Source organism: Maribacter aquivivus (genome assembly GCF_900142175.1).
GTDB classification, from domain to species: domain Bacteria; phylum Bacteroidota; class Bacteroidia; order Flavobacteriales; family Flavobacteriaceae; genus Maribacter; species Maribacter aquivivus.
In genome coordinates, this window is sequence record NZ_FQZX01000001.1 from 1,614,798 (window position 1) to 1,672,468 (window position 57,671).

At 34.6% G+C, this 57,671-nt stretch carries 46 protein-coding genes and 2 tRNA genes (2 of these 48 cut by a window edge); 23 read left to right on the top strand and 25 right to left on the bottom strand.

Annotation, left to right across the window (positions count from 1 at the left end; all coding sequences use genetic code 11):
* Positions 1-758, bottom strand: partial view of a NifU family protein gene (locus tag BUC31_RS06755; protein WP_073242418.1) — the 5' portion only. The gene continues 154 nt to the left of window position 1, outside the view; the window shows 758 of its 912 coding nt (coding positions 1-758); its start codon is at positions 756-758; its stop codon lies beyond the left edge, outside the window.
* Between the two features lie 123 nt (positions 759-881).
* Between BUC31_RS06755 and BUC31_RS06760 the strand changes: the two genes are divergently transcribed.
* Entirely contained in the window at positions 882-1,904 is a 1,023-nt protein-coding gene (locus tag BUC31_RS06760; protein WP_073242420.1) for a PorP/SprF family type IX secretion system membrane protein, read from the top strand.
* A 37-nt stretch (positions 1,905-1,941) separates the two neighbouring features.
* Here the strand turns inward: BUC31_RS06760 and BUC31_RS06765 are convergent, their stop codons facing one another.
* Entirely contained in the window at positions 1,942-3,117 is a 1,176-nt protein-coding gene (locus BUC31_RS06765) for a VWA domain-containing protein (RefSeq protein WP_073242422.1), read from the bottom strand.
* 202 nt (positions 3,118-3,319) lie between these two features.
* On the opposite strand from BUC31_RS06765, the gene BUC31_RS06770 reads away from it, so the two are divergent.
* The 7 genes from BUC31_RS06770 to BUC31_RS06800 all read left to right on the top strand — a co-directional run bounded on the left by BUC31_RS06770 (position 3,320) and on the right by BUC31_RS06800 (position 14,893).
* On the top strand, positions 3,320-5,524 hold the full coding sequence (locus BUC31_RS06770) for a histidine kinase (RefSeq protein ID WP_073242424.1): 2,205 nt from the start codon (positions 3,320-3,322) through the stop codon (positions 5,522-5,524).
* Positions 5,521-6,252, top strand: coding sequence for a LytR/AlgR family response regulator transcription factor (locus tag BUC31_RS06775; protein WP_073242426.1), 732 nt, complete (start codon positions 5,521-5,523; stop codon positions 6,250-6,252). Before BUC31_RS06770 ends, BUC31_RS06775 begins: the two co-directional genes overlap by 4 nt.
* A 10-nt stretch (positions 6,253-6,262) precedes the next feature.
* The gene (locus BUC31_RS06780) at positions 6,263-6,772 is read left to right on the top strand and encodes a gamma carbonic anhydrase family protein (RefSeq protein ID WP_073242428.1); all 510 of its coding nucleotides are present in this window, start codon (positions 6,263-6,265) and stop codon (positions 6,770-6,772) included.
* A 76-nt stretch (positions 6,773-6,848) separates the two neighbouring features.
* On the top strand, positions 6,849-7,736 hold the full coding sequence (gene fabD, locus BUC31_RS06785) for an ACP S-malonyltransferase (RefSeq protein ID WP_073242430.1): 888 nt from the start codon (positions 6,849-6,851) through the stop codon (positions 7,734-7,736).
* Positions 7,737-7,842: 106 nt separating this feature from the next.
* The gene (locus BUC31_RS06790) at positions 7,843-11,982 is read left to right on the top strand and encodes a Calx-beta domain-containing protein (protein WP_073242432.1); all 4,140 of its coding nucleotides are present in this window, start codon (positions 7,843-7,845) and stop codon (positions 11,980-11,982) included.
* 8 nt (positions 11,983-11,990) lie between these two features.
* On the top strand, positions 11,991-12,971 hold the full coding sequence (locus BUC31_RS06795) for a PorP/SprF family type IX secretion system membrane protein (protein WP_073242434.1): 981 nt from the start codon (positions 11,991-11,993) through the stop codon (positions 12,969-12,971).
* Positions 12,972-12,982: 11 nt separating this feature from the next.
* Positions 12,983-14,893, top strand: coding sequence for an OmpA family protein (locus BUC31_RS06800; RefSeq protein ID WP_073242436.1), 1,911 nt, complete (start codon positions 12,983-12,985; stop codon positions 14,891-14,893).
* An 18-nt stretch (positions 14,894-14,911) separates the two neighbouring features.
* On the opposite strand, the gene BUC31_RS06805 is transcribed toward BUC31_RS06800, so the two are convergent.
* The 5 genes from BUC31_RS06805 to mutS form a co-directional block, all read right to left on the bottom strand.
* On the bottom strand, positions 14,912-16,165 hold the full coding sequence (locus tag BUC31_RS06805; protein ID WP_073242438.1) for an NRAMP family divalent metal transporter: 1,254 nt from the start codon (positions 16,163-16,165) through the stop codon (positions 14,912-14,914).
* A gap of 62 nt (positions 16,166-16,227) precedes the next feature.
* Positions 16,228-16,863 carry a SanA/YdcF family protein gene (locus tag BUC31_RS06810; RefSeq protein ID WP_073242440.1) on the bottom strand — a complete coding sequence of 212 codons (636 nt, stop codon included), beginning with the start codon at positions 16,861-16,863 and terminating at the stop codon, positions 16,228-16,230.
* A gap of 104 nt (positions 16,864-16,967) precedes the next feature.
* Positions 16,968-17,051, bottom strand: a tRNA-Leu gene (locus BUC31_RS06815).
* 43 nt (positions 17,052-17,094) lie between these two features.
* Positions 17,095-17,166 (bottom strand) — tRNA-Gly (locus BUC31_RS06820).
* Positions 17,167-17,263: 97 nt separating this feature from the next.
* Complete coding sequence (gene mutS, locus BUC31_RS06825) at positions 17,264-19,846, bottom strand: DNA mismatch repair protein MutS (RefSeq protein ID WP_073243798.1); 2,583 nt, start codon at positions 19,844-19,846, stop codon at positions 17,264-17,266.
* A gap of 165 nt (positions 19,847-20,011) precedes the next feature.
* Here mutS and BUC31_RS06830 point away from each other — a divergent pair, with 165 nt between their 5' ends.
* On the top strand, positions 20,012-20,542 hold the full coding sequence (locus BUC31_RS06830) for an RNA methyltransferase (RefSeq protein ID WP_073242442.1): 531 nt from the start codon (positions 20,012-20,014) through the stop codon (positions 20,540-20,542).
* Between the two features lie 118 nt (positions 20,543-20,660).
* Here the strand turns inward: BUC31_RS06830 and folK are convergent, their stop codons facing one another.
* The gene (gene folK / locus BUC31_RS06835) at positions 20,661-21,803 is read right to left on the bottom strand and encodes a 2-amino-4-hydroxy-6-hydroxymethyldihydropteridine diphosphokinase (RefSeq protein ID WP_073242444.1); all 1,143 of its coding nucleotides are present in this window, start codon (positions 21,801-21,803) and stop codon (positions 20,661-20,663) included.
* 71 nt (positions 21,804-21,874) lie between these two features.
* Here folK and sppA point away from each other — a divergent pair, with 71 nt between their 5' ends.
* From sppA to BUC31_RS06850, 3 genes are read left to right on the top strand one after another with little or no spacing between them, the layout of a single operon-like run.
* On the top strand, positions 21,875-23,635 hold the full coding sequence (gene sppA / locus BUC31_RS06840; protein WP_073242446.1) for a signal peptide peptidase SppA: 1,761 nt from the start codon (positions 21,875-21,877) through the stop codon (positions 23,633-23,635).
* A gap of 3 nt (positions 23,636-23,638) precedes the next feature.
* Positions 23,639-24,355, top strand: coding sequence for a queuosine precursor transporter (locus tag BUC31_RS06845; RefSeq protein WP_073242448.1), 717 nt, complete (start codon positions 23,639-23,641; stop codon positions 24,353-24,355).
* 32 nt (positions 24,356-24,387) lie between these two features.
* A complete protein-coding gene (locus tag BUC31_RS06850; RefSeq protein WP_073242450.1) occupies positions 24,388-27,126 on the top strand; it encodes an AsmA-like C-terminal region-containing protein in 2,739 nt (912 codons plus the stop codon).
* Here the strand turns inward: BUC31_RS06850 and BUC31_RS06855 are convergent.
* The gene (locus BUC31_RS06855; protein WP_073242452.1) at positions 27,119-27,913 is read right to left on the bottom strand and encodes a DUF2797 domain-containing protein; all 795 of its coding nucleotides are present in this window, start codon (positions 27,911-27,913) and stop codon (positions 27,119-27,121) included. The genes BUC31_RS06850 and BUC31_RS06855 overlap by 8 nt on opposite strands.
* A 78-nt stretch (positions 27,914-27,991) precedes the next feature.
* Between BUC31_RS06855 and BUC31_RS06860 the strand changes: the two genes are divergently transcribed.
* Both BUC31_RS06860 and BUC31_RS06865 read left to right on the top strand, forming a co-directional pair.
* Positions 27,992-29,506 carry a GH3 auxin-responsive promoter family protein gene (locus BUC31_RS06860; RefSeq protein ID WP_073242454.1) on the top strand — a complete coding sequence of 505 codons (1,515 nt, stop codon included), beginning with the start codon at positions 27,992-27,994 and terminating at the stop codon, positions 29,504-29,506.
* A 255-nt stretch (positions 29,507-29,761) separates the two neighbouring features.
* The gene (locus BUC31_RS06865) at positions 29,762-30,319 is read left to right on the top strand and encodes a hypothetical protein (RefSeq protein WP_073242456.1); all 558 of its coding nucleotides are present in this window, start codon (positions 29,762-29,764) and stop codon (positions 30,317-30,319) included.
* A gap of 79 nt (positions 30,320-30,398) precedes the next feature.
* Here BUC31_RS06865 and clpX read toward each other — a convergent pair whose 3' ends face one another.
* The 6 genes from clpX to BUC31_RS06895 all read right to left on the bottom strand — a co-directional run bounded on the left by clpX (position 30,399) and on the right by BUC31_RS06895 (position 35,777).
* On the bottom strand, positions 30,399-31,634 hold the full coding sequence (gene clpX, locus BUC31_RS06870) for an ATP-dependent Clp protease ATP-binding subunit ClpX (protein WP_073242458.1): 1,236 nt from the start codon (positions 31,632-31,634) through the stop codon (positions 30,399-30,401).
* An 87-nt stretch (positions 31,635-31,721) separates the two neighbouring features.
* Entirely contained in the window at positions 31,722-32,402 is a 681-nt protein-coding gene (gene clpP, locus BUC31_RS06875) for an ATP-dependent Clp endopeptidase proteolytic subunit ClpP (protein WP_073242460.1), read from the bottom strand.
* A gap of 88 nt (positions 32,403-32,490) precedes the next feature.
* Complete coding sequence (gene tig / locus BUC31_RS06880; RefSeq protein ID WP_073242462.1) at positions 32,491-33,813, bottom strand: trigger factor; 1,323 nt, start codon at positions 33,811-33,813, stop codon at positions 32,491-32,493.
* 100 nt (positions 33,814-33,913) lie between these two features.
* Complete coding sequence (locus tag BUC31_RS06885) at positions 33,914-34,261, bottom strand: phage holin family protein (protein WP_073242464.1); 348 nt, start codon at positions 34,259-34,261, stop codon at positions 33,914-33,916.
* Positions 34,262-34,290: 29 nt separating this feature from the next.
* Positions 34,291-35,067: an alpha/beta fold hydrolase gene (locus BUC31_RS06890; protein WP_073242466.1), complete on the bottom strand. Its 777-nt coding sequence runs from the start codon at positions 35,065-35,067 to the stop codon at positions 34,291-34,293.
* Entirely contained in the window at positions 35,064-35,777 is a 714-nt protein-coding gene (locus tag BUC31_RS06895) for a pyridoxine 5'-phosphate synthase (protein ID WP_073242467.1), read from the bottom strand. The genes BUC31_RS06890 and BUC31_RS06895 overlap by 4 nt, the downstream gene beginning before the upstream one ends.
* Before the next feature lie 91 nt (positions 35,778-35,868).
* Between BUC31_RS06895 and BUC31_RS06900 the strand changes: the two genes are divergently transcribed.
* The 7 genes from BUC31_RS06900 (at position 35,869) to BUC31_RS06930 (ending at position 43,065) form a co-directional block, all read left to right on the top strand.
* Positions 35,869-36,525, top strand: a complete 657-nt coding sequence (locus BUC31_RS06900; protein ID WP_073242469.1) for a CBS domain-containing protein — start codon at positions 35,869-35,871, stop codon at positions 36,523-36,525.
* A gap of 1 nt (position 36,526) precedes the next feature.
* On the top strand, positions 36,527-37,408 hold the full coding sequence (locus BUC31_RS06905) for an NAD kinase (RefSeq protein WP_073243800.1): 882 nt from the start codon (positions 36,527-36,529) through the stop codon (positions 37,406-37,408).
* Between the two features lie 113 nt (positions 37,409-37,521).
* Positions 37,522-38,208: a type IX secretion system protein PorG gene (porG, locus tag BUC31_RS06910; RefSeq protein ID WP_073242471.1), complete on the top strand. Its 687-nt coding sequence runs from the start codon at positions 37,522-37,524 to the stop codon at positions 38,206-38,208.
* Between the two features lie 8 nt (positions 38,209-38,216).
* Positions 38,217-38,957 carry an isoprenyl transferase gene (locus tag BUC31_RS06915; RefSeq protein ID WP_073242473.1) on the top strand — a complete coding sequence of 247 codons (741 nt, stop codon included), beginning with the start codon at positions 38,217-38,219 and terminating at the stop codon, positions 38,955-38,957.
* A 4-nt stretch (positions 38,958-38,961) separates the two neighbouring features.
* Positions 38,962-41,565, top strand: a complete 2,604-nt coding sequence (locus BUC31_RS06920; protein ID WP_073242475.1) for a BamA/OMP85 family outer membrane protein — start codon at positions 38,962-38,964, stop codon at positions 41,563-41,565.
* Between the two features lie 103 nt (positions 41,566-41,668).
* Complete coding sequence (locus tag BUC31_RS06925; RefSeq protein ID WP_073242478.1) at positions 41,669-42,502, top strand: OmpH/Skp family outer membrane protein; 834 nt, start codon at positions 41,669-41,671, stop codon at positions 42,500-42,502.
* 53 nt (positions 42,503-42,555) lie between these two features.
* Complete coding sequence (locus tag BUC31_RS06930) at positions 42,556-43,065, top strand: OmpH/Skp family outer membrane protein (protein ID WP_073242480.1); 510 nt, start codon at positions 42,556-42,558, stop codon at positions 43,063-43,065.
* A 49-nt stretch (positions 43,066-43,114) separates the two neighbouring features.
* Here BUC31_RS06930 and BUC31_RS06935 read toward each other — a convergent pair whose 3' ends face one another.
* The 4 genes from BUC31_RS06935 to gcvP form a co-directional block, all read right to left on the bottom strand.
* The gene (locus BUC31_RS06935; protein ID WP_073242482.1) at positions 43,115-43,969 is read right to left on the bottom strand and encodes a glycosyltransferase family 2 protein; all 855 of its coding nucleotides are present in this window, start codon (positions 43,967-43,969) and stop codon (positions 43,115-43,117) included.
* Positions 43,970-43,984: 15 nt separating this feature from the next.
* Positions 43,985-44,506, bottom strand: coding sequence for a class I SAM-dependent methyltransferase (locus BUC31_RS06940; RefSeq protein WP_073242483.1), 522 nt, complete (start codon positions 44,504-44,506; stop codon positions 43,985-43,987).
* 2 nt (positions 44,507-44,508) lie between these two features.
* Positions 44,509-45,567, bottom strand: coding sequence for a 3-oxoacyl-ACP synthase III family protein (locus BUC31_RS06945; protein ID WP_073242485.1), 1,059 nt, complete (start codon positions 45,565-45,567; stop codon positions 44,509-44,511).
* Between the two features lie 163 nt (positions 45,568-45,730).
* Positions 45,731-48,583: an aminomethyl-transferring glycine dehydrogenase gene (gene gcvP, locus BUC31_RS06950; RefSeq protein ID WP_073242487.1), complete on the bottom strand. Its 2,853-nt coding sequence runs from the start codon at positions 48,581-48,583 to the stop codon at positions 45,731-45,733.
* 129 nt (positions 48,584-48,712) lie between these two features.
* Between gcvP and BUC31_RS06955 the strand changes: the two genes are divergently transcribed.
* Complete coding sequence (locus tag BUC31_RS06955; protein ID WP_073242489.1) at positions 48,713-49,546, top strand: UbiA prenyltransferase family protein; 834 nt, start codon at positions 48,713-48,715, stop codon at positions 49,544-49,546.
* On the opposite strand, the gene BUC31_RS06960 is transcribed toward BUC31_RS06955, so the two are convergent.
* On the bottom strand, positions 49,533-49,763 hold the full coding sequence (locus BUC31_RS06960) for a hypothetical protein (RefSeq protein ID WP_317614946.1): 231 nt from the start codon (positions 49,761-49,763) through the stop codon (positions 49,533-49,535). The two genes, BUC31_RS06955 and BUC31_RS06960, sit on opposite strands and share 14 nt — an antisense overlap.
* 2 nt (positions 49,764-49,765) lie before the next feature.
* Positions 49,766-50,320, bottom strand: coding sequence for a sigma-70 family RNA polymerase sigma factor (locus BUC31_RS06965; RefSeq protein ID WP_073242491.1), 555 nt, complete (start codon positions 50,318-50,320; stop codon positions 49,766-49,768).
* Positions 50,321-50,392: 72 nt separating this feature from the next.
* Between BUC31_RS06965 and BUC31_RS06970 the strand changes: the two genes are divergently transcribed.
* Entirely contained in the window at positions 50,393-50,743 is a 351-nt protein-coding gene (locus BUC31_RS06970; RefSeq protein ID WP_073242493.1) for a rhodanese-like domain-containing protein, read from the top strand.
* 26 nt (positions 50,744-50,769) lie between these two features.
* On the opposite strand, the gene BUC31_RS06975 is transcribed toward BUC31_RS06970, so the two are convergent.
* The 4 genes from BUC31_RS06975 to purE form a co-directional block, all read right to left on the bottom strand.
* Positions 50,770-51,168, bottom strand: coding sequence for a response regulator (locus BUC31_RS06975; protein WP_073242495.1), 399 nt, complete (start codon positions 51,166-51,168; stop codon positions 50,770-50,772).
* Between the two features lie 5 nt (positions 51,169-51,173).
* Positions 51,174-54,956, bottom strand: a complete 3,783-nt coding sequence (locus BUC31_RS06980; protein WP_073242499.1) for a PAS domain-containing protein — start codon at positions 54,954-54,956, stop codon at positions 51,174-51,176.
* A gap of 463 nt (positions 54,957-55,419) precedes the next feature.
* Complete coding sequence (locus tag BUC31_RS06985) at positions 55,420-57,441, bottom strand: M3 family metallopeptidase (protein WP_073242500.1); 2,022 nt, start codon at positions 57,439-57,441, stop codon at positions 55,420-55,422.
* A gap of 160 nt (positions 57,442-57,601) precedes the next feature.
* A protein-coding gene (gene purE / locus BUC31_RS06990; RefSeq protein ID WP_073242502.1) for a 5-(carboxyamino)imidazole ribonucleotide mutase crosses the window boundary here: on the bottom strand, positions 57,602-57,671 show its end. The gene runs 419 nt beyond the window's last position; only the last 70 of its 489 coding nucleotides appear in the window; the start codon falls outside the window, past its right edge; the stop codon is at positions 57,602-57,604.

Below are 57,671 nucleotides of genomic sequence, written 5' to 3' on the forward strand. Positions count from 1 at the left end.
GATTGAAACATAATATTACCACCATCACTCGCTACAGCTGGTTTTACATATTCTTCTAAAATATCAACTATTTCTTGAGAAGTTTCATCAAGTTCTATCGTACTTTCTGCGGATACTGTTTCAGATACTTGCGCTTCTGCACCAATAGCTTTTGCATTGTCAGCAACAATTTCTTTGCCGTCAGCAATGAAATTTCTAATTACCTCGCGTAGTTCTATATTAATATCGTCCCATTCTGCAACTTCATACTTAGAAACAGAAACGTAGTTCTCGTCTATAAATACTTGTTTTACGAACGGAAATTGAAATAGCTCCATAGCCAATTTAGAATCTCTAGCTTCATCAATATTCTTAAACTCGAATGCTGATGCTACAATTTTCTTGCTAGCCACAAACTTCATGGTAGATGGGTTGGGTGTAACCTCTGCGTAAACAGTTACAGGAACTGGTTTGTCCATGTCTTCCTCAATAACTATTGGTTCCCCAGCATTCAAATACTCAACTAACTGTTGTGCAACTTCGTCTTTTACATCTTCCCACTGAACAATATCATAACGTTCTAGTCCAATGAAATCACCAGAAATGTATACTGTTTTTATAAATGGTAAATGGAATAATTGCTGAGCTAAAGGTGAGTTTTTAGCATCATCAATATTCTTGAATTCGTAATTTTTTCGTTGAACTAATATATGATTAGTTTCGAACTTTAATATATTTGGGTTATTGGTCTTAACGACCGTAATTGAATACTCTTTCATTTCTTAGTAATTTTATGCAAAAATACAAAGGAAATCTTAGTTTGCACCTACATAATAATGTTGAGGTTAACCCGTTATACACTTTATATTAGTGAAACTAAACCTTAGTTTTAAAGTCCCAAGATGAAATACCACTTACTTCTATTGTTTACCGTACTTATGATTGGATTGAAATCTAATGCACAAGAAGGTATTCCAGTATATTTTGATTATTTATCTGACAACTATTATTTAGTTTTTCCTTCAATGGCTGGTATTGGTGATGGTGGAAAAATTAGAGCTACTGCAAGAAAACAATGGTTCGATGTCGATGATGCACCAAGTTTACAAACGATAAATGCGCATTTTAGATTAGGTGATTCCCCAAGTGGTATTGGTGCAATCATATTTAATGATGCTAATGGTTACCATTCGCAAACAGGATTAAAATTAACATATGCTCACCATTTAAGAATGGGAGGAGATGATGTGAGGCAGTTGAATCAACTTTCTTTTGGATTAAGCGCTACCATTTTACAAAGTAGTTTAGATGAAACTGAATTTAGATCAGTAACTCCTGACCCAGCAGTGTCTGGTATTAAATTAAGTTCTTCTTACACTAATGTTGATATTGGTATTTCATATAACTATCAAGAATTCTATACGCATTTTGCAGTGACTAATGCATTAACGGGGAGTAAGAGAAATTTATATTATAGAGACAGGCAAGATAATCCTGAAGAGTTGGTTATTGATAATATTAGACGTTTTTTAGTTTCTACGGGTTATGTTTTTGGAAGAAGTGAATGGCAGTTTGAACCATCTATCTTATTTCAAATGACTGAATTTACTAAAGAGAAAAGTTTAGATATTAATGCTAAGGTATACAAGGATGTAGATTTTGGACGTATTTGGGGCGGACTTTCGTACAGAAGAAGTTTTGACGGAGCACAATTTCAAGATGGAGCTTCTTTTGGTGAACAACGTTTGCAGTTGGTTACTCCGATTGTTGGTGCTAACTTCAAAAATTTTATGGTCTCTTATAACTATTCTTATCAAATGGGAGATATCCGCTTTGATAATGGAGGGTTTCATCAAATTACCTTAGGGTATGATTTCGGTCAAAAAGAACGTAAGTACGATTGTTATTGCCCGGCAGCAAATTAAAAAGGTCTGCTCGTAATTGAGCAGACCTGGTATTTTATTATTCCCAACTGTAATCTTTAGTCTTAGCTTGCTTTTTAATTGCTTTAATCATAGCATTTTCAAGCTCTCCTGAATTATTTTCTTTTTGATGCTCAGATATATACGCTAATCGTTTCTTATTATATTCTTGTATCTCTTTTTGAATCTCTTCTCTTTCGTTCTTTTTGTTATCTACATACCTTTTTATCTCTTTTTCATTTTTGCCTTGTAGCTCCTTTGGTAACTCATCGTTCTCTACTGAACTTATTTCGAATTCGGCATCATCGTAGGCATCGACCAAATCCCATTTTTTATTATTATAAAGTCTAGAACTTTTGCTGACAGCTCTTTTAACGGCAACCGCTTCTTCCATCTCTAATGCATTACTGTCTTGTACTTCTTGTGCAATATATTTTGATTGACCCATCGACCCGTAAGAAACGTACGTGGTATTCAATCTTGAATTTAGTTTAATAATGATATCGTCATATGGGGTGTTGATATGTACAACTTTTTTATTGTGGTCAATAGCCATATATTCTCCACCTGTTAATGAAGCACCATTTTTCCAATCGGTATTTATTCCCAATTCATAATTTCCACAGAAGATGGTGTTTACCACTACATCTTTTTCATTGGCATTAGCTAATGCAGTTCTGTAATTATATCTACCTTGATTAAAAGGTTCGTTACCTGCAATAAAAATCATACGAAGTAAATCTGGATTCTTATTCCATGGTAATTGGTGTAAAGAGGTCTGTAGTACTTTGCCGCAATATTCTTCACCACCATTGGTAGTCAATGAAAATAGCTTTTCTGAAATTTCATCTAAATCACTACTAAAACCTAATACTTGTTGAATGTATCCTTCGTTTGCAGAAAGATTGTCGTTGCCATATTGGTATAATGCAATTTGTAAATTTGGTCTGGTATCATTACCACATTTCGCATAACTAAACTCATTAACAATATCCCAAAGTTGAGATTTGGCTTGGTTTATTAATCCGTCCATACTATTGCTAGTATCTAATAGCAAGGCTATTTGAACAATATTAGCTTCTTTTGGCTCTTCGGTTTCTATTGCATGTGCAATTAGTTCAATTGGTTTTTTCTTTTCGGTAATATTGCAGGCATAAACGGTAGATAGTGTTAGTAATGCTATGCCTATTGATCCTAGTTGTTTAATTGTTTTCATTGTTTTAGTTTTAAATTCAGAGCTAAACTAAAGGCAAAGTATTTCTCTGAATAACGATAATGAGCGAACAGTCCGTTTCACTTAGTAAAGTGGTTTGCAGAGTTTGTAAACCCATGAAATTATGGTTTAGTGTTGGGTGTTTTAAGTAATACGTATTTTTTAGTGCCACAATAATCAGCTAAGTTTACCGTAGTAATAGCAGATGAAAAATTATAGTATCTATATTGTATTATGTTTTCTTTTTGGATGGAGCACGCTTTATTCTCAAAGGCAAAATGATGCCCTAAAGTTTACATTAGAGGGTAGGGTAGAAGTTAGAAATACTGGGAAACCAATATCTGGTGTTTCTGTTTCTAATGACATGGGAGACTTTGTGATTACTAACGGTTTAGGGGAATTTGAAATTAGAACTCGAATTGGTGACCAACTTATAATAGAACATGATGATATTGAAACCCTACGGTATGATGTACAAAAGAATGACGATGTTTTAATCTTAGTTGAAGATTTTGAATCTTCACCAATTAGTAGTCGGTCAAAATCATTACCGGATATAGCTGTCAAACATCAGCAGTTATTAGATTCGGCAGAAGAGTATAAAGTTCAAGATATTGAAAGAAGTATTGATTTGGTAGCACAATCTATTTCAATTTTAGGTAAGCGAGGGCGAAAGAAAGAACTGGCAAGGTCGCTTTCTAAACTCGGTGAAATCTATCAATATCATAAACAATTAGATTTAGCTATTGATAATTATGAAGATGCTTTAGAAAATAATAAGACAATTTCAACTTCTTTGCTATTAGCTAAGGCATATAATTTAACGAACAGATTTGACGAAAGCTTAGCGTTATTAAATCCGTTATTAGAGATTAAGTCTATGCCGCCGAACCAAAGTGTAGTTCTTTATGAATTGTTAGGTGATGCTAAAAAAGGAAAAGGTAGAACACAAGAAGCTTTGGACTTGTATAATAGAGGGTTGTTGATTGCGGACAAGAATCAGATTACATCCAAAATGATCGATTTAAATTCTAAAATAGGCGATACTTATTCTCTAGGAAATCAGAATATGGAGGCTGAGGCTTATTATGATAGTTCGTTAGAACTTGCAACTCAGTCAGCACCCAAAAGAGCATTGCAAGAGAAAGAAAAGGTAGCGGATTTCTACAATACAAAAAATAGGTTCAACGAAGAGATTACTATGCGTAAAAGTAGTCTTCAAGAATTAAAAAAGCTTAATTCGCCCAACGCAGGAGTTAAGAAATTAGAATTAGGTGACACCATTACATCACAGCGTATTAATTATAAAATTGCGAATGCGTATATCTCTCAAGATAAGTACAACGAGGCTATTCCTTTTTTAGAGAAAAGTATTGTTGAAGCAGATTCAGATGATGATTTAGTGGTTCAGAAAGATGCTACTAGAAAATTGTCTGAAGTATACAAAGTAAAGGGAGATTTTACCAAGGCATTAGATACCTACCAAGCATATGTGGCTTTAGTAGATTCGTTATATGTACGTAAAGAACAAGAAATTTCTAGAGCTACTCGTTTTAATCGCGAAATTGCAAATGCAGAAAACCGACTTACAGGTTTAGAGCAAGAAAGAGAATTATCGCAAAGTAAATATGATCTTGCGCTTACAGAGCAGGAGCTGGTGAAAGAGAGTAATAAGCGGCAGGAATTGGTGATTTATTCGCTAATATTCGGACTCTTATTAACCTTACTGGCGGCTTTTTTCTTTTACCGAAGTAATCAACAACAAAAACTTGCAAATAATTTGTTGGCATTGAAATCGTTGAGGTCGCAAATGAATCCGCATTTTATTTTCAATGCACTTAATTCGGTAAATAATTTTATTTCAAAAAGTGATGAACGTAGTGCCAATAGGTATCTAAGTGATTTCTCAAAGTTGATGCGCTCCGTATTAGAAAATTCTGAAGAAGATTTTATTCCATTGGAAAAAGAACTGCAACAGTTAGAACTTTATATAAAACTAGAACACTCTAGATTCGAAGATAAATTTGATTATCAGATAGCTGTTGATGAGAATGTACAGGTTTCTAAATTTCAAATACCGCCAATGTTATTACAACCATATATAGAAAATGCTATTTGGCATGGATTAAGGTATAGAGAAGAAAAGGGTGAATTGTTGGTAACGGTCAAAGAGAATAGTGCTGATTCCATTATAATCTGTATTACTGACAATGGTATCGGAAGAAAGAAATCTGCAGAAATTAAAACTCAAAATCAGCGAAAACAAAAGTCCAAAGGAATGGGCATCATTAAAAAACGTGTGGCTATTTTAAACGATATGTATACAGACAAAGTAGATATTAAAATTTCAGATTTACAGTCAGATGGTTCAGGAACTAAAGTCCTATTCATTTTAAAAAGAGAAAAATGAGCTTAAACGCAATTTTAGTAGAAGATGAGGCAAATAGTAGAGAGATATTAAGAAATTATATTGCTAAATATTGCCCAAGTGTAAATTTGCTGGGAGAGGCTTCATCAATTAAAGAAGCCTTAGTCTTAATTAATGATAACGACTTAGATTTGGTATTTTTAGATGTAGAGATGCCTTTTGGTAATGCGTTCGATTTATTGGATCAATTACCAGACAGAACTTTTGAAACCGTTTTTGTTACTGCTTATGATCATTATGCAAAAGATGCTTTAAATAACCATGCTGCATATTATTTGACAAAGCCTATCAACATAGATGAGTTGGTAAATGCAGTTGAATATGTAGATGGTGTTAGAGAGAAAGAAGCCAGTTTAGAGGGGGAGGTTTTAAGTACAAAATCTAACGGAGTAGAGGGGAAGTTGACATTGCCGCAGCAAGACGGATTTCAAGTATTGAATATTGCCGAAATATTGTATTGCAAGGCAGATGATAATTATACCGAAATCTACTTGTTGAATAAGAAGATTTTGGTCAGTAAGACATTAAAATATTTTGAAGATGCTTTAACCGACTATCCGTTTGCACGAGTACATAAATCTTTTTTAGTAAATGTAAATGAGGTGGTGAAGTACAGAAAAGGTAAAGGTGGTAGTGTAGTTATGTCTAACGGTAAAGAAGTGATGGTTTCCGCATCAAAAAAGAAAGATTTTCTATCCTATTTTAATTAAACGAATTACAATGATAAAAGCAGTTAGGGGTAAAGAACCCGTTATAGGTGAAGATTGTTTTATTGCAGAAAATGCAACAATAGTTGGTGAAGTAAGTATGGGTAAGCAATGTAGTGTGTGGTTTAATGCTGTACTACGTGGCGATGTTCATTTTATTAAAATGGGTGATAAGGTTAATGTGCAAGATGGTGCCGTAATTCATTGTACGTATTTAAAGTCTCCTACCACAATTGGTAATAATGTTTCTATTGGGCATAATGCTCTTGTACATGGCTGTACCATACATGATAATGTGCTAATTGGTATGGGTAGTATTATTATGGATGATTGTGTAGTAGAAAGTAATAGTATTATTGCTGCCGGAGCTGTGCTAACTAAAGGTACCCACGTGCCATCTGGGAGTATTTTTGCGGGTATGCCGGCAAAGAAAATAAAAGATATTAGTCCCGAATTAAGTTCTGGAGAAATTAATAGAATTGCCGAAGCCTATACCATGTATTCAGGCTGGTTTAAGGAATAAAGGTTGACGCAAAAAGTCAATTACCTGTTGCAATCTATCTAAATTATGTACTTTTGACCCACCAAAACTAAAAGTTATGAACGCGTATGTTTTTCCTGGGCAAGGTGCTCAATTTGTTGGAATGGGTTTAGATCTATATGAAAAATACCCTATTGCAAAAGAGTTGTTTCTTAAAGCAAATGATATACTAGGCTTTGAGATTACTGAGGTAATGTTCAGAGGTAATGCCGAAGGATTGAAAGAAACCAAGGTAACTCAACCAGCCATATTTCTACATTCTGTTATTCTAAGTAAAGTAATGGGAGATTCATTTAAACCAGATATGGTTGCTGGTCATTCATTAGGAGAATTCTCTGCCTTAGTAGCGAATAATACCTTAAGTTTTGAAGACGGATTAAAATTAGTTTCGCAACGAGCCTTGGCAATGCAGAAGGCATGTGAACTTAAACCATCTACCATGGCAGCTGTTTTAGGATTGGAAGACGCTGTGGTAGAAAAAGTATGTGCAGAAATTTCAGGAATTGTTGTTGCGGCAAATTATAACTGTCCTGGTCAATTGGTAATTTCTGGTGAAATATCTGCAGTAGAGGAAGCTTGTGAAAAATTAAAAGAGGCAGGAGCAAGGCGTGCATTAATGTTGCCTGTAGGTGGTGCTTTTCACTCTCCGCTAATGGAGCCTGCTAGAGAAGAGTTAGCTGCGGCAATTGCTAATACTACATTTTCTGCTCCTAGTTGCCCAATATACCAGAATGTGCTTACCACTGCGGTGACTAGTGCAGATGAGATTAAAAAGAATTTAATGCTGCAATTGACTGCACCTGTTAAATGGACACAAAGTGTTCAGCAAATGGTGAAAGACGGTGCTACTATTTTTACTGAAATAGGTCCGGGTAAGGTATTACAAGGGCTAGTAAGAAAAATTGAACCTTCTGTTACTACGCAAGCCCCAGAGTTAACAGACTAACCATTGTTTCGTTAATATTACCATTTAACCTATAAATCCTTTTTTCAACTGTTTGTGAGGGGTTTACCTTGATTTTTTTGTAATATTGAGACCCTCATTTTTGGTTATGGATTTAGAACATCCTTCAGCCTTATTGTTGGGAATGATAAAGAATGCTATGAAAATAAGAGTATATAATAGTTTTTTGACTTCTAATAGTAGTAGGAGCTTAAAGAGATTCCTATTTGTTTTTGGATTCCTTTTTTTAGGTGCTTTTTCTCAAAGTGTTTCTGCGCAGTTGGTATCCATTGAGAATGATAGAGATGCTGATGAAGAAAATGAGGTGTCTGGTAGCTTTATAATAAGTGTTGACAATCCTGGGATTGGGGCTGGTAGTGTAACAGTTAAATATAATGTTTTAGTTACTAGTACGGCTACATCAGATGTCGATTATGTTGAATTAGATGGAGAAATTGATATTTCGTATAACGTTGTTGGAAATGGAAGTGAAATCATAGAAATTGAAGTCGACGATGATGATCTTGTTGAAGGTGAAGAAGTGATAATTATTCAATTGGTTGAAAGTATTGACTATAATGTAGATATTAATAATGATACCGCTACCGTAATTATCGAAGACAACGATACTGGTGAAGTCACATTAGGGGTCATTAGGGATGAAACTACTGAAGGCGCAACCACTAATGCTACTTATGGTCTGTTTAGAATTTTTATAGATGAGCCTAATAACACCGGAAGTCCTTTAACAGTTACCTATAATTTAATTGGAGGGACGGCTACAGAAGGTGATGATTATGTTATAGCGAGTACTGCGGTTATTGCAAATGGTGCATCATTTACAAATTTGTTAGTCAACCCGGAAGATGATGATTTGGTTGAAGTTGATGAAACAGTTGTTATGACAATTACGGCAATAGATAGCGATTCATATACAATTGGCACTCCTGACACTGAGACTGTTACCATCATAGATAACGATATTTTTGAAGCTTCTATTGAATCTACAACTGCGACAGCCAGAGAAAGTCCTTTAACTGTAGGTGTTTTTACCGTTGATGTAGATAAGATCAATGCGACCGGTGCACCTATTGAAATTGAATATGCGGTTAGTGGTACAGCAGATGAGGGAGATGATTTTACAACTCTTTCAGGGTCTGTTACCATTGAAGACGGTGAAAGTACGGGTACTATTACGCTTACACCAATTAATGATACCGATATTGAAAGTAATGAAACGGTAGTATTGACTTTGGTAAATGGTTCTGATTATACGGTTGGCGGTCCAGATAGTGCTACGGTGATAATCGTAAGTGACGATACCAATGTTGCACAAATTACTGCATCAGATGGTACGGCTGCCGAAAGTAATGGTGCTGTTTCTTCTGGAGAATTTACGGTTAGCTTAAGTGCTCCAAATGATACAGGAGGTCCGATTATAGTTAATTATGCAATAAGTGGTACAGCTGATAATGAAACAGATTTTGATGAAATAAATGAAAATGCCGTAACTATTTTAGATGGTGAGCAAGATGCTGTCATAGAAATTTTACCTGTAAATGATGTAGTTCAGGAAGGAACTGAAACCGTAATAATTACATTGGCTACTGGTACAGGTTATATATTAGGTTCTGGACCTACACGAACGGCAACCGTTCAAATAAACGATAACGATCAAGCCACATTAACAATTTCAGACGTATCATTAAATGAAGATGATGCAGCTGGTGAAATGGTTTTTAATGTAGAATTGGATTTGGAAGTTGTCGGTGGTACCACGGTAACTTATGCCTTTTCGGATGATACGGCTACAGAGGGTGAAGATTATACAGGAATTAGTGGTTCGCTAATTTTTGATGGTGATGCGGGTGAGATTCAAGAAATTACCGTACCCGTTACTAATGATGCTATTTTAGAAAATACGGAAACATTTACGGTTCAATTAGGGATACCTACTAATAATGTACAGCGTGCTAGCGGTGGCACGGCAACGGGAACAATTCAAGATGATGATAATTGTGTTGCGGCTCCAACATTAGATACTACGGTTTCAAATATCTATTGTGTAGAAGAGGCTGGAGATGATTTTTCTGCCAACTTATTTGATTTTACAAATAGTACGGCTCCTGCAGGCACGGTTTTGACTTGGAGTAGAGTTTCCAATCCTTTGAATACAAATTCTCACTTGACGGCTACAGAAGCTCAAGATGTAGATTTGCCAGCTTCTTATTATGGTTTTTTCTATGATGCGGCTAATGACTGCGCAAGTGGTACTATAGAAGTTCAGATAGTTAGAAATGTATTACCGCAATTAGTTGTTATTAATGACAACGAACGTTGTGGTCCTGGTACTTTGCTTTTAAGTGTTGAGCCTACTGATGGCGCATCTGTTAACTGGTATGATTCTTTAGATGCAGTTACCCCAATTGCGATGGGCGAAACATATACCACACCTTCATTAAATGCTACTGCAACATACTATGTTGAGGCAACTGAAAATGAATGTACAACTGAAAGGCAACCAGTTGTTGCAAGAATAGGTGTTCAAGCAACTACCGGAACGGCAACAAACGGTTCTATCTGTAATGTAGCTGCGAACGGACTTACAGCTATAGATTTAGATACGAGACTTTCTGGTGCAGATCCCGGGGTTTGGATTTTTGTTTCAGGTCCTGAAACTAGTGTTGATATTAGTTCTACCAACGTTGTGGAATTTGAAGGTGCTGCTTCTGGTGCTTATGTATTTAGTTATACAACAACAAATTCTACGGCACCCTGTGAAAACCCTACAGTAGAAATAACTATAAATGTTAGCGATTGTGAAACCGATGATGATAATGATGGTCTTTTAGGTGGTCAAGAAGTAACTCTTGGTACAGATTCTAATGATGCTGATACTGATGGTGATGGAATTGATGATGGTGTTGAAGTTGGTGATGATGTCGCTAATCCTTTAGATGAGGATGGTGACGGAATTATCGATGCATTAGATTCTAATACTGCAGATGCTGATAATGACGGAGTGAATGATCAACAAGATCCTGCAAATAATAATCCATGTATTCCTAACCGCTTTAATGGTAGTTGTGATACCGATGGTGACGGAATTTCAGATCTAGATGAACAAACAAATGGTTCTGATCCTGATGATCCTTGTGATCCTGTGGCAACTCCTAATTGCGATGCGCCAATTGATTTAGAGGTGTTGAAATCTGTAGATAATATTGATGCTTTAATTGGGGATACTATTATATTTAAAATTTTGGTAACTAATTTATCTGATAGAACAGCAAGGGCAATAGTTATTGGAGATCTTTTAGAATTAGGTTTCGATTTTGTATCAGCTGATTCTCCAGATTATGACGAGGTGTCCGGTAATTGGAATATAGCAGAATTAGGGGCGGGTCTTTCCTTAGAATTGTCAATTACCGTAATTGTAGCTGAACAAGGACCGTATACCAACACTGCAGTATTGTTAGAGTCTATTCCTTCGGATGATAATCCTGAGAATGATGAAGCAACTGTAGAATTAAGTACAGAGGCGCCAGAAGGTGTAGATCTTAAAATAGAGAAAGAGGCTCGCCCAGATAAAGCTTTGGTAGGTGGTGAAGTAGAATTTATTATTAGAGTTACCAATATTTCCGAATCTGATGTGGTGACAGATATTATTGTCAATGATTTAATATTGATAGAAAACGGATTTGAATTTGTTTCTGCAGAGTCAGATTTTAATGGTACATATGATGAAGCATCCGGTAATTGGAATATTCCTTCTTTAGATAGAGAAGAAACAGCTACGTTGAGAATTATTGCAAGAGTTCCTGCAATGGGTACATATGCTAATACAGCAACTATTGTTAGGTCTACACCGAGGGACGGTAATACAGAGAATAATGAAGCAACCGTTGAGGTAGAGGTAATTCAGAAAAGCCCTGCGGACCCAGGATTCCTGTTCAATCAATTCTCGCCAAATGGAAATAATCAAAATGAGGTTCTTCGTATTAATAGAACTTTGACGAATCCTGATACAGGTGCGCAAGTAGAGGTTAATTTACAGTACAAAATAAAAATTTACGATCGTTACGGAAATCTTGTTTTTGAAACTGAAAAGGTAAATGATGGCGATGTTTGGGACGGTACCTATGAAGGGAAAGAATCGCCAAAGGGAACTTATTTTTATATCATGAATTATAGTGTTAATAATCAACCTGCAGTATTAGACAAAGGTTGGATACAGCTTATTAGATAAAATAAATTATGGATTATAACTTTTATAAATCGAGTTATACTATTGCTTTAGTACTATTTTCTCTGTTAAGCTTTAATGCATATTCACAGAAAGAACCGCAGTACACCCAGTATATGTATAATATTGGTAGTTTTAACCCGGCTTATGTTGGTACAGTAGAAAACCCTGAATTCTCAGGATTGTATAGAGCTCAGTGGGTCGATATACCTGGTGCACCTAGAACTTTTCGTTTCGGTGCAAACTTGCCTTTTAAGAATGAAAAAGTAGGTTTAGGTATCAATATCGTAAATGATGAATTAGGTCCTGCTACACAGACCTACGCTGATATTTCTTATTCGTATCAGATAATGGTAACCGATGAGACTAAATTGTCTTTTGGTATTGATGCCGGTGGTTCGTTTTTAAATGTTGATTTCTCTAAGGGAACGTTTGAGAACCCGGGTGAGAATCTGAGTCAAGAGATGTTAAGTAAATTTTACCCTACGGTAGGTGCCGGTGCTTTCTTGTATTCAGAAGATTGGTATTTAGGAGCTTCTGTACCTAATTTTTTAACCGAAGGAGTCTACAATGACGAAATTGCATCTGTGGTAGAAGATAAACTTCAATTCAATTTTATAGGTGGTTACGTTTTTGAACTTTCAGATAACCTAAAGTTTAAACCTGCCTTTTTGGTCAATACAATATCTGGATCGCCGGTAAATGTGAATTTATCGAGTAATTTCTTGATTTCTGATGTGGTTACCGCAGGTGTATCATATCGTTTAGATAATGCCTTTAGTGGCTTAGCAGGTTTTCAGATTTCTAATACCTTGTTTGCAGGGTATTCATATGACTATAACACAAACTTACTTGGAGACTTCAATAGTGGGTCTCATGAAATAATACTTAAATTCTATTTGGGTAGAAAAGGACCTTCGAAATCTAAAGGGAGTAGTGATAATAATGCAAAGGGTAAACCAAAACAAGTTGATTCACCTCGATTCTTTTAAAGTGAACGAAAATGAGATTTAAATTAATCATAGTATTACTAGTTTTTGTACCATTTCTAAGTACGGCTCAAGACAAAAAATCTAAAGCCGATAATCTTTTTTATGGATATCAATACGAACAAGCCATTGTTGCCTATAAAAGTGAAATGCAAAAAGATTCTTTGACCAACCATCAGTTGCTGAACCTTGCAGATTCTTATTTTAGTACGGGTAGTTATGATAGTGCGTCCGAGCTTTATTTAAAGGTGAATAAGAATGATACCATTATGTCTGTTAACAGGTTTAATAAAATGTTGCAGAGCCTTTCTAAAAACTCTGAAAGAGATAGGGTAAGGATGTACTTAAAGTCAAAAGCCGACAAATTATCTCCTGAACTTTTAGAAAATGCAGAGTTTAATTATAGCTTATTAGAAATTCCTTCAAATACAGATAATAGTGTAATACGTCATTTGGGTGTGAATAGTGCGCAGGGAGATTTCTCGCCAGCATTTTATAAAAATGGTATACTTTTTAGTAGTAGTAGAGGGCGAAATAGTAAAAACGTATATGAGCCAACGGGTGAATCTTATTTAGATATCTATTTTGCAAGAATAAGTTCAAATAATAATTTGGTAGATGTTGAAACTTTTAATGAAATTCCGGCGACAGATTTTCATAAGTCAACACCATATTTTTCAGAAAAACTAGAAACGTTTTTTTATATCTTATCCAATGAGGAAGATGGTGAACTTAGATATGATGAGAACGGTAAAAATGCATTGGCAATAGGTACGCTTACAAAAAATGACAGGTTTAGATTTATATTAAAAGATTTAAGTACATCTTTTTACTATCCTTTCCTTGATGATGCTACTGAGCGTTTATATTTTGCTGCAAATTTTGATGATAGCTATGGTGGTACGGATTTGTACTATGTGTATACTAATAACGGACAGATCATGTCTGCACCTATTAATTTAGGACCTAGAATAAACTCACCGGGTAACGAGATTTCCCCTTACGTCTTTGATGGTAGTTTATATTTTTCTTCCGATATTTTTTATGGTCTTGGAGGGATGGATATTTACAAATCTAATATCTTGCCTAATGATTCGTATACTATTCCGGTAAACCTAGGTGAAGGAATTAATTCAACAGCGGATGATTTTGGATTCATATTACAAGATGTTGAAAACACAGGATTATCAGGATTCTTTGCTTCTAATAGAACTGGAGGAAAAGGCGGAGATGACCTTTATGGTTTTCAGCTTAAAAATGCACCTGGTTTAAAAACATTTGCCTTAGGTGGTAAAGTGGTTAACCTTAGAAATAAAGTAGGCTTAAAAGGAGCTCAGGTGAGATTATTGAACCAACAAGGAGATGTTTTAAAAGAAGTTATTGCAGGTAATGATGGTAGCTTTAGAGTAGAGGTGCCGTGGATGTCTCAAGTAACTATACAGGCTATGAGTGATGGCTATTCTATTTTCTCTACCACGTATTCTGAAGAGGGAATGGAAGAAATTCAAAACACGGCTTATAATATGGGTCTTGCAAGAATGGAAGACTTAGTAACACAACGAGAAGACAAGACGGTATTAAAACTTAATAAATTCTATTTCGATAAAGGTAAATCAGTATTAAACGCCCAAGTAGAAGAGGAGCTTAAGAAAGTTGTAGACGCTGTGGTTCGTTTTCCTCAAATGAGATTAAGAATACAATCACATACAGATACTAGAGGTAGCTCTTCATCTAATAAAAGGTTATCGCAACAGCGAGCTGATGTTATTAAAAACTATCTTTTAAGTAATGGTTTAAATTCAAGCAATATCATTGAAGCAACCGGTTACGGTGAAGAAAACATTGTAAACAACTGTATTAATGGTGCCTACTGTTTAGATTTTCTTCATAAGCAGAATGAGCGTACATTGTTCGTTGTAGAATAATCAGGACTTATTTCTATGCTACTTGGTAATTATGATGTAGAAATAATACAGTGAGAAACAAGACAAGAATAGAATGCCGGTATAGGTAAGGAATTTTAATTTCTTACCTGGTCGAAATTTAGGGTCTAGGTCATCACTGGTTACATTTTTTAAATTCATATAGCCTACAATAGGCGCTACAACGAAAGATACGAATGTAGCCAAAGCAACCAAATTTCCCATATTTGCGCTAAACGCTGCTATAACTACAAAATTAATTAGTGTTAAGGCGAAAACGCCTGCGGCGTATGCTGTTTTTGTTCTATACCATGTGGTTTTTGATTTTAATAGCGATAAAATATCTAAGCTGACTCTAGCTAAAGCATCATGTGCGGTCATACAAGTGCTGAACATAGTGGCAAATGCAGAAATTGCTATAAATAGATATGCCCAAGATCCAATATGTTGTGTAAATAACCGAACTACTTGGTCTGCGAAACTTACCGCATTATTACTGAGTTGTATATTCGTTCCGTATAAGGTATACCATCCTATTATCATAAAAAAGATAGCTAATATGGCTGTAATGGTATAGCCTATATTAAATTCTTGTAGAGATTCTTTTAAGCTAGGCTTGTCTTGAGTTTTCCATTTTTCAATACTCCATAAACTGATCCAGCTAGATGCTTCTACACTGGTAGGCATCCATCCAATTAATCCTATTAGAAACAGTATTCCTACTTCATTAAAAATGGGTAAGGGTTTAAAGTCTGGTACATGACTTACTGGTCCTTTTGCTAGAACTAAAATTGTAGTCACTAGTAAAGCAACAAATAGTACGCTAACTACAAATTTTAAACTGATTTCTAAAAACTTGTATTTTCCAAAAATCAGTAGTGCACTTATGATTAAAAATAAACTTAGCGCTACCATGGCAATAGAACTATGCCCAATGCCGAATAGATTTATAAATAGACCGGCTGTAACGGTATATAAGGCCGCTAGTATGGTGAAAGTGGTGATAAAGCTAATTATAGCATAAAACCATAAATAGCCTTTACCGCGATTTAAATAGCCCTCTATTAAGGTTTTATTGGTAACGTTGGTATACCGCACGCCGAATTCAAAGAAGGGGTATTTTAAGATGTTAGCTAAAATAATAGGAATAATCATCAGCCAGCCATATTGTGCCCCAGCTTTGGTAGATAAAACAAGATGAGACGTACCTATGGCCATACTTGCAAACAGAAGACCGGGACCTAAGTTTTTAAGTATCGTTTTTAAATTGAGCATTCTAATTGGTTTTGGTAGGTACTCTTAAATGTAGTGTATTTTATGATATTGAATATTGCGATTTATTTTATCTCTATAGCGGTACCGTAGAATTTTGGTTGGGTGTTTAGTATCATATCAATAAATACTTTTACCCGAGCTAAGTATTCTCTTGTTTGAACTTTTAGCCCTTGACTTGTAGAAACATCTTTAGCATTGAAACCAATAGCTTTTAAACCTTTTTGCTTGGCAATATATATTGCTCTTTCATTATGAAATTTTTGAGAGATAACCGTTACGTCATCTAAACCAAAAATAAACTTAGCCCTAAACATAGAATCTAAAGTTCTAAAGCCTGCATAGTCTAAGAAAATAACCTCTTCTGGTATACCAGCTTTTACTAAGTCTTTCTTGAAGGTGTCGGGTTCATTGTAATAGATGCTGCCATTGTCCCCGCTAACCAGTATAAATTTAATCTTACCCGCATTGTAGAGCGCTTTGGTTGCGTTTATGCGATAAGTGTAATATGGATTAGGAGAACCGTTGGTTAAGCGATTAGAAGTACCTAAAACGAGACCGACCCTATTGGCAGGTATTAATGCAACGTCTGTATACGTTTTGTCTTCTGCAGTACTTGAAATGATACTATTACAGGTGAATATGATTAGTATTAACGCTAATAGTAATAACCCTGATATTTTTAGTATTTTTTTTAGCATGCATTTGTAATGATAACTAAAGTTAATGAATAACTGAAGACTACAATTTGAAAAGTATAAAAATAAAAAACCCTTGAAAATCTTAAGATTAACAAGGGTTTTAGTACTCGAGGCGGGACTTGAACCCGCACGCCCCAAAGAGCACAGGATTTTAAGTCCGGCGTGTCTACCAATTCCACCACTCGAGCATACTTGGCTTTGAAAAAAAATGTTGACCGGCAACATTTTCTGAGCGAAAAACGGGATTCGAACCCGCGACCTCCACCTTGGCAAGGTGATGCTCTACCCCTGAGCTACTTTCGCAAATTTTTAAGAACGTACATCTCTTAAAAGATGCGGCTGCAAATTTAAAACAATTCTGTAAAAACCAAAGTAAAAAAGTGCAAAAGAATTAAAAAATTTATGAAGTAGCCTTTTTACCCTTGGTTAACAGCCTTTTAATCTCATTTAATTTCATCAAAGCTTCTACCGGAGTTAGTGTATCTATGTCTAAATTCGTGATTTCGTCCTTGATTTCTTCTAATAAGGGGTCGTCTAAATTAAAAAAGCTCAATTGCATTTCGTCAGAATCACTTTTTAATTTGTCTCCGACATCTTCACTTACGTGTTTATTTTCCAACTTTTTCAGAATTTTATTTGCCTTCTGAATTACTTGTTGGGGCATACCTGCCATTTTTGCCACATGTATACCAAAACTATGTTCACTACCACCCGGAATTAATTTTCGTAGAAATAGAACAGTATCCTTTAACTCTTTTATAGCAACATTATAGTTTTTAATGCGGCTGAAGGTGTTAGTCATTTCATTAAGCTCATGGTAATGCGTTGCGAACATTGTTTTAGCTCTTGCTGGATGTTCATGCAGATACTCAGAAATTGCCCAAGCAATAGATATACCATCATATGTACTTGTGCCACGACCAATTTCATCTAATAGAACAAGACTTCTCTCAGAGAGATTATTAAGTATAGATGCCGTTTCGTTCATTTCTACCATAAAGGTAGATTCGCCCATTGAAATATTGTCACTTGCACCAACTCGGGTAAATATTTTATCTACAACACCAATTTTAGCCGATTCTGCAGGAACAAAACTTCCCATTTGTGCAAGTAGTACAATTAATGCTGTTTGTCGTAGTAATGCTGATTTACCACTCATATTCGGACCGGTAATCATTATAAATTGTTGATTAGATCTGTCTAGTTGTAAATCATTGGCAATATACTGTTCGCCTAAAGGCAGCTGCTTTTCAATAACCGGGTGCCTTCCGTCTTTTATTTCTAAATCTGTAGAGTCATTTAAGGACGGACAATTGTAAGCGTTTTCTTTTGCAAGCTGTGCAAAACCACAAAGGCAATCTAATTGAGCAATAAGGTATGCATTGTTTTGCACAGGGGCAATGTACTCTTGCATCCATACTACTAATTGTGAGAATAGTTGTTGCTCTAAAGTTGAAATACGGTCTTCTGCTCCTAGAATATTTGCTTCGTATTCTTTAAGTTCTTCGGTAATATAACGTTCTGCATTTACCAAAGTTTGCTTACGCGTCCATGTTTCAGGTACTTTATCTTTATGGGTGTTTCTAACTTCTATATAATAACCAAATACATTATTAGAGGCTATTTTAAGGGATGTTATGCCAGTTGCGGCAGTTTCCCTTTCAAGCATTTTATTTAGATAGTTTTTTCCTGTAGTTGCTAATCCTCTAAGCTCATCTAATTCTTCAGAAAATCCTTTTGCGATAGTACTTCCTTTTAAAATGTTTACAGGTGCTTCTTCGCTAAGCATTTCTTTTATCTTGGCGCGTAATAAATCGCAAGATTGTATTTGGTCACCTGTTAAAGCAAGCGATTCGTTTTTAGAAGAGGTCGCTAATTGCTTTATAGGTATTAAGGCTTCTAAAGAATTTTTTAACTGTACTACTTCTTTAGGGTTTACCTTGCCTGTGGCTACTTTAGAGATCAAACGCTCCAAATCGCCCATTTTTTTAATATGGTGCTGAAATTTTTCTAAAACAACTTCTTCATCATGTAAGAAAGAAACAATTTGTTGTCTCCTTTTAATTTTTTCTAAATTTTTAAGCGGTAAAGCGAGCCATCTTTTAATCATTCGCCCGCCCATTGGTGAGATGGTTTTATCAATAACATCTAAAAGTGTCACTGCATTGATATTGGTAGAATGGTAAAGTTCCAAGTTTTTAATCGTGAAACGATCCATCCATATATAATCATCTTCAGCTATACGTTGTAATTTAGATATATGCTGTAATTGGCGGTGTTGTGTTTCGCCCAAATAATGCAAAACTACACCCGAGGCAATTATACCACAGGTTAAGTGATCAACGCCAAAACCTTTTAACGTATTGGTGTTGAAGTGAGATGTCAGGTTTTCTAGGGCATAGTCCTCTTGAAAAACCCAATCTTCTAAATAAAACAGATGATGATTTTTGCCAAATACCTCTAAGAATTCTTTTTTATGTGCTTTGGATATTAAAATCTCGTTGGGTGAAAAATTCTGCAATAATTTGTCTATTTGCTCCTCGCTACCTTCTGATGTTAAAAACTCACCCGTAGAAATATCAACAAACGCAATCCCTATTTTTTTTCTTCCGAAGTGAACGGCACAAAGAAAATTATTGGTCTTAGAGTTTAAGATATCGTCATTCATTGCCACACCAGGGGTAACCAATTCGGTTACACCTCTTTTAACAATAGTTTTGGTTTGTTTAGGATCTTCTAACTGATCACATATTGCAACGCGCTGTCCTGCTTTTACTAATTTAGGTAAATAGGTATTTAAAGAATGATGTGGAAAACCAGCTAATTCGGTTCGCTCGCCACCATTGTTTCTGTTGGTTAGAATAATACCTAATATGCGTGAAGCCTTTACTGCATCTTCACCAAAAGTCTCATAAAAATCGCCTACTCTAAATAGCAATAATGCATCAGGATACTTGGTCTTGATGGTATTATATTGCTTCATTAAAGGTGTTACCTTTTTTGTCTTGCTTTTATCCGCCACTTTATCTTTATCTCATTAATTTTGCACCTTCACGAAAGTATGGTTTAATCTCTTAAAATTTAATCATTGTTGATATTTGAGGATAAGTTTATAACCATTCAAACTAATGAAATTGATCAGTAAACTATGAGAAAATTAAGAAATGAGGAGTTAGATAGAATTGATGTTGAAGGGTATAAGCTTGCCGGTAAATCTCCCATAATTATTGTTCTTGATAATATAAGAAGTTTAAATAATATTGGATCCGTTTTTAGAACTGCCGATGCTTTTTTAATTGAGAAAATATATTTGTGTGGTATTACTGCCAAGCCACCTCATAAAGATATTCATAAAACAGCATTAGGTGCAACTGATAGTGTCGATTGGGAACATGTTGATGATACGATGAAATTGGTTGAAAGATTAAAAGAAGATGGTTGTCATATTATTTCAGTGGAGCAGGCAGAGAAAGCAACGCAGCTTAACAAATATATGCCTGCCAAAGATAAAAAGCAGGTACTCATTTTTGGAAATGAAGTTAAGGGTGTTGCCCAAAATGTGGTTAGCGCTAGTGATGAGGTTTTAGAGATACCGCAATTTGGCACCAAGCATTCATTGAATATTTCAGTAAGCGTAGGTGTTGTTGTGTGGGATTGCTGGAGTAAATTAAACGCATAAAAAAACCTGGTCGTAGACCAGGTTTTTTAGTATAGTTTGAGTTAGTTAGTTGCACGTATGCCTTCACAATAAAAGATTTTCTTTTCATTTACGCAAGAAATAATACGATTTATTATTGTTACGTATTAGCTAAAGCAAAGTCTTCAATCTTGGTTAAAACAGTTTCGTAATCACTTTTATGGCTCACAAAATCAAGTTCGCTCACATCTATAATGAGTTGATTTTCTTTGGGATATGTTCTTAAAAAGTCAAAATAACCACGGTTAATTTTCTCAAGATAGGTGAGTTCTATATTCTGTTCATATTCCCTGCCACGTTTCTTTATTTGCTCTAATAATCTTTCTGTTGTTTGATACAGATAAACGTATACTTTGGGCTTTTTAACTTCTTTGTACATAAAGTTAAACACCTTTCTATAAAGATCAAATTCATTTTGTTGTAATGTGACCTTAGCAAATATCAACGATTTATAAATGTCATAATCACTAACCATAAAACTCTTAAAAAGGTCTAGTTGATTTGTGTCTTCTGTAAATTGCTGATAACGGTCTGCTAAAAAAGACATTTCTAGAGGGAATGCATACCTAGCTTGGTCTTCATAAAAATTAGGTAAAAACGGATTCTCGGCAAATCGTTCTAAAATCAATTTAGCATTAAAGTCTTCAGAAATTTTAGTTGCTAATGTAGTTTTACCAGCTCCAATATTACCTTCAATGGCAACATACTCCAAACTAGCAAAAAACGTATGCCTGCTTTTAAAAAGTCTTTTTATTTGTTTTGTTATGGTGCTTTTGTCCTTGCATTCTTGCAGTAAATTTCTGGTATCTTTATTTAAAACAGGGTGATAGAATTGCGGAGTAATATCAGCCAGTGGTTTTAATATAAACTTTCTGTCTTGCATCTTAGGGTGCGGTACAGTTAAGTTGGTGGTGTTTATTACATCCTTTTCGTAATAAATGATGTCAATGTCCAAAGTTCTGCTCTGGTAATTGTTTCCTTCGCTCCGTTCTCTTCCAAAATTGGTCTCTATCGATAGTAATTTAGCAAGTAAGTCTTCTGGGGAAAGTAATGTCTGTAATTCTAAACAAGCATTTAAAAAATCTTCACCCTCAAAACCCCAAGACGGAGTTTCATAAACAGCGGAAACCTGCCTAATTTCGCCGGTTCTTTTGCCGATTTCGAAAATAGCTTTTTGTAATAACAATTGACGGTTGCCTAAATTACTGCCAATAGATAAGAATGCTGTTTTGTATACTCCCATAATGTTGGGACAAAATAACTAAAACATATCCACATTAGTTATCTTTGTTCACTATTAAAATAAAGATTTAAATGAATTTTTTAAGAAATTTTCTTGCTTCCATATTGGGATCCCTATTTGCATTCGGTATCATGTTTGTAATGTTTTTAATTTTTGTAAGCTTGGTTAGTAGTGGTGAAGATACTGTTGCAATTGAAGATAACTCTATTCTTGAGTTACAATTACAAAGACAAATTTCTGATTATACGGGGAGTGACGAATTAGATCCTTTTGCAGGTATTTTTGAAGAGTCGCAAGGGTTAGATGAAATAATACAAGCTATTGAGGTGGCGAAAAATGATGACCGTATAAAAGGAATCAGCATTAACAACAATTTTATAATGGCAGGTTTGGCACAAACACAGGCTATTAGAAAATCATTAGAAGATTTTAAGGCTGAAGGTAAATTTATTTACGCATATGCAGATTTTTTTATGCAACGTGATTATTATTTGGCTAGTGTGGCAGATTCTATTTTTATAAATCCGGTAGGGGTTTTAGATTTTAAAGGTTTGTCTACAGAGGTTCTTTACTATAAAGAACTGCAAGAGAAATCTGGAATTAAGATGGAGGTTATTCGTCATGGTAAGTACAAAAGTGCTGTTGAGCCTTATTTGGAAAATAATATGAGTGAAGCTAATAGAAGCCAGTTGACTTCTTTACTTCAATCTCTTTGGAATTCTATGATTGTTGATATTTCAAAAACACGATCTATTTCTGAATCAGATCTAAATAGTATTGCAGATACCTTAGGGGGTAGAACTCCAAAATATGCAAAACAGTCAGGTTTGATTGATGATGTTGTTTTTTATGATGAGTATGAGGATAAACTGGCAAATGCTTTGAAAATTAAAAAAGACGAGGACATTAATTACAGCACATTAGATGATTATGTAAAGTATTCGAATAAAAAGAAATTAAAATCTGGTGACGATAAAATTGCCGTTGTTTTTGCACAGGGTGAAATATTATATGGTGAAGGTGGACCAAGCATTATTGGTCAGGGTATTATAAACGAAGCATTGATTAAAGCTCGTGAAGACGACAAGGTGAAAGCTATTGTTTTACGTGTAAACTCACCGGGCGGTAGTGCATTGACTTCAGATATTATTTGGAGAGAAGTTGCACTTGCTAAGAAAGTGAAGCCTGTAGTAGTATCAATGGGTAACGTTGCTGCATCTGGCGGTTATTACATTGCTGCTGGCGCTGATAAGATTTTTGCCGAGCCAACGACAATAACTGGTTCTATAGGTGTTTTTGGAACTGTACCGAACATGACTGAGTTGGCCGGTGATATAGGTATTAATGCAGAGCAGGTAGGTACCAATAAAAATGCTGTCGAGTATTCACTTTTTGAGCCAATGCAAGAAAGTTTTAAAAATCAAATTCAAGAGAGTATAGAAGAAACGTACCAAACATTTCTACAAAGAGTATCTGAAGGTAGAAATATGACCATGGCACAAGTTGATAGTGTAGCACAGGGTAGAGTTTGGAGCGGTACCGAAGCTTTAGAAGTTGGTTTGGTAGATGAGTTGGGTAATTTAGATGATGCTATTGAAGCGGCTGCTGAGTTAGCTTCTTTAAGCTCGTATGGAATTAAGAAGTTTCCGAAATATAAAAGCGGTTTTGAGCGCTTTATGGAAGATTTAGAAGGTGCTAGTCTTCAAATCAAAGAGAATTTATTGAAAGATGAAATAGGTGATGAGGCTTATAAGGTGCTTAAAGAATTGCAGTCTTTTAAAGAGCAAAAGGGTATACAGGCTAGAATGCCGTTTGCATTAGATATTAAGTAATATATGACCTTAAAAGATAGAAAATTAGCTCAGCGTATTTATCTGTATTTAGGGGCTTTGTTTATCACTTCTCTAGTGGTTTCTAACCTTATATTTCAAAAGTTTTTTTATTGGAATCCCTTAGGGGATTTCACTGTTTTCGGGGTTTCGCTATTTGAAGTTTCCGTTGGTATTTTACCTTACCCAATAACGTTTTTGATTACCGATCTCATTTCCGAGATTTATGGTAGAAAAATGGCAAACCAAATTGTTACTGCCGGTATTTTTGCTTCTTTCTTTTCCATGGGCATTATTTTATTGGCAGAAGTTGCCCCTGCAATTCCTTCATCACCTATAAACGATGAAACTTTTACGCAAGTTTTTGCGCTGTCGCCAATAGCTGTATTAGCTTCTATGATAGCTTATTTGTTAGCGCAGTATGTAGATGTTGCTATTTATCATTTCTGGAAAAAATTGACAAAAGGCAAGTATTTATGGTTGCGTAATAATTTTTCGACATTCCTATCACAATTTCTGGACACGTTTACCGTTGTGGGGTTGTTATGTGTCTTCAAAGTATTACCGTGGGAGCTTTTTTTCGGTCTCGTAGTTAGCGGATTTATTTTTAAGATTTTTATAGCATTTCTAGACACCCCTTTTCTCTATTTCTTCGTATATATCATGAGAAAACGTTTTAATCTAAAGCTAAATGAAGAATTGGACTTAGATATTTTGGATTAAAAACAGTAAACAATACAGTGTAAAAATATACTATGGGTAAGAAAATTTTAAAAATTGTAGGTGTATTACTATTATTAATTATAGCAGTTTTAATAGCAGCGCCTTTCTTCTTGGAGGCTAAAATAGGGGAGATTATAAAGAGTAATGTCAACCAGAATGTGAATGCCACATTAGATTTTTCTGAGGCTAACTTAAGTTTGGTCAGTAGTTTTCCGAATGCAGAAGTAGAATTTAAAGATGTTGTGTTATTAAATAAAGCCCCTTTTGAAGGTGATACTTTATTTAAGGCTAGTAGTCTAGATCTGACAATGGGTATTATGCAACTGTTTAAAAGCGAGGGTGATGCTATAGCAATTAATAATATTAATTTAGATGGTGCATTCATTAATGTTGTAGTAGATAAAGAAGAGAATGCAAACTATGATATAGCAAAACCTTCAGAGCCAACTACAGCTGATGAAGAATCTACCTCAACTGATGGTTTTAATTTGGATCTACAATCTTATGAAATTACCAATACTAGAATATATTACACAGATAATTCAACAGGTATAGCCTTTAAATTAGATGATTTTCAGCATAAAGGAACTGGAGATTTATCTTTGGCTACTTCTGAGTTAGATACGCATACAGATGCTTTTATATCCTTAGAGATGGATAGTGTTAACTATTTGAATAAAAACAAGATTAAGTTAGATGCACTTATAGGTATCGATTTAAAGGAGAACAAATATTCTTTTTTGAAGAATGAGGCATTGATCAATCAGTTGCCATTAGTATTTGATGGTTTTATTAAACTAAATGAGACCAGTCAAGAAATAGATTTAACATTTAAGACTCCGTCTTCAGATTTTAAAAACTTCTTAGGGCTGATACCAGAGATTTACTCTAAAGACATTGAAAATGTAACTACTACAGGTGACTTTGCTGTTAATGGTAATTTTAATGGTATTGTTGATGAAACACATATTCCTAAATTTCATGTTGATCTAAAATCAGATAATGCATCGTTCAAGTATCCAGATTTGCCAAAAGCGGTAAGTAATGTATTTTTTGATATTCAGTTAAATAATAAAACGGGTATTGTAGAAGACACCTATGTAGATGTTAATAAAGCTTCTTTTATGATAGATGAAGATAAATTCAATCTTACATCACACGTAACAGAGTTAATGGGTAATACTAAAGTTAAAGCACATATTGATGGTGTTATGAACTTGGCTAATATTTCTAAAGCATACCCTGTACCTGCAGAGTATGATTTAAAAGGATTATTGAAGGCAGATATTACCACTGCTTTTGATATGCAGTCTTTAGAGAAAGAACAATATGAAAAAACAAGCACAACGGGCGATTTAAGTGTAACCAATTTTGAATACAATTCAGATGAATTGGCAAACCCTGTAAAATTCAATGCTGCTCGTTTAACGTTCAACCCTAAGACTGTTACATTAAACCAATTAAATGGTACAACAGGCACCACGGATTTTGATGCTACAGGTACTATAAACAATCTATTAGGGTTTATGTTTAATGATGAAAAAGTTGAGGGAAATTTTAACTTGAAATCTAATTCTTTTGCTTTAAGCGATTTTATGGTTGCTGAAACAGAAGTGCCTGCAACTACAAATGAGGGTAATTCTACTTCTGGTGGAACGGTACAGGAAGAAAAAATTAAAATTCCATCTTTCTTAGATGCGACCATTAATGCAGATGCTAAAAAAGTATTGTATGATGATATTGTGTTAAGTGATGTCAAAGGAGTTTTGAAGATAAAAGATGAAACTGCTACGTTAAGTAATATGACTGCTGGTATGTTTGGAGGTAAAATCGGCTTTAATGGCGATGTGTCTACAAAGAATGAGACACCTACTTTCAATATGAAATTAGATTTAAATCAGCTAGGTATTCAAGAGACATTTGCTTCTGTTGATTTGTTTAAAGCTATAGCTCCTATTGCGAAAATGTTAAAAGGTAAATTAACCTCAGACATTTCCTTATCAGGTAATTTAACCGATGATTTAATGCCAAATTTATTATCATTGACTGGTGAGATGTTTGCTGATTTAATGACAGAAGAAGTGAATACAGAAGAGGCACCTGTATTAAATTCATTAGTTTCCAACTTGAATTTCATCGATTTAAAACAGCTGAACTTAAAAGACTTGAAAACCTCGTTATCTTTTAAAGATGGTATAGTAGTTGTAAAACCTTTTACTTTAAATTATAAGGATATTGCCATAAATGTTGATGGTAGCCATTCGTTTGATCAAAAATTGAATTACAAAGCTACTTTACAAGTACCTGCTAAATATTTAGGTTCAGATATTACAAAATTGATTGCCAAAATTGATGATCCTTCTTTAGCTGATTTAACAATACCTGTTGTCGCTAACATTGGTGGTCTTTACAATAGCCCTAAAGTTACCACTGATATGAGTTCTGGTGTTAAGCAATTAACAACAAAACTTATTGAGGTTGAAAAGCAAAAGCTTATAGCAAAGGGTACTGATAAGGCGAAAGATTTAATTGGGGGGCTAATAAGTGGAAATAAAACTACGACAGATTCTACCAGTCAAAAATCGACCGATACTAAAACAGCTGCTAAGGATATTTTAGGTGGAATCTTATCTACTAAGAAAGATACTGCTTCAGCTACAGCTGTAAAGAAAGATTCTACTCCTGTTAAAACGGAGGAAGCTGTAAAAGAAAAGGCAAAAGATATCTTAGGTGGCCTATTTGGGAAAAAGAAAAAAGATAGTACTAACTAATAGTTAAGCCTACGTAATAACCTTCGCTACCTCTTACATTGAAAACGGTGTTGTCTTCAAAGATGAGGTACTGACCTTTAATACCTTTTAATTTACCCTCAAAAGTTGGTGTTTTGCTTAGGTTCAAGCTTTTTACTTTTGTTGGATACTGTAGCACCGGAAATTCTAATTCAGTTTCTGTATTAGAATCTAAAAAATAGGGTAGTGCCTCTTCAGGTATATATTGCTTTAGTTTATTGCGCCGTTCTTGAAGATTTTCATCGACAACTGTATTGGTAAGCATGGTGCGCCAATTTGTTTTATCACCTACATGGTCTTTTAAGGCAACTTCAGTTATGCCTGCTAAATATCTATTTGGTACTTCTGCAATTTCAATTGCTTCATGCGCACCTTGGTCAATCCACCTGGTTGGTATTTGTCCTTTTCTGGTTACACCCACTTTTACATTGCTTGAATTGGCCAAGTATACAATATGTGGTTGTAATTGTACCTTTTTTTCATAAGCTAAATCTCGGTCTTCTTGATCTAAATGCGCTTTGCTTAATTCGGGTCTCATTATCCAATCTCCGGCAGATGGTATTTCAAAAAAACATGTTTTACAAAAACCTTGTCTGTAAATGGGGCGGTCATTACCACAATTTAGACATTGATGTTTAATGAATTCTATTTTTAGTGTTTTGTCTAGAATTTGATTTACATTCAAAAAGTCAGATTCGAACAACATATAATATTGAATCGGACTTCCTATTTCTGTCTGCATTTTTCTAAGTACTCCCTCGTATTGCATTTAAATCTTGCTTATTGAATTATCATTTGAGAATGATAGCTAGATGCGCTATTTTTAACAATACAAAGATACCTATAAATGCCAATTACTCTATTTAATTCAATTGCCTCTTGGTTGCTAAAAAAGCGGTACCATCAAATCGAGCTTTTTTTAAAGTATCCTGATGAGGTTCAAGAAGAGGTTTTGCTTCAGTTGCTTGAATTTGCGGAAGATACTGAGGTTGGTAGAACCTATGATTTTGAGTCGATAAAATCGTACAATGATTTTAAAGAACGGTTACCTATAGTTTCCTACGAAGAGATTCAACCAATTATAGAACGTACAAGAAGAGGTGAGCAAAATCTATTTTGGCCTACCAAAGTAAAATTATTCGCTAAAAGTAGCGGAACAACAGATGCCAAAAGTAAATTTATACCTGTTAGTGGCGAGGCATTAGAAGATTGTCATTATAAGTCTAGTAAAGATTTATTATGCCTTTATTTAAATAATAACGAAAACTCACAGCTATTTACGGGAAAGAGTTTAAGACTAGGCGGTAGTAAAGAGCTCTATGAGGATAATGGATCATTGTTTGGAGACTTATCTGCAATTTTAATAGATAATATGCCGTTGTGGGCAGAGTACAGTAGCACGCCTAGTAATAAGGTTTCATTAATGAGTGAGTGGGAGAGTAAGCTTATGGCTATCATTCATGAAAGTGTTCAGGAAAATGTTACGAGTTTGGCCGGTGTACCTTCTTGGATGCTGGTATTATTGAATAAAGTACTTGAAGAAACTGGTAAAGAGCATCTCTTTCAGGTTTGGGAAAACCTAGAGGTATACTTTCATGGTGGTGTAAACTTTAACCCTTATAAAGAGCAATACAAAAAGATACTTCCACATAGTAATTTTAGGTACTACGAAATTTATAACGCTTCTGAAGGCTTCTTTGCTATTCAAGATAGAAATGGAGCTGATGATTTACTGCTGATGTTAGACTACGGTATTTTCTATGAGTTTATCCCGATGGATGTTTATGGCGCTTTTAACGAAGAGGCAATCCCCTTGTGGAGCGTAGAGTTAGGTAAGAATTATGCCATAATTATTACTACGAACTCAGGATTGTGGAGGTATAAAATTGGAGATACAGTTCGGTTTACTTCTAAAAGTCCGTATAGAATTAAAGTCACAGGTCGTACCAAACATCATATAAATGTATTTGGCGAAGAGCTTATTATAGAGAATGCTGAAGAAGCTTTAAAAATAGCTTGTGCTAAAACGGAAGCCGAAATAATGGACTATACTGCCGGGCCCGTTTTTATGGAGGGTAAAGAAAAAGGTGCGCACGAGTGGATTATGGAGTTTAGAACATTACCAGAAGATTTTGGTGCTTTTGTAGAGATATTTGATAATGCATTAAAATCACTCAACTCAGATTATGAAGCTAAGAGATTAAACAATATTACCCTAAATGCGCCATTAGTACACATAGCACGTAAGAATTTATTTTATGATTGGCTGAAATCAAATGATAAGCTTGGTGGGCAGCATAAAATTCCGAGATTGTCAAATAAGAGAGATTATTTAGAAGAACTTTTGCGAATGAACAAGTAAATAACTCTATTCACACTAATTATTAGCCTAATCACAACAAACTTTTATGAATTCTTAGTAGTAGTTATACCTTTGTCCTAATTAATGTAGTTTTTGCCTTACGCCATCTTTGTAGTTGTTTTTGTCTTACTTTATTTACGATAAAATGGACTACACCGATATTTTTAAACGTGTAAACAATTAAATGGTTGCAAGTGTAGTTATTATTTCAACTTGCAGAAGTAAAACTTAACCAAAACTATAAATACTATTATTATGGCAGATAAATTAGTAATCGTTTCCGACATGTGGGGCGCTAAGAAAGGACTATGGATTACTTCATACTTAGGGTATCTACAACAGTATTTTGATATAACTTTTTATGATAGTCAACAACTGGCTAATTTAGATATTCTGGTTCAAACAGAAGAGAACGTACATAATGCTTTTATAGAAGGTGGTACAGATACTGCTGCTGCACATTTATTAAAAAAAGAAACGGAAGCTTGTTATTATCTTGCTTTTAGTACTGGGGCTACCATAGTTTGGGAGGCTGCCAAGAAAGGTTTACCTGTTAAGTCCTTATACGGTGTTTCTCCAACAAGAATTCGTAGAACTAATGATAAACCTAATGTGCCTTTTAATTTGGTATATGGTGCTAACGATGCGTTTAAGCCAAGTGAAGAATGGGCAAGTAACTTAGGGGTAGATATGGAAGTATTATCTAATTACGGACATACATTATACACAGATGAGAAAATCATTCAAAAAGTATGTATGGATTTATTACAAGAAGTAACGCAAATTACACCACAGATTAAAAAAGTGGTTTGAAAATAAAATAAAAAGTAAAACATAAAAAAAGCGAAGATTTAAATCTTCGCTTTTTTTATGTTCAATAATTTAATAAGTATTATGAAACTGCCTTCAGTTTTTTAATGGTATCGTGAGATAGCATTTCTTCGGCATATGGTTTTGTTACTTTGAAGTTCGTATCACTTGTACTTGGCATCTCAAACATTGCATCAGTAAAAATGGCTTCGCATAAAGATCTTAACCCTCTTGCCCCAAGTTTATACTCAATTGCTTTTTCAACAATATAATCTAAAGCTTGGTCTGTAATGGTGAAAGTAATATCATCCATTGCAAACAACTTCTCGTATTGTTTTATAATCGCATTCTTAGGTTCGGTTAAGATAGCTCTTAATGTCTTCTTGTCTAACGGATTCATATGTGTTAGAACAGGAAGTCTACCAATAATCTCAGGTATAAGTCCAAAATCTTTTAAATCTCTTGGTATGATATATTGTAATAAATTACTATCATCTAAAAAGCTATCAGATTTAGAAGCGCTATACCCAACAGCTTGCATATTCAAACGTTTTGTAATAGCACGCTCGATACCGTCAAAGGCTCCACCGGCAATAAATAAGATGTTTTCAGTATTTACTTCAATAAATTTCTGGTCTGGGTGCTTTCTTCCTCCTTTTGGTGGAACATTTACTACAGTACCTTCCAATAATTTTAGAAGACCTTGTTGCACTCCTTCACCAGATACATCTCTTGTGATTGAAGGGTTATCACCCTTACGTGCAATTTTATCGATTTCATCAATAAAAACAATACCTCTTTCAGCTTTTTCAAGATTGTAATCTGCCGCTTGTAAAAGACGGGTAAGAATACTCTCTACATCTTCACCAACATAACCAGCTTCAGTTAATACAGTAGCATCAACTATCGCCAAAGGTACATTAAGTAATTTGGCAATGGTCTTGGCCATAAGGGTCTTACCGGTACCGGTTTGCCCTACCATAATAATATTACTTTTTTGAATCTCTATGTCATCTTCTGTAGATGAAGGTTGTAATAATCTTTTGTAGTGATTGTAAACCGCAACAGACATTACTTTTTTAGTACGCTCTTGTCCTATAATAAAAGTGTCTAAAAATTCCTTAATCTCTTGAGGTTTCTTTAAAACAAGTTCAGAAGAAAGATCGTTAGTCTTTGTCTGTTTTGATTCTTCGGCAACAATACCGTGAGCTTGCTCAATACAGCGGTCACAAATATGCGCATCTAACCCAGCAATCAATAAATTGGTTTCTGGCTTTTTTCTACCGCAAAATGAACACTCTAAATTTTCCTTTGCCATTATCTATCTTCTCTATTCTATTCCTTAACGATCAAAAATCGTTTTTGGTTTAAAATTCATTAATTTATTTGATTCAATTAGTCGGACTTACTTCTTCTCCCTTACCAATATTTCATCAATCATACCGTATTTAAGAGCTTCATCGGCTTTCATCCAGTAATCACGGTCACTATCTTCACGAACTTTCTCAATACCAGTACTAGAGTGTTCTGCTATGATTTGATATAATTCTTCTTTTAACTTCAATATCTCTCTAGCTGTAATTTCAATATCACTAGCTTGTCCTTGAGCACCTCCCATTGGTTGGTGAATCATAACACGAGAGTGTTGTAGACCACTACGTTTTCCTTTTTCGCCTGCGCATAAAAGTACTGCACCCATAGAGGCTGCCATACCTGTACAAATAGTAGCAACGTCTGGTGTAATGAACTGCATAGTATCATAAATACCTAAACCTGCATATACACTACCACCTGGTGAGTTAATGTAAATTTGAATATCCTTTTTAGCATCAACACTTGCTAAAAACAATAGTTGTGCTTGAATAATATTGGCTACTTGGTCATTAATACCTGTGCCCATAAAAATGATGCGGTCCATCATTAAACGTGAATAAACGTCCATTGCAACAATGTTCATAGAACGTTCTTCAATAATGTTTGGCGTCATGTTCGTTGGGTACATGCTGCTCATTATAGAGTCGTAGTAAGTGCTGCTAATGCCTTGATCGTTTATAGCGAAATTCTTGAATTCTTTTCCGTAATCCATAAATTGTATGTCTATATTTTAGAGTAAAAAAAGGTGCCGAAAATTTTATTTCCGGCACCGTAAAGATACTTAATTTATTGTTTGGAATTTATCCGTAAACTTCTTTCACGAAATTTTCATAGGTAACTTCCTTTGTCTTAAGATTTGCCTTTTCTTTGTAAAGATTCAATAATTTTTGACTCATCAATTGTTCTGATAGTCTTTTTACTTCATCTTGGTTACCAAGAACTCTTGCAGCAATAGAATCTAGTTCTTCTTCTTTAGGGTCTAATTGACCAAATTGCGCCATTTGAGAACGAATAAATCCTTTAGAGAATTCTTTCAATTCATCAAACTGTACTTGTAGTTCGTTATCACGAATTATTTTACCTTCAATTAATTGGTAACGTAATCCTTTTTCAGATTTAGCATATTCTTCAACAGCTTGCTCCTCAGATAAAGGCTCTTCGCCAGTCATTTGAATCCACTTGGTTAAGAAACCTGTTGGTAATTCAAATTTTGTGTTGTCAATGAAATACTCTGTAACGTCGTTCAATAATTTTTGATCAGACTGTTGCTCAAATTGTTTTTCAGAATCTTCTTTGATACGCTCTTTTAATTCCTTTTCAGTTTTTACGCTGTCAGGTCCAAAAAGTTTATCAAATAATTCTTGATTTAATTCAGCAGCTTCTCTTTCGTTGATTTCAGAAATAGTGAAGGTAACTTCAGTATCTAAAGATTCCGCTTTTTGCTTGTCAACACCTAAGGCGCTAGATAACATGTGATCTTCAGTGAATAAGCCTTTTGTTTTTAACGTAACAACGTCACCAACTTTTTTGCCTTTTAATGCATCTAAAGCTTTTTTACTCTTCAACTTGTCAGTTTCAAGTAAAGTTTTGTTATCAATTTCTTCAGCTTCATTTGTAAATGTACCGCTTACTTCATCATTCTTGCTAACAACATCTTTAGTCACAAGTTTACCGTATTGCTTTTGAATACGCTCAACTTGCTCGTCAATCATTTTTTTGTCGGCAACAATTTTATATTGGGTAATTGCTTTTTTAGTTTTCAAAGAAACCTCAAAATTAGGAGCTAGACCTAATTCGAATTCAAAAGCCAATTCATCTTGGTCCCAGTCAAAATTGTCTTGTTGTTTTGGTAATGGGTTACCTAAAACGTCTAACTTTTCTTCAGTTAGGTATTTGTTAAGATTGTCTTGTAACAATTTATTTACTTCATCAACCAATACGGCTTTACCATATTGCTTTTTGATAAGACCCATAGGAACTTGGCCTTTTCTAAAACCAGGAATATTAGCTTGCTTCTTATAATCCTTTAAAATGGTATCTACCTTATCTTGGTAATCTTCTTTTGTGATAGCAACTTTAACTACTGCATTTAAATCGTCTATCTGCTCTTTCGTAATATTCATTCCTTAATATCTATTTGCATGTGTAAAATGGGATGCAAAAATACTATATTTTGCAAAGTCAACCAATTTTTTAAAGTATTGAATTTCAAATCACAAGCAACTACGACTTGTCATCTTTTAACAGTGTAAAAAAGATTGATTGTAAAAAAGATAGCAAGAGGCTAAAAATCAATGCCCACCAGATGTTGCCAACGGCAAAACCATCAATAAGTTTATCTGCCAATAAAATAATTATTGCATTGATGATTAATAGAAATAAACCAAAGGTGATTACGGTTACGGGTAGTGTTAATATTACTAATATTGGTTTAACAAGAAGATTTAAAATGCTTAATACAACAGCTACGATTACAGCGGTCATAAAACCGTCTACAGATACATTTGGTAGTACATTGGCTAAAATGATAACTGCTACAGCGCTTAATAGAATTCTTAAAATTAGTTTCATCGTTTTTGTTTTTAAATTAGAATGGTGATTTAACCTCTATTGAAAAAGGCAAGTGATTTATTGAAAAATTGTTCAGGATTTTCGGCGTGTAGCCAGTGTCCGGCATTAGCTATGGTTTCTACAATTGCTTTTGGAAAATGGCGATGTATGATTTCTACGTCATTTTTGGTTACATATTTAGATTTTTCTCCTCTTAAAAACAAAGTGGATCCGTCAAAACTGTCTGTGCTATTGATGTTATCTCCTATTTCTTCCATCTTTTCGCTGAGCACTTCCAAATTGAATTTAAAGCATAGTTTTTTATCCTCATTTCTATATAAATTTTTCAATAGAAATTGTCGTATACCTGTATTTGAAATGTGTTTCTTTAATTGTTCGTCAGCATCTTTTCTCGATTTCAAATTTGTGGTATCAATAGCGTTTAAGCCATTAATGATTTCTTGATGATGTGGTGGATAATATTTTGGTGCAATATCTGCAATAAGCAATTTATTCACGCGCTCAGGGTATGTACATGCAAATTGCATAGCAGTTTTGCCACCCATAGAATGACCAATTATAGCAGTACTTTTTATATTATGTGCATCTAAATAATTTAGAAAATCATCTGCAAGTATGTCATAATTGAAATCTGGGGAATGAAAACTTTTACCATGATTTCTTTGGTTTATTAGGTGAACACAAAAACCATTTTCTGCATATAAAGTCCCTAGCGTTTTCCAATTATCTAACATGCCAAGAAACCCGTGTAAAATACACAAGGGTTTACCTTCTCCTAAAATTACTGAATGTAATATCTGTTTCATTTCAATCTGTGTAAATACATGTTTACAACATTGTCAAGCCCTAAGTACAATGCTTCGCTGATCAATGCATGGCCTATAGATACTTCTAGTAAGTTAGGGATATTTTTAGCAAAATATTCAATGTTGTCTAAACTTAAATCATGACCGGCATTTATACCAATACCTAGTTCGTTTGCGCGTTGGGCAGCTATAATAAATGGTTTTATTGCTTCTTCTTTGTTTTGCGTATAATTGGTTGCGTAGCTTTCAGTATATAATTCAATTCTATCGGTTCCAACTGCTTTTGCGCCATCAATCATTTTTGGGTCTGGATCTACAAATATAGAAGTACGAATACCTGCATCTTTAAAGGTTTTAATGACATTGGTTAAAAACTCCTTGTTTTTTATGGTGTCCCAACCGGCATTAGAGGTAATTGCATCAACAGAATCAGGTACCAATGTTACTTGTTCTGGTTTTACCTCAAGAACTAGCTCAATGAATTTTGGAACCGGGTTGCCTTCAATATTAAATTCCGTCGTTACCGTTTTCTTTAAATCTCGTGCATCTTGGTATCTAATATGGCGTTCGTCTGGTCTTGGGTGAATGGTAATCCCTTGTGCTCCAAATCCTTCTAAATCTTTAGATACCTTAAGTAAATCTGGAACATTACCACCACGGGCATTTCTGAGAGTTGCAATTTTGTTTACGTTAACGCTAAGTTTTGTCATTATGTCTTATTTACCTTTTAAGAGCATCAAAAATACAAATAAGGCACGCCTTTTGATATTATTAATTGTTATTTTGCGTTATATATAGCCTATGCATATTCAAGAACATATCATTACGAACTTACCGGTATTCGATATTAAGGATACTACCGAGAGAATTCTAGAATTTTTTCAGGACTCAACCTATTCCCATATTGCCATTTTGGAGGATGGAAGGTTTTTAGGACTTTTCTCTGAAATAGATGCAGATGGGTTGCAGCCAGACGCTAAAATTGATGAGTTTCGATATGAGCTGCAAAGTTTTTTTGCTCGTAGAGATACCAATTGGTTAGACGTCTTGGAGATTTTTGCACGTAATGAAGCTAATCTTCTTCCTGTAGTTAATGAAAAAGAAGAAGTTACTGGTTACTACTGTTTAACTGATATTGTTTCTGAATTTATTGATACTCCGTTCTTCACTGATCCTGGTAGTATTTTGGTAGTAGCAAAAGGAACTAAAGATTACTCTTTTAGTGAAATTGCACAGATAGTTGAAAGTAATAATGCCAAACTTTACGGTGGTTTTATTACTGATACTCAGAATGATATTATTGAGGTGACATTAAAAATTACGGCTAATAACTATAATAAGGTAGTGCAGACTTTTAGACGATATAATTATAATATTGTATTTGGAAATAGTGACGATGAGTTTCTTGAAGATTTAAAGAATCGCTCAGATTATTTGGAAAAATATCTTAATGTTTAATATGAAAGTAGCTGTATACGGTCAAACTTATCAAGATAATGCTATTGAATATCTTATCGAGTTATTAGATGAGTTAAGTAAGGTCTCTGCCGAAGTTTATATTGAGAAAGATTTTTACGATTTATACAGAGTTAAAAATACTGCCCAAACATTTCCAACATTTACAATCGATGAAGGCCTAAACGCCTCTTTTGATATGTTCGTTAGTTTTGGTGGCGATGGTACTATATTAAGGGCTACAACTTTTGTAAAAGATTTAGGTATACCAATTGTTGGTGTAAATACCGGTAGGTTGGGTTTTCTTTCAACCTTTAAAAAAGAAGACGTTAGAAAAGTAGTTAGAGAGTTTAAGCAAGGTGCATATACTGTTGTTGAACGTAGTTTGGTTCAATTGAATACGAAGGAACTTGATGTTGAATTTGGAGATCTTAATTTTGCATTGAACGAAATTACCGTAAGTAGAAAAGATACGACCTCTATGATAACGGTTGAAACATTTTTAAATAACGAGTACCTGACTTCTTATTGGGCAGACGGATTGATTATTTCGACCCCAACAGGATCCACAGGGTATTCATTAAGTTGTGGTGGTCCGGTAATTGTGCCTACTGCAAAGTCATTGGTCTTAACGCCTATTGCACCGCATAACTTAAACGCCAGGCCTTTAGTGATTTCAGATGATACCGTAATTCGTTTAAAAGTGTCTGGTAGAGAAGAGAACCACTTGGTTTCTTTAGATTCAAGAATAGCATCATTAGAAAATGGTCAAGAAATAACCATTAGTAAAGCTCCGTTTACTATTAAAATGATAGAATATACTTCAGAAAGTTTTTTAAAGACCTTAAGAAATAAGCTTCTTTGGGGCGAGGATAGGCGAAATTGAGCCGACTTTTAAACAATAAATGCCCTTAATCACTGTTTATCTTTTGAGAACATAAAAATTATTGCATTTTCAATTTTAAATATAATATCTGCAATAATTGTAAAATCTATTTTATGCGTTACATAACGTTATTAGTATTACTTTTTTCACTGTCGGGTTTGCAGGCGCAGACGTATGAGGTGGGTATTTTTGCTGGTGGTGCCAATACAATTAGTGATGTTGGCAAAACAGATTATCTTTTGCCTTCTAATATTGCTTTTGGCGGATTGTTTAAATGGAACATAAGTAAAAGGTATGCATGGCGAGGTAGTCTAACCTATGGTAAGTTTACTGCAGACGATACAAAATCTAGTTCAACCGCAAGACAGCAAAGGGGTTATGTAATTGATAATTCTATTTTAGAAGGTTCTGTTGGTTTAGAGTTTAACTTTGTAGAATATAATTTGCACAAACTTGGTCCTGCTTTTACACCTTATTTATATACGGGTCTTACCTATTTTAGGTATGATTATCAGTATTTTAATGGCGGTGTTTTACAGGATATTAATCAAAGAGAAGGAAGTTTTGCGGTACCAATGACTGTTGGTTTTAAATATCGTATCAATCAGTTTCTTATTTTTGGGGGCGAAATTGGTGCTAGGTATACTTTTACAGATAACCTAGATGGTAGTAACCCTGAAGGTTCTAACTTTGAAGAATTTCAATTTGGTAATATATTTAGTGATGACTGGTACGTATTTTCTGGTTTAACACTAACTTATACCTTTGGTAGAAAACCTTGTATGGATTGTTTTGAGTAATTTTTAAGATGAGTGATATAAACGATATTGATAAACTAAATGTTCCAAAGCACCTTGCTATTATCATGGATGGTAATGGTAGGTGGGCGAAAGAACGTGGTAAACTAAGAGTTTTTGGTCACGAACATGGTGTGAAAACGGTTAGAATTGTCGTTGAAGAATGTGTTCAATTAAAGATTGACTACCTAACATTATATACTTTTTCTACAGAAAATTGGAACAGACCAAAGATAGAAGTACAGACACTTATGCGCTTATTGGTGTCCTCATTGAAGAAAGAACTTAAAACTTTTAACAAAAACAACATCCGTTTAAATACTATTGGTAACATAGATGCGCTGCCTTCTAAGGCGTATAGAGAGTTGGTCGAAGTAATGGATCAAACAAAGCAAAACACAGGCATGACGCTGACTTTGGCTTTAAGCTATGGGGCTCGAGAAGAGCTTCAATCTATGGTGAAACAGATAAGTACCAAAGTTAAAAATAATATAATTTCAATTGAAAACATTGACCAAGAAATTATAAATAGCCATCTTTACACGCATGATTTACCAGACGTAGATTTGCTTATCCGTACTAGTGGAGAACATCGGATCAGCAATTTCTTATTATGGCAAATAGCGTATGCAGAGTTATATTTTATTGACGTATATTGGCCTGATTTTAGAGAGCACCACTTGGTGGAGGCCATAAAAAATTACCAGAACAGAGAACGAAGATTTGGAAAAACAAGCGAACAACTCACTTAAAGATATGACCAGGTTCATATCCTTGAACCACTTTTTAACTACACTTTTATTTCTAACTACCTTTATTGCCGCCGCACAGGATAATACCTATGAGGATGGTAAAAGCTATATTTTAGGAGGTATAGACGTTACTGGGCTGCAAAGTTATAACGAGCAGACCGTAAAAACGTATACAGGTTTAAGAGTAGGTCAACCTATTACACTACCAGGAGAACAAATTAGTGAAGTCATTAAAAAATTGTGGGGTCTTGAACTTTTCAGTGAAATAGACATCTTCATTACCAATATTGAAGAAAACACTGTTTTTCTTGAATTGAACATAATAGAACGACCTACATTGACCAATGTAAAGTTTTATGGTGTTAAAAAGGGTAAGGTAGAAGGCTTAATAAAGGATACCGATCTTAAGAAAGGAAAGAAAATTACCGAAAGTTTAATTTCCAACTCCAAAAATTACATCACCAATAAGTACAAAAAACAGGGCTATTTAAACGCTGATGTTACAATTGCTACTTCTAAAGATACTATTGAGGGTAACACCCGTAATATGGTGGTTAACGTAAATAAAGGTGATAAAGTAAAAATTCGCGATATCATATTTGAAGGTAACGAGCAGTTATCTGATAAGAAATTACGTAAAGCTTTAAAAAGTACTAAACAGAAAAAATTAGGTCGTTTCTGGAAAAAATCAAAATACATTCAAGAAGATTACGAAGAAGATCTTAGTTTATTGGTTGATAAGTTTGCCGAAAACGGATACCGTGATGCACGTGTAATTTCTGATTCTATTATTAAGGTTGATGAGAATAACATCGATTTAAAGATAAAAGTTGAAGAAGGTGATAAGTATTACTTCGGTAATATTGATTTCGTTGGTAATACGGTTTATACAGACCGTCAATTAAACCAGGTTTTAGGTATTAAAAAAGGTGATACTTATAATGGGGTCTTATTACGTGAAAGAATTGCAGATAATTCTAAGCCTGATCCAAGTGATGTTACTAGTTTGTATCAAAACAACGGTTACTTATTTTCTACAATTAACCCAGTAGAGATTTCAGCTGCTAATGATACTATTGATTTTGAGATTAGAATTATAGAGGGTAAAGAGACTTTCTTAGATCACGTTACCGTATCTGGTAACGATAAAACAAATGATCATGTTATTTATCGCGAACTACGTACAAGACCGGGTCAGAAGTACAATAAGGCAGATATTATTAGAACTATTCGTGAATTAGGTCAACTTGGTTTTTTCGATGCTGAACAAATTACGCCAGATGTCTTAAACGCGAACCCTAATGAGGGTACGGTAGATTTAGCTTGGAATTTGGTTGAGTCTGGTTCTAGTCAAATAGAATTGCAAGGTGGTTATGGTGGCGGTGGTTTCATTGGTACATTAGGGCTGTCTTTTAGTAATTTCTCTATTCAGAATTTATTTAATGGTGAAAAGTACAAACCGGTACCAATGGGTGACGGTCAAACTTTCGCCTTACGTTTACAGGCAAGTCAGACTTATAGAGTATATAGTTTAAACTTTGCTGAACCATGGTTAGGTGGTAAAAAGCCAGTACGTTTTAATCTAAGTATGTCTAGAACTCAACAGTTTGCAGCTTCTTATGACACTAGTGGAGATATTGATATTGATAAGGATCAACAGTTTTCTATTACGGGTATAACTGCAGGTTTGGCAAAACGTGTACAATGGCCAGATGATTTCTTTACCATATCTCACTCACTTAGTTATCAGTTGTATGATTTTAGAAATTATAATATTGGTCTTTTTAACTTTGGTGATGGTAAAGCAAACTCTTTAGCGTACACCTTTGGTATCTCAAGAAATGCTACACAAGGAGGACGCATTTTTCCTAGGGGTGGTTCCAACTTTGAAGTAAGTGCTAAGTTTACACCGCCATGGTCTTTGTTCAGTAACAAGGATTTTAGAGAATTAAAGAATAGATCGGAAGAGTTAGAAGATAAAAAGAACTCAATTGGGGTTACTTCTTTAGAGCAAACTGAGTTAGAAGATTTAGATCAAGAACGTTTCAGATTGTTGGAATATTACAAGGTTAAGTTTAAAGGAGACTGGTATACTACTTTAGTAGATAAATTGGTGCTTCGTAGTAATGCAGAATTCGGTTTCTTAGGTAGCTATAACAGTGCTGTTGGTAATGTGCCATTCGAAAGATTTTATGTAGGTGGTGATGGTCTAGGTAACTTTACCTTAGATGGTAGAGATGTAGTTCAGCTTAGAGGTTATGACAACCAATCTATTACACCATATTCAGAAGGAGCAACTTCGCCAGATGGAGCATTAATCTATAATAAATTCTCACTAGAGTTACGTTACCCATTAACATTAAAGCCTTCTGCATCTATTTACGGACTGGCATTTTTAGAAGGTGGTAATGCGTTCAACAATTTTCAAGACTTTAATCCGTTTGAATTAAAACGATCGGCCGGTGTGGGGCTGCGTATCTTTATGCCAGCATTTGGTTTGTTGGGTATTGATTTTGGTTACGGATTCGATGAGGATCTTGTGCCAACTTCTGCAGGACAAGGGCCAAGCGGATGGCAAACTCACTTCATTATTGGTCAACAGTTTTAATTTTCATTGAATTATTATAATCGTGCTTAGTGCTAATCCTTTAGTTTTAAAAGATTTAGTAATTTTGGCACGATATTTTCTATAGGATTAAACGACATTAACAATGAGTACAAAAACAAAAGTTCTATTAGTAGTTTCGGTCATCTTCATGACAATACAGGGTTTTGCCCAAAGAGGGGTGAGAATGGCCTATGTAGATATGGAGTACATTTTACAGAATGTAGATGAGTACAGAGAAGCGACCGAGCAGTTAGAAACTAAAGTACAGCGTTGGAAGATTGAAGTAGAGCAGAAACAAAGTGTTGTTGAGCAGATGAAGAAAGATTTAATGGCAGAGAAAGTGCTATTGACTCCAGAGCTTATTGCAGAACGTGAAGAAGAAATTCAAATTTTGGAACGTGAAATGATCGAGTACCAACAAGATCGTTTTGGACCACAAGGAGATTTAGTATTGCAAAAAAGAAGGTTGATACAGCCTATACAGGATCAAGTGTTTAATGAAGTACAAAAAATTGGCACCAATAAAAAGTATGATTTTATTTTTGATAAATCTGCGGATGTTGTAATGTTGTATTCCGAAAAAAGACACGATATCAGTGATTTAGTGTTGAGAGGTATTGCTAGAACAAGAAAAGTTAGCAAACCGGTTAAAAAATCAAATGATCGTAGTAGATTAGATGATTTTGATGACGAAGAGGAAGAAGTGGTAAGTGAAGCATTGCAAGAGCGTTTAGATAAAGCGACTGAAGCAACTGAGACAAGAGCGAAAAGTGCGGCCGATGCAAAAGCCGAACAATTAAAATTGCGAGAAGAGCGTAAGAAAGCGTACGAAGAAAGAAGAAAGAAGTTATTAGAAGAGCGCGAAGCTAAGAAGCAAGAGAAATTAAAAGAGAGAAATAGCGATACCGAAAAAGATGACAATAGCGGTACTATTTAAATAGGTTTAACAACCATAAAAATTAACACTCAATTACAATTAAAATTACACTCATGAAACAAGTAAAAAAAATTGCGGTAGCCTTATTGTTGTTCGTAGCAACGACAAGTTTTGTAAATGCCCAAAGTAAGGTAGCTCATATAGACGTTACTCAATTATTATCTGCAATGCCAGAAATGAAGTCGGCAGAAGCTGAGCTTAAGAAATTACAAGAAACTTACAATGCGGATATTGAAGGTTCAATGACAGAGTTGCGTAACAAGTACACACAGTACCAAAACGAAGCAGCAGCTAAGTCTAAAGAAGAAAACGAAAAAAGAGCAATAGAATTACAAGGTTACGAAAAGAATATTGGTGAAGCTCAACAAAGAGCTCAACAAGAATTCCAAAAGAAACAAGCTGAGTTATTCGCTCCTATTTCTGAAAAAGCTAAAGCGGCAATAGAACAAGTTGCAGCAGCACAAGGATTTGATTACGTTATTGATGCGCAAGCAGGTGGCGGTCTTATCGTTGCAAAAGGTAAAGACCTTTTAGCTGATGTTAAAAAACAATTAGGTTTCTAATAAGAACCATATATTATAAAAGAAAAGCCATCTAATTAGATGGCTTTTTTTATGCTTTTATTTTTCTTTTAATATTTGTCCAGCGTAGGTTTTTGATGAACTTGCCTTCTTCTGCGGTTACTAGGTAAGAGGTGTTATTTCTAGCGGCTTGTATGTAACCGGACATATTGTTCCAGAATGATTTTACAGATTTATTTTTTATTGCCATTTTCATAGAAGCAATAGAGGTAATTACGAATCCATAACGCATGGTGTACATTGCTTTGCCTTGTAACCTTTTTGCTTTTGCATTATATGCTTTACCTGTAGGTCTTAGATGTTTTACTTTGAGTGTGGCATCAGTTTGTATGGTGAAGTTATTAAACCTCGCTAAGAGCTCATCTACCGTATCCCATCCCATTGCGTTCTTCAATCCTCCTATGGCTTTAAAACAAGCTTTAGAATAGGCTTTAATGGCGCCTCGTACATGGTCGTTATCCATTGGGTGGTTCAATATCCATTCTCCAGCGTTATTTTGCTCATAAATGAATCCGCCGCAAATACCTAAAGTCTTATTTTGTTTATAATGCGAACATATTACTTTAAAATAATTAGAAGGTAAAATAACATCTGCATCTAGTTTTACGATAACATCATAATGGTCATCTAATACCTCTAATCCCTTATTAAACGCATTAATGACTTTGCTGCCCGGCATGTGTTGTGTAGACGAAGTTGTGTTCAGCTTTTGAAACAGACTGTTTACTGTACAATAGTGGTCTATGATGTTTTCAGTACCGTCGGTGGAATTATCATTAACTAGAATAACTTTTTTTGGGACTAATGTCTGTTGTAAAATAGAGTCTAAAGTACTTTTTAAAAAAGCCTCTTCGTTGTGTATAGGAATAACTATGTAGTAATCCATTTTGAATATAGTCTCTTATTTTCTGGTAGCGTAAACAATATAATACCTTGGTGTAAATAAACGTAAAAAAGGTCTGAAGCCTATTTTTTTTACTGGATGGGCCCATTTCTTAGAATCTTGAATTTCCCATCCGGCTTTTTCTAATAGCCAATCAAATTGCCAATCTTCAAATTCATGATAATGCCTGTCCCACTTATCTATTTTGCTTCTGTATGCGGGCGAAAACCACAATTTTAGAGGTATGCTCGCAACTAACTTAGTAGCTTTGGTATTTGAAAGTAAATTTAGCGGAGCTAAAAGATGTTCAAATATCTCGAAAGCAGTAATGACATCTGCATCTGTATTCGTTACCGTGCTATAATCGATATCTAAATCTTCACCTTGGGTATTCATTACCGAATAACCATCTTCTACCATGATTTTGGTAAACGGATTTTTTACACCCAAATCTAATATAGATTCGTTGGCGTTTATATGTTTACGTAAAAAATGAAGTGTGTGTTCGTAACGTTTGTTTGGAAAACTGTTTTCGTACATGTTTAGATTCTGTATACCATTGCATTGACGTTCATTCCGGCGCCAACACTAGCAAAGATAACAACATCTCCCTTTTTAATTTCCTGATTTTCTAATTTACCGTGCTTTACAAGGTCAAATAAAGTGGGTATGGTGGCAACAGAACTATTACCTAGCTTTGAAATACTCATAGGCATAATACCTTCGGGCATTTCTTTACCATATATTTTGTAGAAACGTTTTACTATTGCCTCATCCATTTTTTCATTTGCTTGGTGAATAAATATCTTTTTCACCTCATCAATCTTAATACCGCTGTTATCTAAGCATGACGCCATAGCAGATGGTACATTAGTTACCGCAAATTCATAAATTTTCCTACCCAGCATTTTAATGTAGTAAGCCTTTTTCTGGTCCTCTTTGTTGTAAGATTCTCCAAAGAAAAGAAAGTTGGCTTCATCGTTTGCATAAGTTGCAGATTCGTGCCCTAATATTTCACCGCCATCAGTAGAGCTTTCTAAAATTGCAGCACCTGCACCATCAGAATATATCATAGCATCGCGATCATTATCGTCAACAATTCTTGATAAAGTCTCAGCACCAATAACCAAGCATTTTTTGGCAATACCACTTTTAATGAATGCATTGGCTTGAATCATACCTTCAAGCCAACCTGGGCAGCCAAAGATTAAATCGTAAGCAACACATCTCGGATTCTTTATCTGTAATTGGTGTTTTACTCTAGTGGCTAAACTTGGTAATGTATCGCCTTGTATATACCCTTCTTTTAAGTCTCCAAAATTATGGGCAACAATAATGTAGTCTAATGTTTCTTTGTCTATGTTAGCATTTTTAATTGCCTTTTCAGCAGCGAAGAAAGCTAAGTTAGATGTGGTGTATTCTTTGGGAGCATATCGTCTTTCTTCAATACCGGTTATGGCTTTAAATTTCTCTATAATAACCTCATTATCATGTTTGAAAGAAGTACCGTCTAAATTTAAAAAACTATGGTTATTAAAATCTGCGTTAGAAATTTTTAAATCAGGAATATAGCTTCCTGTTCCCGTAATTGATATGCTCATTTTAATTTTTTGAATTGTGCCCGACAATTTAAGTAAATTATAAAAATATTATATGCATGCATAGTAAATTTTACGATGGTCAATGCACATTTCTTAAAATAGGGCGGATTAAAAAAGCCTTTTCGAATTGTCGAAAAGGCTTGGTAGTATGGCTTTAGAGCTGTTATTCAGTTTCCATGTACGCCTCAATTGGTGCGCATGTGCAAATTAAATTACGGTCTCCATATGCATCGTCAACTCTACGTACCGAAGGCCAAAATTTATTTTCGGCAATGTATGGTAACGGGAAAGTTGCTTTTTGTCTTGAGTATGGAAATTGCCAATTATCTGTAGTAGCCATTTCTAAAGTATGAGGAGCATTTTTAAGAACGTTGTTTGGCTCATCAGTATTAGATTCGTCTATTTCCGCTCTAATAGAAGTCATTGCTTCGCAGAACCTGTCTAACTCGGCTAAATTTTCACTTTCGGTAGGCTCAATCATCACTGTTCCTGCAACAGGGAAGGATACCGTTGGGGCGTGAAATCCGTAATCCATTAATCGCTTTGCAATATCGGTTACCTCAATGCCATTTTTCTTGAATGGTCTGCAGTCCAATATCATTTCATGAGCTGCTCGCCCTTTTTCACCTGTATATAATACATCAAACTTACCTTCAAGCTTATGTTTGATATAATTGGCATTAAGAATAGCAATTTTTGTTGATTGGGTAAGACCGTGCTCACCTAACATTTTAATGTATCCGTAAGAAATAAGGCAAACCAATGAACTTCCCCATGGTGCTGCAGAAATTGCAGTAATAGCATCTTTACCGCCAGTAGTTATTACCGGGTTGCTTGGTAAAAATGGAACTAATTGCGGAGCAACGCAGATTGGACCAACACCAGGTCCGCCACCACCATGTGGTATTGCAAAAGTTTTGTGAAGGTTCAAGTGACAAACATCAGCACCAATGGTTGCTGGGTTTGTTAAGCCAACTTGTGCATTCATGTTGGCGCCATCCATATAGACTTGACCACCATGATCATGAATTAATTTTGTAATCTGCTTAATTGACGATTCAAAAACACCATGTGTAGATGGGTATGTTACCATCAACGCAGCTAAGTTTTCTGAATGTAATTTTGCTTTCTCTTCAAGGTCTGCAACATCAATATTTCCTTTCTCATCTGTCTTAGTTACTACAACTTTCATACCTGCCATTACAGCAGAAGCCGGATTTGTACCATGTGCAGATGAAGGAATTAAGCATATGTTTCTGTGAGATTCTCCTCTAGATTCATGATAGGCTCTAATAACCATCAACCCTGCATATTCACCTTGTGCACCAGAATTTGGTTGCAATGAAGTGTCTGCAAAACCAGTAATTACCGAAAGGTCTTTTGCTAGTTCTCTTAGAATGGTTTGGTACCCTTCTGCTTGATCAACTGGTACAAATGGGTGAATATTTCCCCAGTTAGATGAGCTTAATGGCAACATTTCACTAGCTGCATTTAATTTCATGGTACAGCTACCCAAAGAAATCATACTATGATTTAGAGCTAAATCTTTACGTTCCAATTTTTTAATGTAACGCATTAATTCAGTCTCTGAATGATATGAATTAAACACCTTGTTCTCCATGAAAGAACTGCTACGCTGAATGTTGCTTGGTATTGAAGTTGAGCTTAATAAACTTGTGACTTCTGCAGCAGACTTACCAAGAGCCTCAGCGAATATGTATATAATCTGATTGAGATCGTTTAGCGAAGTAGCTTCATTAACTGCGATTGATATAGTGTCATTATCTACGTAGAAGAAATTAACTTCATTTGCTTCTGCAATTGGGCGTACTTTTTTAGCATCAGCTTTGATGGTTATAGTATCGAAATAAGCCGAGTTAATTTGGTATAGACCCAAATTTTCAAGAGCATCAACTAACGTAACTGCGGTGGCATGAATTTTTGAGGCTATGTATTTTAGGCCTTTTGGACCGTGATACACTCCGTACATTCCTGCCATTACGGCCAATAATACCTGCGCAGTACAAATGTTAGATGTTGCTTTGTCTCTTTTAATATGTTGTTCCCTAGTCTGCAAAGCCATTCTTAAGGCAGGCTTGCCATCTGTATCTTTAGTTACACCGATTATCCTGCCTGGGATATTTCTTTTGAATTCTTCTTTTGTAGCAAAGAAAGCAGCGTGAGGACCACCATAGCCCAACGGAATTCCGAAACGCTGTGTAGTGCCAACAACTACGTCAACACCAAAATCTCCAGGAGGAGTCAATAGTACTAAACTCATGATATCTGCAGCTACAGCTATTTTTATGTCATTTTCCTTTGCTTTAGCTACAAAACCTGCATAATCATATACTTGTCCGTATTTGCCAGGATATTGCAATAAAGCACCATAAAAATCTGTACGGAAGTCGAATTCTTCATGGTTACCGATTACCAATTCAATACCTAAAGGAGTCGAGCGGGTTTTTAAAAGTGATAGGGTTTGCGGTAGAATCTCTTCTGATACAAAGAATTTTACAATGTTGTTCTTTTTTTGATCACGGCTTCTTACATCAAAAAGCATTGTCATTGCTTCTGCAGCAGCTGTACTTTCATCTAAAAGCGAAGCATTTGCAAGTTTCATTCCTGTTAAATCTGAAACTATGGTTTGAAAGTTTAATAAAGCTTCTAATCTACCTTGTGCAATTTCAGCTTGATATGGAGTGTAAGCAGTATACCAACCCGGATTTTCAAGAATGTTTCTTTTAATCACTGACGGTATTAAACTTTCGTGATATCCTAAACCAATATAAGTTCTGAAAACTTTATTTTTTTTAGATAACGCTTCTGTGTGTGCAAGAAACTTATGCTCACTCATTGGTGGATCTAATTTTAGGGGCTCTTTAAGGCGAATATGTTCTGGTATGGTCTCAAAAATAAGCTGTTCCAGATTTTCAACACCTACCGTGTTGAACATGGTATTTAAATCTTCATCCCTTATGCCGATATGGCGTAATGCAAACACGTCAGTCTTCATAGATACTATTGTTATATAATGTGTAAAATTACCACTTTTATGTGTTTAAATTAGTGCTGTAAGCTGTTGATATCTTGAAAGTTTTTAACCAAAACAAAAGGTTATAAACACTTTAACTACTTTTGTTTAATGACCATAATCAAAAAGATTTTTGATTTTTATCTTGATGCTAGTATTCATGTCGCATTGGCGATATTTAGCTTGGTTCATGTTACTGCGCTTACTTTAAACATAAATGTGCCTTTAGAACTCTATTTTTTTATTTTTTTCGGTTCTATTAGCTGTTATAATTTTGTAAAATTTGGTGTAGAGGCAGAGAAGTATGTTCTTGTTGCCAACACGTATCATAAAAACATTCAATTTTTTAGTTTTGGATGTTTGCTTGTTGCAGGATATCAGTTGTTTTTTTTATCGGAAAGAGTATTTATAGGTCTATTTATACTAGCAGCGATTACAGGACTTTATGCATTGCCTGTTTTACCAAAGAATAAAAATTTTAGAAGTTTTAGCGGTTTAAAAATTTTAATCGTCGCAGCAGTTTGGGCAGGGGCTACAGTGATATTACCTGCTATTTCTGTTTTGGAAGATATTTCTTGGAATGTAAAAGTTGAGGCACTACAGCGCTTTCTTTTTGTACTTATACTTTTAGTGCCTTTCGAAATCAGAGATTTGAAATATGATAGTGCAACTCTAAAAACTCTGCCACAAAGAGTAGGAGTGAAGGGAGCAAAAATAATAGGGTATAGTTGGACGATACTTTTTTATGCTGCCACTTTCTTGAAAACAGATTTAGATACCGCACACATTATCGTGAAGACAATTCTATTCTTAGTATTAATGCTAATGATATTTAAGACAAAATTAGACCAACAAAAATACTTTTCATCTTTTTGGGTAGAAGCAATTCCGTTATTTTGGTGGCTACTTTTTGTTATAGATAAGAAATATTTTATTTTGCTTTAGAAAAGGTTTCTTTCATTTTTTTCTTTTCTTCCTCGGACAGTACAGCGAGTCTAGCTTGATTGCAAAGCGAGGTTAACTTAGTATTGTCTTTACTGTGCTTTGCACAGGTTTTACATATAAGTAAATGAAATTTTAATTTTATTTTATCCCAACCAGAAGCTTCTTCGTATTGAGCTTTATCGCAAATATTTGCTGCCTTTTCACATGAAATCATCATAACTAAAACCAATTTTGATTTAAACAACCCATTAAGCCAGTTCTGGCCCTATGTATCATTACCCAAAGATTAGACGCATTAATTCCTAAAGCATTACAAATATCTTCTGTTTCCATTCCTTCAATAGTTTTCATAGTAAAAACTTGAGCTTGCTTTTTAGGTAACTTAGAAATGCAATTTTGAATGGCAAGACCTAATTCTTCGTTTTCAAGAGCGTCATTTTCAAAATTACTATTAGGGTCGGCAATGCGTTCTTCTAGCCAATCACCTTCAGCATCGGTCTGTGAACTATAGCTCATACGTACTTCTGCTTTTCCCTTTTTGGAATTAATTTTGCGATAGTGGTCAATGACCTTACGTTTTAGAATTGCAATTAGCCATGTTCGCTCTGCCGCATCACCTTTAAAGTTTTTAGCAGATTTAAGTCCCGCTATAAAAGTGTCCTGTACAAGGTCTTTTGCAATTTCGGCATCGCTTACTCTAGTTACGGCGTAGTTAAATAGATAATCTGCGTAGAGATCAACCCACTTATCAGGATTTAGATTGTTTATTTCCATTTTTTATTCTGCACTTCAAAAGTAATTTAATTTTGGCTATTATGTTTACTTTTGGGTCTAAACGACTTTATCATGAGAAATATACTATTTTTTCTGCTGCTTCTTGTTACTCAGTTTGCTATAAGTCAAATAGAATCAAAGCCGATTTCTGAGTTTATTGGTTTTGATGAATCTGCAGAAGTATTGTTAGATGTGAGAACACCGGCAGAGTTTGAGGCTGGTTGTATTAACGGAGCAGTTAATATTAATTGGCTATCAGATGAATTCAATCAGCAAATAAAAGGTGTGGATAAAAACAAAAAGATATTTGTTTATTGTAAAATGGGAGGAAGAAGTTTAAAATCTCAAGAAAGGTTAGCAGAACTTGGTTTTAAGAATGTAGTAAATTTAGAGGGCGGTTATGATGCTTATTCTAGTAAATAGTAAAGCGCAAATTTATTTTTAGGCGTTTATAATTCTGCAAGAATTTTGGTTAATTGGTTGTCTCTTATTGGTTTGACGATATAGTCAGATACTTCTTTTATCTTTTTTGTCTTTTCAAAATCTACCAAATCTACAGATGATGAAAGAATATATACGGTTATTTTTTTGGTGGCTTTTGATATTAACTTAATGTATTCATCCATAAACTTGTACCCGTCCATTACTGGCATATTTACATCTAAAAAAATAACATCTGGTAATATGATATTATTGTCAATATTTTTATTAAAAAAGTTCATTGCTTCTGCTCCATCAGTAAATGGCATGATGTTACTGACAGATTTGTGAGCCTGTAGCGTGTGAAGTATAGTGTATTGAAATACTTCGTCATCATCTATTACGCAAACTTGAATATTATTGTCCATCTTTTTTAATTTAAAATGATAAAAAATGTTGTGCCGACGTCAACTTTACTTTTTGCCGAAATCGAACCGCCCATTGCTACTATTTGAGCTTTGGTCAAAAATAAACCAATGCCTTTTGCATCCGGGTGTTTGTGGAATACTTTGTTAAGTCCAAATAATTTATGACCATTACTTTTCATATCTATTCCTAGCCCATTATCTTCAAATTCTAATGTTATTCTTCCATTAACGGTATTTGAGGTAATGGAGATTTCTGGTACTCTATCTTCGGATCTGTATTTCAATGAATTACTTACTAAATTAAGAAAAATACTTTCTAAATAGATAGGATTGTATCTTACATTTTGCGCTTTAGAAAAATCACATCTTATATTGGCATTACTTTTTATTAACTCGGCAGCTAATATTTCTTTGGTTTTTAACAGCGTCTGCTCAAAACAAAGTTCTTGAGTGATCTCAACAGCTGAGTTTTTTATTGATATTGTTTCTATTAGGGCGTTAAGTGTTTCTGTCAAATGGTCTATTACAATTTCAAACTTTTCAAAAATTTCTATTTTTTTGCTCTCATTTTCAGTGCTTTTATATAGACCTAATAGTGCATTAAGGTTGCTTACTGGGGATCTTAAATTATGTGATGTAATGTGATTAAATTCAGCAAGTTGCTTATTTTTTGAAGTTAAGTTTATCGTTGATTTTTCTAAACTTCTGTTGGTGTCCATTATTTTTTGATGTGCTTCTATCTGTTCAGTGATGTCTTGACTTGATCCTATCAATTCTATAACATTACCTTCTTTATCAAGTATGACCTCGCCAATTAATTTAATGGTTTTAATTGAATTGTCATTTTTTACGATTCTGTGATGAAATTTATCGAACTTTTTTGTTTCAATTATTCTTTGACTTATATCAATTACCTTTTCGCGATCGGCAGGGTGTACTCTTTTTAAATAGGTTTTAAAATCTGGTTTTGCTCCTGGTTCAAAATCTAAAATCTTCAATAAATTTTCGGATTTCTCCATAACATCTTGTATGATGTCCCATTTCCAATAACCAATACTAGAGAGCTGTTCGGCGAAAGTTAAAAGTTGGTTTTTTTCTATTAAATCTTGTTCTCTTTTAATACGATCTGTTACGTCTTGTGCTGTGCCAATTAATTCAATCATTTGGCCATTGCTGTCCTTAACTACTTCGGCCATTAGCTCTAAGGATCGAATTGAGTCGTCATTCAAAACAATTCGGTATGATAAAAGAGATTCGCTCTTTTGTGTAGCTACTATATGTTCTATATGCTCAACGACCTTTTCAGAATCTTCTGGATGTATTCTTGATAAGAATAAATCCATATCAATTGGTACGCCTAATTCAAGATCATAGAGTTTATAAAGATTGTCTGACCATTTTGATATGCCTGTATGTGGGTTCCACTGCCAAGATCCCATCGAAGCCATTTCTTCGGTAAAAGAAAGTAGGTGGTTTTTTTCTTGAAGTAATTGTTCTGTTTCGACGATATGTGTAATGTCTTGGGTGGTGCCTAATAATTCAATATTTCCATGTTCGTCTTTAGAAATTTCCCGTCTAACTTCTAAGGTTTTAATTTCATTATTGTTTACTATAATCCGATATGTAGACCTTGGCACTTCTATGCCATTTAGTAAGTTTTTGATTACTTCTTTTACCTTTTCTTTATCTGGTGTGTATATCATAGATATAGCCTTGTCTATGTTTACATCTGAACCCAGTTCAAATCCATAAATTTTATATAGACTATCAGACCATTTAAAAATGTTTTTACTCGGTTTCCATACCCACATACCTAACATGGCCATTTGCTCTGCAAGGTTTAATTGCCTGTTTATTTCAAGTAATTCTAGTTCCTTCTTTTTGTTTTCTGTAATATCTTGACATGTTCCAGACATTTCTAAAACTTCACCTTTACTGTTTAGGGTGATTTTACCGACAGATTTTATGATTTTAATACTGCCATCATCTAGTTGAATTCTATACGTGGATTCCAGAAACTCTCCAGTTTTCATCGCTGTTTCGAGGTTTGCGACTACAGTTTTTTTGTCTTCTTTATGTATGTAGTTAATATAAGTTTCGAAAGTTAAAGGTTCCCGTTTATCGTGACCATAAATAGCATGTAAATTATCGGACCAAAAAACCTCGTTGGTGGTTGTGTTCCATTGCCAATAACCAATCATTGCCATCTTTTCTGCAACGTTTAATTGTTGGTTTTTTTTAGATAATTCTAGTTCTCTTGATTCGTTATCTGTAACATCTAAGCATGTGCCCAGTAATTCTTGTGAACCATCATTTCTATTTATGGTGACTTTGCCCAAAATTTGTATGAATCGTATAGTATTGTCGCTAAGAACGATTCTATGGGTGAAATCGTAAAATTTATGGTCAATAATTGATTGGTCTATTTTTTCTTTTACAAATGCTTTGTCATCTGAGTGAATTTTATTGAAATAAGTACTAAAAGATAATTTGTCGGTTTTTGGTTGTTCGAACATTTGATAAAGGTTGTCTGACCAAAAAACATCATCGGTTTCGGGTTTATATCTCCAATAACCCATTGTGGTAAGATGCTCAGCGAAATTAAGTAGCTGGTTTTTTTCTATTAATTCGTGTTCGATTTTTATTCTATCGGTAATGTCGCGAGCGGTTCCAATTAAAACCTTGTCATTATTTATTCTATTTGATACAACATCTGCCGTAATCTCTAAGGTTCGAATACTTTTATCTCTTGTAATTAGACGGTGACTAAAAGTTTTCTTTATTCCCGTATTTTTTACCGACTGTAATGCTTTGTCTACGTGTGGTTTATCTTTGGGGTGTATTCGAGCATAAAGAACTTCGAAACTGATGGGTTCACCATATTCAAAATCTGTTATTTTGTAAAGATTGTCTGACCATTTAAATGCACCTGTTTTTGTATTTAATTGCCACGTACCTGCTTCGCTACTGTTTTCAGTTAATTCTAATTGTTGTTTTTTTTGAATAAGTTGTTGATCTCTCTCTTTACTTTCTGTAATATCTTGGCAGGTTCCCATTATTGTTATGACCTCACCATGCGCATCGGTTATAACCTCGCCAATAGATTTCATGTTTTTAATCGTGCCATCTTTTAAAGCAATGCGATAATTTGAATCAGGGAAATGCTTTGTCTTTAAAGCTAGGTCAAATTTGGCAGCTATTTCTTCTTTATCCTCTATATGAACATATTCTAAAAATGTTTCGAATGACAAAGGTTTTTCTTTATGTCGTTTTAGAATATGGTAAAAATTATCTGACCAGGTCAGCGTGTCTAAATTTATATCCCATTTCCAAGAGCCAGAATTTGCTAATTTCTCAGCATACTCCAATTGTTTTTTTAATATATGATTCTCAATGTTTTTTACTTTAGTATGGGTAATGTCGGTAATAAAACCATGTAAGCTTGTGCATTTATTATCATTAGTAGTAGCATGTGTTGCTACGTGCAGAAAACGAGAACTTCCTTTAGGTGTTATTACTTCATATTCTAGTTCAAATGAAACTCCTTTTAATAAAGCCTGAGTGTGCGCCTTTATAAGGTTTTCTTTTACAATACCTTCTTTGCAATTTCCGTAGATATTATCTGCATTGGGTATGAATGTTTTTGGTACTTGATGAATTTCTCTCAGAACATCGTTCCAAGTCACTTTGTTAGAATCTACTTCAAATTGAAATATACCTATGTTTTTAATACTACTAGGAGTAGTACTAGTTTTGTCTGTTTGAAGAAGAGTGTTTTCTGTACTCATTTCATTCAAGAGTTTACTAATTAACAAGTGAAAACAAAACGGGGGTGGTTTTGAATGTAAAACAATATTGTGGCTAAATGGCTACAAGGTAATTAATAAATATTTGATTTGCAGAAGGTTTGTGAGTTAATTGAATTCTATAGTCAGATATTCCAATGTCTATACATTTAATCTTAGTTGCGCGTATAGAGATAATATGAAGGTGAGACTTAGGGTTAACCTATGGAGTGATTTTTTATTTGTTCTCCGTAGATGTTTAACTACATAAATTTCAGTGATTTTAGAGTTTATTTATGAAAAGGAGTTTAATCTGAATACACCTTTTTAATATTTTAATGAATTAGGTAGATTTTTATATCTTGTACTAAATTAACCTGATATCGATTCTGAATTATATTCATTAGTCAATATCAGGTTGTTTTTTAATTTTTATTTAGAGTTGCTAGATAATTTTGAATTTATACTAGTTCAATAACCCAGCTCTTTCTAGCAATGCCTCAACCTTTGGTTCTGCTCCTCTAAATCTTTTGTAAAGTGTCATTGGGTTTTCGGTACCGCCTTGCGAAAGAACGTTGTCCTTAAATTTAGTGGCAACTTCTTTATTGAAAATTCCCTCTTCTTTAAAGTATGCAAAAGCATCTGCATCTAAAACTTCAGCCCATTTGTAACTGTAATATCCAGATGAATATCCTCCTTGAAAAATATGGGAAAATGCTGTACTCATACAAGTTTCCGGTGTTTCAGGGTAAAGGCTTGTATCTTTAAAAGCTTCATCTTCATGAGCTTTAACGTTGGTTATGCCTGTAGGGTCAACACCATGCCAAGACATGTCTAAAAGTCCAAAACTCAATTGACGCAAGGTTTGCATTCCTTCTTGGAATGTGGCGGACTCTTTTATTTTCTGAACCAATTCCATTGGTATAGTTTCTCCTGTTTCGTAATGTTTGGCAAATAACTCTAATGCTTCCTTCTCATAACACCAGTTTTCTAAAACCTGACTCGGTAATTCTACAAAATCCCAAAATACAGATGTTCCAGATAGGCTAGGGTAGGTGGTGTTTGCCAGCATACCATGTAAACCGTGACCAAATTCATGAAACAAAGTAGTAACCTCGTTAAAAGTCAGTAATGATGGCTTGCTTTTTGTTGACGGAGTAAAGTTGCATACGTTAGATATATGTGGACGTACATTTTCGCCATTTCGCTTCCATTGCGATTTGTATGAAGTCATCCATGCGCCACCTCTTTTACCTGCTCTTGGGTGAAAATCTGCATAAAATAATGAAATTAAATTTTTATCGGTATCGTAAACCTTATAGGTTTTAACCTCGTCATGATATTTTTCAATGTCGTGTACTTCTTCGAACTGTAAATCAAATAAGTTTTCGGCTACTTTAAAAACACCGTTGATTACATTTTCTAGTTTAAAGTAAGGTTTCAGTTTCTCATCATCTAAATTGAATAGCTCTTGCTTTAATTTTTCAGAATAATAACTGCTATCCCATTTTTCTAAACGGTCAATATTATCTAGTTTTTTTGCAAAATCTTCTAATTGCTTAAACTCACGCTCTGCAGCAGGTTTGGCTTTTGCCAGTAATTCATTTAAGAAAGAATGCACTTTCTCTGGAGTCTCTGCCATACGTTCTTCAAGAACAAAATTAGCGTGTGTTTTGTATCCTAAAAGATTGGCTCTCTCAAAACGTAATTTTGCAATTTCAAGAACATTTTCTTGATTGTCTAATTCGTCATTATGAAATGCTTTACTTCCAAATGCCATAGAAAGCTCTTTACGTAACTCCCTATTTTTAGCATATTTCATAAAGGGAATGTAGCTTGGGTAATCTAAAGTAATCATCCAACCATCTTCTTTACCTTTTGAAATGGCTAATTGTGCTGCGGCTTCTTTTTCACCTTCTGGTAATCCGTCTAAATCAGCTTCATCTGTTAGGTGCAATTGATATTTATTGGTTTCAGCAAGTACATTCTCGCCAAAAGTCAATTTCAATTTTGCAAGCTTTGCATCTATAGCTCTTAAGCGTGTTTTCTTTTCTTCGGATAAATTGGCTCCGTTTCTACTAAAGCTCTTGTATTTTTTATCTAAAAGTGTATTTTGTTCTACCGTAAGGTTTAAACTATCTTTTTGATCATAAACAGCTTTTACTCTTTTGAATAACGCTTCGTTTAATGTGATATCATTACCAAATTCTGAAAGTAAGGGAGAAACCTCTTGCGCTATTTTCTGAATTTCCTCGTTAGTTTCTGCGGAATTCAAGTTGAAAAATACACTTGATATTCTGTCTAATTGCTGACCAGAAAACTCTAAGGCTTCTATGGTGTTTTCAAAAGTAGGAGCATCTGTATTTTCTGTAATGGCATCAATTTCTGCTCTTGCATCTTCAATAGATTTTAAGAAAGCAGGCTTAAAGTGCTCATTTTTTATTTGTGAAAAAGGAGCAGTATCAAAAGGGGATAATAATGGATTCATATTTCAAGTTCAAGTATAAGCGTCAAATTCAAGACCGCTTAAATAAATTAAAATCAGTTTTACTCGATAATCGAGATTAAAATGCTTCGACGTTTCAGTCGAAATCTAAATAGAATTTTCAATTCAATGCTTCGCGGATTGCTCCGAGGTTGTTTACTAACTATTTACCGTTAACAGCCTTTGCGCCTTCAATTACTTTTTGCTTCAGACCTTCTTTATAAAATATAATT

Bases quoted from the DNA above. Each gene is read 5' to 3' on its own strand.
- BUC31_RS06760 (WP_073242420.1), top strand. From the start codon at position 882: ATGAAATACCACTTACTTCTATTGTTTACCGTACTTATGATTGGATTG.
- BUC31_RS06765 (WP_073242422.1), bottom strand. From the start codon at position 3,117: ATGAAAACAATTAAACAACTAGGATCAATAGGCATAGCATTACTAACA.
- BUC31_RS06770 (WP_073242424.1), top strand. From the start codon at position 3,320: ATGAAAAATTATAGTATCTATATTGTATTATGTTTTCTTTTTGGATGG.
- BUC31_RS06775 (WP_073242426.1), top strand. From the start codon at position 5,521: ATGAGCTTAAACGCAATTTTAGTAGAAGATGAGGCAAATAGTAGAGAG.
- BUC31_RS06780 (WP_073242428.1), top strand. From the start codon at position 6,263: ATGATAAAAGCAGTTAGGGGTAAAGAACCCGTTATAGGTGAAGATTGT.
- fabD (WP_073242430.1), top strand. From the start codon at position 6,849: ATGAACGCGTATGTTTTTCCTGGGCAAGGTGCTCAATTTGTTGGAATG.
- BUC31_RS06790 (WP_073242432.1), top strand. From the start codon at position 7,843: ATGGATTTAGAACATCCTTCAGCCTTATTGTTGGGAATGATAAAGAAT.
- BUC31_RS06795 (WP_073242434.1), top strand. From the start codon at position 11,991: ATGGATTATAACTTTTATAAATCGAGTTATACTATTGCTTTAGTACTA.
- BUC31_RS06800 (WP_073242436.1), top strand. From the start codon at position 12,983: ATGAGATTTAAATTAATCATAGTATTACTAGTTTTTGTACCATTTCTA.
- BUC31_RS06805 (WP_073242438.1), bottom strand. From the start codon at position 16,165: ATGCTCAATTTAAAAACGATACTTAAAAACTTAGGTCCCGGTCTTCTG.
- BUC31_RS06810 (WP_073242440.1), bottom strand. From the start codon at position 16,863: ATGCTAAAAAAAATACTAAAAATATCAGGGTTATTACTATTAGCGTTA.
- mutS (WP_073243798.1), bottom strand. From the start codon at position 19,846: ATGAAGCAATATAATACCATCAAGACCAAGTATCCTGATGCATTATTG.
- BUC31_RS06830 (WP_073242442.1), top strand. From the start codon at position 20,012: ATGAGAAAATTAAGAAATGAGGAGTTAGATAGAATTGATGTTGAAGGG.
- folK (WP_073242444.1), bottom strand. From the start codon at position 21,803: ATGGGAGTATACAAAACAGCATTCTTATCTATTGGCAGTAATTTAGGC.
- sppA (WP_073242446.1), top strand. From the start codon at position 21,875: ATGAATTTTTTAAGAAATTTTCTTGCTTCCATATTGGGATCCCTATTT.
- BUC31_RS06845 (WP_073242448.1), top strand. From the start codon at position 23,639: ATGACCTTAAAAGATAGAAAATTAGCTCAGCGTATTTATCTGTATTTA.
- BUC31_RS06850 (WP_073242450.1), top strand. From the start codon at position 24,388: ATGGGTAAGAAAATTTTAAAAATTGTAGGTGTATTACTATTATTAATT.
- BUC31_RS06855 (WP_073242452.1), bottom strand. From the start codon at position 27,913: ATGCAATACGAGGGAGTACTTAGAAAAATGCAGACAGAAATAGGAAGT.
- BUC31_RS06860 (WP_073242454.1), top strand. From the start codon at position 27,992: ATGCCAATTACTCTATTTAATTCAATTGCCTCTTGGTTGCTAAAAAAG.
- BUC31_RS06865 (WP_073242456.1), top strand. From the start codon at position 29,762: ATGGCAGATAAATTAGTAATCGTTTCCGACATGTGGGGCGCTAAGAAA.
- clpX (WP_073242458.1), bottom strand. From the start codon at position 31,634: ATGGCAAAGGAAAATTTAGAGTGTTCATTTTGCGGTAGAAAAAAGCCA.
- clpP (WP_073242460.1), bottom strand. From the start codon at position 32,402: ATGGATTACGGAAAAGAATTCAAGAATTTCGCTATAAACGATCAAGGC.
- tig (WP_073242462.1), bottom strand. From the start codon at position 33,813: ATGAATATTACGAAAGAGCAGATAGACGATTTAAATGCAGTAGTTAAA.
- BUC31_RS06885 (WP_073242464.1), bottom strand. From the start codon at position 34,261: ATGAAACTAATTTTAAGAATTCTATTAAGCGCTGTAGCAGTTATCATT.
- BUC31_RS06890 (WP_073242466.1), bottom strand. From the start codon at position 35,067: ATGAAACAGATATTACATTCAGTAATTTTAGGAGAAGGTAAACCCTTG.
- BUC31_RS06895 (WP_073242467.1), bottom strand. From the start codon at position 35,777: ATGACAAAACTTAGCGTTAACGTAAACAAAATTGCAACTCTCAGAAAT.
- BUC31_RS06900 (WP_073242469.1), top strand. From the start codon at position 35,869: ATGCATATTCAAGAACATATCATTACGAACTTACCGGTATTCGATATT.
- BUC31_RS06905 (WP_073243800.1), top strand. From the start codon at position 36,527: ATGAAAGTAGCTGTATACGGTCAAACTTATCAAGATAATGCTATTGAA.
- porG (WP_073242471.1), top strand. From the start codon at position 37,522: ATGCGTTACATAACGTTATTAGTATTACTTTTTTCACTGTCGGGTTTG.
- BUC31_RS06915 (WP_073242473.1), top strand. From the start codon at position 38,217: ATGAGTGATATAAACGATATTGATAAACTAAATGTTCCAAAGCACCTT.
- BUC31_RS06920 (WP_073242475.1), top strand. From the start codon at position 38,962: ATGACCAGGTTCATATCCTTGAACCACTTTTTAACTACACTTTTATTT.
- BUC31_RS06925 (WP_073242478.1), top strand. From the start codon at position 41,669: ATGAGTACAAAAACAAAAGTTCTATTAGTAGTTTCGGTCATCTTCATG.
- BUC31_RS06930 (WP_073242480.1), top strand. From the start codon at position 42,556: ATGAAACAAGTAAAAAAAATTGCGGTAGCCTTATTGTTGTTCGTAGCA.
- BUC31_RS06935 (WP_073242482.1), bottom strand. From the start codon at position 43,969: ATGGATTACTACATAGTTATTCCTATACACAACGAAGAGGCTTTTTTA.
- BUC31_RS06940 (WP_073242483.1), bottom strand. From the start codon at position 44,506: ATGTACGAAAACAGTTTTCCAAACAAACGTTACGAACACACACTTCAT.
- BUC31_RS06945 (WP_073242485.1), bottom strand. From the start codon at position 45,567: ATGAGCATATCAATTACGGGAACAGGAAGCTATATTCCTGATTTAAAA.
- gcvP (WP_073242487.1), bottom strand. From the start codon at position 48,583: ATGAAGACTGACGTGTTTGCATTACGCCATATCGGCATAAGGGATGAA.
- BUC31_RS06955 (WP_073242489.1), top strand. From the start codon at position 48,713: ATGACCATAATCAAAAAGATTTTTGATTTTTATCTTGATGCTAGTATT.
- BUC31_RS06960 (WP_317614946.1), bottom strand. From the start codon at position 49,763: ATGATGATTTCATGTGAAAAGGCAGCAAATATTTGCGATAAAGCTCAA.
- BUC31_RS06965 (WP_073242491.1), bottom strand. From the start codon at position 50,320: ATGGAAATAAACAATCTAAATCCTGATAAGTGGGTTGATCTCTACGCA.
- BUC31_RS06970 (WP_073242493.1), top strand. From the start codon at position 50,393: ATGAGAAATATACTATTTTTTCTGCTGCTTCTTGTTACTCAGTTTGCT.
- BUC31_RS06975 (WP_073242495.1), bottom strand. From the start codon at position 51,168: ATGGACAATAATATTCAAGTTTGCGTAATAGATGATGACGAAGTATTT.
- BUC31_RS06980 (WP_073242499.1), bottom strand. From the start codon at position 54,956: ATGAGTACAGAAAACACTCTTCTTCAAACAGACAAAACTAGTACTACT.
- BUC31_RS06985 (WP_073242500.1), bottom strand. From the start codon at position 57,441: ATGAATCCATTATTATCCCCTTTTGATACTGCTCCTTTTTCACAAATA.